Annotated in this window: 78 protein-coding genes and 2 pseudogenes (1 of these 80 only partly in view); 47 read left to right on the top strand and 33 right to left on the bottom strand. The window is 58.8% G+C overall.

The features are described 5' to 3' along the window. The 6 genes in view from gpJ to NP534_RS02810 are tightly spaced (at most 58 nt apart) and all read left to right on the top strand, a layout consistent with a single transcriptional unit that may run on beyond the window. A protein-coding gene (gene gpJ / locus NP534_RS02835; protein ID WP_274097699.1) for a TipJ family phage tail tip protein crosses the window boundary here: on the top strand, positions 1-4,233 show its 3' portion. The gene continues 4,089 nt to the left of window position 1, outside the view; only the last 4,233 of its 8,322 coding nucleotides appear in the window; its start codon lies beyond the left edge, outside the window; its stop codon occupies positions 4,231-4,233. Continuing rightward, a complete protein-coding gene (locus NP534_RS02830) occupies positions 4,233-5,282 on the top strand; it encodes a hypothetical protein (protein WP_274097698.1) in 1,050 nt (349 codons plus the stop codon). The genes gpJ and NP534_RS02830 overlap by 1 nt, the downstream gene beginning before the upstream one ends. Before the next feature lie 11 nt (positions 5,283-5,293). Continuing rightward, on the top strand, positions 5,294-5,749 hold the full coding sequence (locus NP534_RS02825) for a hypothetical protein (protein WP_238338570.1): 456 nt from the start codon (positions 5,294-5,296) through the stop codon (positions 5,747-5,749). Positions 5,750-5,806: 57 nt separating this feature from the next. Further along, entirely contained in the window at positions 5,807-6,037 is a 231-nt protein-coding gene (locus NP534_RS02820; protein ID WP_274097697.1) for a hypothetical protein, read from the top strand. 58 nt (positions 6,038-6,095) lie between these two features. Continuing rightward, positions 6,096-6,542, top strand: a complete 447-nt coding sequence (locus tag NP534_RS02815; RefSeq protein ID WP_274097696.1) for a structural protein P5 — start codon at positions 6,096-6,098, stop codon at positions 6,540-6,542. Then, positions 6,539-7,045, top strand: coding sequence for a DUF2514 domain-containing protein (locus tag NP534_RS02810; protein ID WP_274097695.1), 507 nt, complete (start codon positions 6,539-6,541; stop codon positions 7,043-7,045). The genes NP534_RS02815 and NP534_RS02810 overlap by 4 nt, the downstream gene beginning before the upstream one ends. Positions 7,046-7,051: 6 nt before the next feature. Here the strand turns inward: NP534_RS02810 and NP534_RS02805 are convergent, their stop codons facing one another. Both NP534_RS02805 and NP534_RS02800 read right to left on the bottom strand, forming a co-directional pair. After that, positions 7,052-7,711: a hypothetical protein gene (locus tag NP534_RS02805; RefSeq protein WP_274097694.1), complete on the bottom strand. Its 660-nt coding sequence runs from the start codon at positions 7,709-7,711 to the stop codon at positions 7,052-7,054. Positions 7,712-7,972: 261 nt separating this feature from the next. After that, positions 7,973-8,518, bottom strand: coding sequence for a hypothetical protein (locus tag NP534_RS02800; protein ID WP_274097693.1), 546 nt, complete (start codon positions 8,516-8,518; stop codon positions 7,973-7,975). Positions 8,519-8,791: 273 nt separating this feature from the next. On the opposite strand from NP534_RS02800, the gene NP534_RS02795 reads away from it, so the two are divergent. From NP534_RS02795 to NP534_RS02785, 3 genes are all read left to right on the top strand, one after another. Beyond that, positions 8,792-9,016: a hypothetical protein gene (locus NP534_RS02795; RefSeq protein WP_274097692.1), complete on the top strand. Its 225-nt coding sequence runs from the start codon at positions 8,792-8,794 to the stop codon at positions 9,014-9,016. Between the two features lie 73 nt (positions 9,017-9,089). Next, positions 9,090-9,383, top strand: a complete 294-nt coding sequence (locus tag NP534_RS02790; protein WP_274097691.1) for a hypothetical protein — start codon at positions 9,090-9,092, stop codon at positions 9,381-9,383. Then, positions 9,380-9,682 carry a hypothetical protein gene (locus tag NP534_RS02785; RefSeq protein WP_274097690.1) on the top strand — a complete coding sequence of 101 codons (303 nt, stop codon included), beginning with the start codon at positions 9,380-9,382 and terminating at the stop codon, positions 9,680-9,682. Before NP534_RS02790 ends, NP534_RS02785 begins: the two co-directional genes overlap by 4 nt. Before the next feature lie 280 nt (positions 9,683-9,962). On the opposite strand, the gene NP534_RS02780 is transcribed toward NP534_RS02785, so the two are convergent. Genes NP534_RS02780 through NP534_RS02765 form a run of 4 tightly spaced genes read right to left on the bottom strand, consistent with a single transcriptional unit; the run spans position 9,963 to position 12,146 of the window. Continuing rightward, entirely contained in the window at positions 9,963-11,090 is a 1,128-nt protein-coding gene (locus tag NP534_RS02780; protein WP_274097715.1) for a tyrosine-type recombinase/integrase, read from the bottom strand. Continuing rightward, complete coding sequence (locus tag NP534_RS02775; RefSeq protein ID WP_238347530.1) at positions 11,012-11,413, bottom strand: hypothetical protein; 402 nt, start codon at positions 11,411-11,413, stop codon at positions 11,012-11,014. The genes NP534_RS02780 and NP534_RS02775 overlap by 79 nt, the downstream gene beginning before the upstream one ends. A gap of 37 nt (positions 11,414-11,450) precedes the next feature. Then, entirely contained in the window at positions 11,451-11,828 is a 378-nt protein-coding gene (locus NP534_RS02770; protein ID WP_274097689.1) for a hypothetical protein, read from the bottom strand. 57 nt (positions 11,829-11,885) lie between these two features. Beyond that, complete coding sequence (locus NP534_RS02765) at positions 11,886-12,146, bottom strand: hypothetical protein (protein ID WP_337994310.1); 261 nt, start codon at positions 12,144-12,146, stop codon at positions 11,886-11,888. 198 nt (positions 12,147-12,344) lie between these two features. Here NP534_RS02765 and NP534_RS26765 point away from each other — a divergent pair, with 198 nt between their 5' ends. Continuing rightward, a complete protein-coding gene (locus tag NP534_RS26765) occupies positions 12,345-12,824 on the top strand; it encodes a lysozyme inhibitor LprI family protein (RefSeq protein WP_084213328.1) in 480 nt (159 codons plus the stop codon). Between the two features lie 386 nt (positions 12,825-13,210). Here the strand turns inward: NP534_RS26765 and NP534_RS02755 are convergent, their stop codons facing one another. Genes NP534_RS02755 through NP534_RS02745 form a run of 3 tightly spaced genes read right to left on the bottom strand, consistent with a single transcriptional unit; the run spans position 13,211 to position 14,192 of the window. Then, positions 13,211-13,453 carry a hypothetical protein gene (locus NP534_RS02755; protein WP_047583051.1) on the bottom strand — a complete coding sequence of 81 codons (243 nt, stop codon included), beginning with the start codon at positions 13,451-13,453 and terminating at the stop codon, positions 13,211-13,213. Then, the gene (locus NP534_RS02750; RefSeq protein ID WP_274097687.1) at positions 13,450-13,701 is read right to left on the bottom strand and encodes a hypothetical protein; all 252 of its coding nucleotides are present in this window, start codon (positions 13,699-13,701) and stop codon (positions 13,450-13,452) included. The genes NP534_RS02755 and NP534_RS02750 overlap by 4 nt, the downstream gene beginning before the upstream one ends. After that, positions 13,698-14,192: a hypothetical protein gene (locus NP534_RS02745; protein ID WP_274097686.1), complete on the bottom strand. Its 495-nt coding sequence runs from the start codon at positions 14,190-14,192 to the stop codon at positions 13,698-13,700. Before NP534_RS02745 ends, NP534_RS02750 begins: the two co-directional genes overlap by 4 nt. Positions 14,193-14,303: 111 nt before the next feature. On the opposite strand from NP534_RS02745, the gene NP534_RS02740 reads away from it, so the two are divergent. Further along, the gene (locus NP534_RS02740; RefSeq protein WP_274097685.1) at positions 14,304-14,975 is read left to right on the top strand and encodes a hypothetical protein; all 672 of its coding nucleotides are present in this window, start codon (positions 14,304-14,306) and stop codon (positions 14,973-14,975) included. A 19-nt stretch (positions 14,976-14,994) separates the two neighbouring features. Here the strand turns inward: NP534_RS02740 and NP534_RS02735 are convergent, their stop codons facing one another. Next, entirely contained in the window at positions 14,995-15,918 is a 924-nt protein-coding gene (locus tag NP534_RS02735) for a DNA cytosine methyltransferase (protein ID WP_274097684.1), read from the bottom strand. Between the two features lie 13 nt (positions 15,919-15,931). Then, entirely contained in the window at positions 15,932-16,180 is a 249-nt protein-coding gene (locus NP534_RS02730) for a hypothetical protein (protein WP_274097683.1), read from the bottom strand. 231 nt (positions 16,181-16,411) lie between these two features. Here NP534_RS02730 and NP534_RS02725 point away from each other — a divergent pair, with 231 nt between their 5' ends. Further along, positions 16,412-17,359 (top strand): HEPN domain-containing protein, encoded by a 948-nt coding sequence (locus NP534_RS02725; RefSeq protein ID WP_274097682.1) that lies wholly within the window; start codon positions 16,412-16,414, stop codon positions 17,357-17,359. A gap of 80 nt (positions 17,360-17,439) precedes the next feature. Here the strand turns inward: NP534_RS02725 and NP534_RS02720 are convergent, their stop codons facing one another. Then, the gene (locus tag NP534_RS02720; protein WP_274097681.1) at positions 17,440-18,198 is read right to left on the bottom strand and encodes a hypothetical protein; all 759 of its coding nucleotides are present in this window, start codon (positions 18,196-18,198) and stop codon (positions 17,440-17,442) included. A 10-nt stretch (positions 18,199-18,208) separates the two neighbouring features. Between NP534_RS02720 and NP534_RS02715 the strand changes: the two genes are divergently transcribed. Beyond that, positions 18,209-18,559 (top strand): hypothetical protein, encoded by a 351-nt coding sequence (locus NP534_RS02715; RefSeq protein WP_274097680.1) that lies wholly within the window; start codon positions 18,209-18,211, stop codon positions 18,557-18,559. Here NP534_RS02715 and NP534_RS02710 read toward each other — a convergent pair. From NP534_RS02710 to NP534_RS02625, 18 genes are all read right to left on the bottom strand, one after another. Beyond that, a complete protein-coding gene (locus NP534_RS02710) occupies positions 18,556-19,077 on the bottom strand; it encodes a hypothetical protein (protein ID WP_274097679.1) in 522 nt (173 codons plus the stop codon). The two genes, NP534_RS02715 and NP534_RS02710, sit on opposite strands and share 4 nt — an antisense overlap. Before the next feature lie 247 nt (positions 19,078-19,324). Then, the gene (locus tag NP534_RS02705) at positions 19,325-19,837 is read right to left on the bottom strand and encodes a hypothetical protein (protein WP_274097678.1); all 513 of its coding nucleotides are present in this window, start codon (positions 19,835-19,837) and stop codon (positions 19,325-19,327) included. Positions 19,838-19,845: 8 nt separating this feature from the next. Then, positions 19,846-20,463: a lambda exonuclease family protein gene (locus NP534_RS02700; RefSeq protein ID WP_033696963.1), complete on the bottom strand. Its 618-nt coding sequence runs from the start codon at positions 20,461-20,463 to the stop codon at positions 19,846-19,848. Next, positions 20,447-21,208: an ERF family protein gene (locus NP534_RS02695; protein ID WP_274097677.1), complete on the bottom strand. Its 762-nt coding sequence runs from the start codon at positions 21,206-21,208 to the stop codon at positions 20,447-20,449. The genes NP534_RS02700 and NP534_RS02695 overlap by 17 nt, the downstream gene beginning before the upstream one ends. Positions 21,209-21,218: 10 nt before the next feature. Then, entirely contained in the window at positions 21,219-22,343 is a 1,125-nt protein-coding gene (locus NP534_RS02690) for a hypothetical protein (protein ID WP_274097676.1), read from the bottom strand. Positions 22,344-22,738: 395 nt separating this feature from the next. Next, entirely contained in the window at positions 22,739-22,960 is a 222-nt protein-coding gene (locus NP534_RS02685) for a hypothetical protein (protein WP_274097675.1), read from the bottom strand. After that, on the bottom strand, positions 22,957-23,556 hold the full coding sequence (locus tag NP534_RS02680) for a hypothetical protein (protein ID WP_274097674.1): 600 nt from the start codon (positions 23,554-23,556) through the stop codon (positions 22,957-22,959). The genes NP534_RS02685 and NP534_RS02680 overlap by 4 nt, the downstream gene beginning before the upstream one ends. Then, positions 23,553-23,747 carry a hypothetical protein gene (locus tag NP534_RS02675; RefSeq protein WP_274097673.1) on the bottom strand — a complete coding sequence of 65 codons (195 nt, stop codon included), beginning with the start codon at positions 23,745-23,747 and terminating at the stop codon, positions 23,553-23,555. The genes NP534_RS02680 and NP534_RS02675 overlap by 4 nt, the downstream gene beginning before the upstream one ends. After that, entirely contained in the window at positions 23,744-24,163 is a 420-nt protein-coding gene (locus NP534_RS02670; protein ID WP_274097672.1) for a hypothetical protein, read from the bottom strand. The genes NP534_RS02675 and NP534_RS02670 overlap by 4 nt, the downstream gene beginning before the upstream one ends. 20 nt (positions 24,164-24,183) lie before the next feature. Beyond that, positions 24,184-24,405: a DUF551 domain-containing protein gene (locus NP534_RS02665; RefSeq protein ID WP_274097671.1), complete on the bottom strand. Its 222-nt coding sequence runs from the start codon at positions 24,403-24,405 to the stop codon at positions 24,184-24,186. Then, complete coding sequence (locus tag NP534_RS02660) at positions 24,402-24,650, bottom strand: hypothetical protein (protein WP_082438081.1); 249 nt, start codon at positions 24,648-24,650, stop codon at positions 24,402-24,404. The genes NP534_RS02665 and NP534_RS02660 overlap by 4 nt, the downstream gene beginning before the upstream one ends. Before the next feature lie 425 nt (positions 24,651-25,075). Next, entirely contained in the window at positions 25,076-25,750 is a 675-nt protein-coding gene (locus tag NP534_RS02655) for a polysaccharide lyase family 7 protein (protein ID WP_274097670.1), read from the bottom strand. 164 nt (positions 25,751-25,914) lie between these two features. Further along, entirely contained in the window at positions 25,915-26,121 is a 207-nt protein-coding gene (locus tag NP534_RS02650; RefSeq protein ID WP_256805009.1) for a hypothetical protein, read from the bottom strand. Positions 26,122-26,539: 418 nt separating this feature from the next. Next, positions 26,540-26,743 (bottom strand): DUF1654 domain-containing protein, encoded by a 204-nt coding sequence (locus NP534_RS02645; RefSeq protein ID WP_443201067.1) that lies wholly within the window; start codon positions 26,741-26,743, stop codon positions 26,540-26,542. 196 nt (positions 26,744-26,939) lie between these two features. Further along, positions 26,940-27,365 carry a hypothetical protein gene (locus NP534_RS02640; protein WP_274097668.1) on the bottom strand — a complete coding sequence of 142 codons (426 nt, stop codon included), beginning with the start codon at positions 27,363-27,365 and terminating at the stop codon, positions 26,940-26,942. 103 nt (positions 27,366-27,468) lie between these two features. Continuing rightward, positions 27,469-28,407: a hypothetical protein gene (locus NP534_RS02635; protein WP_274097667.1), complete on the bottom strand. Its 939-nt coding sequence runs from the start codon at positions 28,405-28,407 to the stop codon at positions 27,469-27,471. An 84-nt stretch (positions 28,408-28,491) separates the two neighbouring features. Beyond that, positions 28,492-28,734, bottom strand: coding sequence for a hypothetical protein (locus NP534_RS02630; RefSeq protein ID WP_274097666.1), 243 nt, complete (start codon positions 28,732-28,734; stop codon positions 28,492-28,494). A 2-nt stretch (positions 28,735-28,736) separates the two neighbouring features. Beyond that, a complete protein-coding gene (locus NP534_RS02625) occupies positions 28,737-29,471 on the bottom strand; it encodes a S24 family peptidase (RefSeq protein ID WP_274097665.1) in 735 nt (244 codons plus the stop codon). A gap of 102 nt (positions 29,472-29,573) precedes the next feature. Between NP534_RS02625 and NP534_RS02620 the strand changes: the two genes are divergently transcribed. From NP534_RS02620 to NP534_RS02545, 16 genes and pseudogenes are all read left to right on the top strand, one after another. Continuing rightward, positions 29,574-29,807 (top strand): hypothetical protein, encoded by a 234-nt coding sequence (locus tag NP534_RS02620; protein ID WP_100414028.1) that lies wholly within the window; start codon positions 29,574-29,576, stop codon positions 29,805-29,807. A gap of 2 nt (positions 29,808-29,809) precedes the next feature. Continuing rightward, positions 29,810-30,121, top strand: coding sequence for a CII family transcriptional regulator (locus tag NP534_RS02615; protein ID WP_274097664.1), 312 nt, complete (start codon positions 29,810-29,812; stop codon positions 30,119-30,121). Between the two features lies 1 nt (position 30,122). After that, on the top strand, positions 30,123-31,106 hold the full coding sequence (locus NP534_RS02610) for a phage replication protein (protein ID WP_274097663.1): 984 nt from the start codon (positions 30,123-30,125) through the stop codon (positions 31,104-31,106). Then, entirely contained in the window at positions 31,096-31,905 is an 810-nt protein-coding gene (locus NP534_RS02605; RefSeq protein WP_274097662.1) for a hypothetical protein, read from the top strand. The genes NP534_RS02610 and NP534_RS02605 overlap by 11 nt, the downstream gene beginning before the upstream one ends. Continuing rightward, on the top strand, positions 31,902-32,087 hold the full coding sequence (locus NP534_RS02600; RefSeq protein ID WP_274097661.1) for a DUF1382 family protein: 186 nt from the start codon (positions 31,902-31,904) through the stop codon (positions 32,085-32,087). Before NP534_RS02605 ends, NP534_RS02600 begins: the two co-directional genes overlap by 4 nt. Beyond that, on the top strand, positions 32,087-32,374 hold the full coding sequence (locus NP534_RS02595) for a hypothetical protein (protein WP_274097660.1): 288 nt from the start codon (positions 32,087-32,089) through the stop codon (positions 32,372-32,374). The genes NP534_RS02600 and NP534_RS02595 overlap by 1 nt, the downstream gene beginning before the upstream one ends. Positions 32,375-32,388: 14 nt before the next feature. Further along, on the top strand, positions 32,389-32,655 hold the full coding sequence (locus NP534_RS02590) for a hypothetical protein (protein ID WP_274097659.1): 267 nt from the start codon (positions 32,389-32,391) through the stop codon (positions 32,653-32,655). Then, the gene (locus NP534_RS02585; protein ID WP_274097658.1) at positions 32,652-33,122 is read left to right on the top strand and encodes a hypothetical protein; all 471 of its coding nucleotides are present in this window, start codon (positions 32,652-32,654) and stop codon (positions 33,120-33,122) included. The genes NP534_RS02590 and NP534_RS02585 overlap by 4 nt, the downstream gene beginning before the upstream one ends. Continuing rightward, positions 33,119-33,718 (top strand): recombination protein NinG, encoded by a 600-nt coding sequence (locus NP534_RS02580; protein ID WP_274097657.1) that lies wholly within the window; start codon positions 33,119-33,121, stop codon positions 33,716-33,718. The genes NP534_RS02585 and NP534_RS02580 overlap by 4 nt, the downstream gene beginning before the upstream one ends. Next, the gene (locus tag NP534_RS02575; protein WP_274097656.1) at positions 33,715-33,843 is read left to right on the top strand and encodes a hypothetical protein; all 129 of its coding nucleotides are present in this window, start codon (positions 33,715-33,717) and stop codon (positions 33,841-33,843) included. Before NP534_RS02580 ends, NP534_RS02575 begins: the two co-directional genes overlap by 4 nt. Continuing rightward, positions 33,834-34,424, top strand: a complete 591-nt coding sequence (locus NP534_RS02570) for a hypothetical protein (protein WP_274097655.1) — start codon at positions 33,834-33,836, stop codon at positions 34,422-34,424. Before NP534_RS02575 ends, NP534_RS02570 begins: the two co-directional genes overlap by 10 nt. Positions 34,425-34,648: 224 nt before the next feature. Next, positions 34,649-34,894 (top strand): Com family DNA-binding transcriptional regulator, encoded by a 246-nt coding sequence (locus NP534_RS02565; protein WP_443201066.1) that lies wholly within the window; start codon positions 34,649-34,651, stop codon positions 34,892-34,894. A 113-nt stretch (positions 34,895-35,007) separates the two neighbouring features. Beyond that, positions 35,008-36,153, top strand: a complete 1,146-nt coding sequence (locus NP534_RS02560; RefSeq protein ID WP_274097654.1) for a hypothetical protein — start codon at positions 35,008-35,010, stop codon at positions 36,151-36,153. Between the two features lie 211 nt (positions 36,154-36,364). Further along, a pseudogene (locus NP534_RS02555) lies at positions 36,365-36,749 on the top strand (chemotaxis protein); the annotation flags it as partial. Between the two features lie 449 nt (positions 36,750-37,198). Then, positions 37,199-37,654, top strand: coding sequence for a lysozyme inhibitor LprI family protein (locus tag NP534_RS02550; protein WP_274097653.1), 456 nt, complete (start codon positions 37,199-37,201; stop codon positions 37,652-37,654). Positions 37,655-37,731: 77 nt separating this feature from the next. After that, on the top strand, positions 37,732-37,854 hold the full coding sequence (locus NP534_RS02545; protein WP_274097652.1) for a hypothetical protein: 123 nt from the start codon (positions 37,732-37,734) through the stop codon (positions 37,852-37,854). 279 nt (positions 37,855-38,133) lie between these two features. Here NP534_RS02545 and NP534_RS02540 read toward each other — a convergent pair whose 3' ends face one another. Together NP534_RS02540 and NP534_RS02535 are read right to left on the bottom strand one after the other, a co-directional pair. Next, positions 38,134-38,556, bottom strand: coding sequence for a type II toxin-antitoxin system HicB family antitoxin (locus tag NP534_RS02540; RefSeq protein WP_033696990.1), 423 nt, complete (start codon positions 38,554-38,556; stop codon positions 38,134-38,136). A 46-nt stretch (positions 38,557-38,602) separates the two neighbouring features. Beyond that, positions 38,603-38,788 carry a type II toxin-antitoxin system HicA family toxin gene (locus NP534_RS02535; RefSeq protein WP_033696992.1) on the bottom strand — a complete coding sequence of 62 codons (186 nt, stop codon included), beginning with the start codon at positions 38,786-38,788 and terminating at the stop codon, positions 38,603-38,605. A 95-nt stretch (positions 38,789-38,883) separates the two neighbouring features. Here NP534_RS02535 and NP534_RS02530 point away from each other — a divergent pair, with 95 nt between their 5' ends. The 4 genes from NP534_RS02530 (at position 38,884) to NP534_RS02515 (ending at position 40,293) form a co-directional block, all read left to right on the top strand. Further along, entirely contained in the window at positions 38,884-39,207 is a 324-nt protein-coding gene (locus NP534_RS02530) for a hypothetical protein (protein WP_033696995.1), read from the top strand. Between the two features lies 1 nt (position 39,208). After that, entirely contained in the window at positions 39,209-39,472 is a 264-nt protein-coding gene (locus NP534_RS02525; RefSeq protein ID WP_274097651.1) for a hypothetical protein, read from the top strand. A gap of 106 nt (positions 39,473-39,578) precedes the next feature. Continuing rightward, entirely contained in the window at positions 39,579-40,040 is a 462-nt protein-coding gene (locus NP534_RS02520) for a lysozyme inhibitor LprI family protein (RefSeq protein ID WP_274097712.1), read from the top strand. Between the two features lie 61 nt (positions 40,041-40,101). Further along, on the top strand, positions 40,102-40,293 hold the full coding sequence (locus NP534_RS02515; RefSeq protein WP_274097650.1) for a hypothetical protein: 192 nt from the start codon (positions 40,102-40,104) through the stop codon (positions 40,291-40,293). Between the two features lie 6 nt (positions 40,294-40,299). Here NP534_RS02515 and NP534_RS02510 read toward each other — a convergent pair whose 3' ends face one another. Then, entirely contained in the window at positions 40,300-40,785 is a 486-nt protein-coding gene (locus tag NP534_RS02510; RefSeq protein WP_274097649.1) for a GNAT family N-acetyltransferase, read from the bottom strand. 72 nt (positions 40,786-40,857) lie between these two features. Here NP534_RS02510 and NP534_RS02505 point away from each other — a divergent pair, with 72 nt between their 5' ends. From NP534_RS02505 to NP534_RS02440, 14 genes and pseudogenes are all read left to right on the top strand, one after another. Beyond that, positions 40,858-41,466, top strand: a complete 609-nt coding sequence (locus tag NP534_RS02505) for a putative metallopeptidase (protein ID WP_274097648.1) — start codon at positions 40,858-40,860, stop codon at positions 41,464-41,466. 31 nt (positions 41,467-41,497) lie between these two features. Then, complete coding sequence (locus tag NP534_RS02500) at positions 41,498-41,974, top strand: DUF2280 domain-containing protein (protein ID WP_274097647.1); 477 nt, start codon at positions 41,498-41,500, stop codon at positions 41,972-41,974. Further along, complete coding sequence (locus tag NP534_RS02495; protein ID WP_186663766.1) at positions 41,946-43,247, top strand: terminase large subunit domain-containing protein; 1,302 nt, start codon at positions 41,946-41,948, stop codon at positions 43,245-43,247. The genes NP534_RS02500 and NP534_RS02495 overlap by 29 nt, the downstream gene beginning before the upstream one ends. Positions 43,248-43,255: 8 nt before the next feature. Then, positions 43,256-44,680, top strand: coding sequence for a DUF4055 domain-containing protein (locus NP534_RS02490; protein WP_186663765.1), 1,425 nt, complete (start codon positions 43,256-43,258; stop codon positions 44,678-44,680). Continuing rightward, positions 44,670-45,701 (top strand): annotated as a pseudogene (locus NP534_RS02485) (phage head morphogenesis protein); the annotation flags it as partial. The gene NP534_RS02490 and the pseudogene NP534_RS02485, both read left to right, overlap by 11 nt. A gap of 539 nt (positions 45,702-46,240) precedes the next feature. Next, positions 46,241-46,417, top strand: coding sequence for a hypothetical protein (locus tag NP534_RS02480; RefSeq protein ID WP_156056733.1), 177 nt, complete (start codon positions 46,241-46,243; stop codon positions 46,415-46,417). Positions 46,418-46,588: 171 nt separating this feature from the next. Then, the gene (locus NP534_RS02475; RefSeq protein ID WP_186663764.1) at positions 46,589-47,308 is read left to right on the top strand and encodes a hypothetical protein; all 720 of its coding nucleotides are present in this window, start codon (positions 46,589-46,591) and stop codon (positions 47,306-47,308) included. Between the two features lie 10 nt (positions 47,309-47,318). Continuing rightward, positions 47,319-48,263: a major capsid protein gene (locus NP534_RS02470; RefSeq protein WP_186663763.1), complete on the top strand. Its 945-nt coding sequence runs from the start codon at positions 47,319-47,321 to the stop codon at positions 48,261-48,263. Between the two features lie 47 nt (positions 48,264-48,310). Then, positions 48,311-48,895, top strand: coding sequence for a hypothetical protein (locus NP534_RS02465; protein WP_186663762.1), 585 nt, complete (start codon positions 48,311-48,313; stop codon positions 48,893-48,895). A gap of 39 nt (positions 48,896-48,934) precedes the next feature. Beyond that, positions 48,935-49,327 (top strand): protein singed, encoded by a 393-nt coding sequence (locus tag NP534_RS02460; RefSeq protein ID WP_186663761.1) that lies wholly within the window; start codon positions 48,935-48,937, stop codon positions 49,325-49,327. 2 nt (positions 49,328-49,329) lie between these two features. Beyond that, complete coding sequence (locus NP534_RS02455; protein ID WP_186663760.1) at positions 49,330-49,716, top strand: hypothetical protein; 387 nt, start codon at positions 49,330-49,332, stop codon at positions 49,714-49,716. A 1-nt stretch (position 49,717) separates the two neighbouring features. Further along, positions 49,718-50,392: a hypothetical protein gene (locus NP534_RS02450; protein WP_274097646.1), complete on the top strand. Its 675-nt coding sequence runs from the start codon at positions 49,718-49,720 to the stop codon at positions 50,390-50,392. Further along, positions 50,389-50,802 carry a phage tail terminator-like protein gene (locus NP534_RS02445; protein ID WP_186663758.1) on the top strand — a complete coding sequence of 138 codons (414 nt, stop codon included), beginning with the start codon at positions 50,389-50,391 and terminating at the stop codon, positions 50,800-50,802. The genes NP534_RS02450 and NP534_RS02445 overlap by 4 nt, the downstream gene beginning before the upstream one ends. 104 nt (positions 50,803-50,906) lie before the next feature. Continuing rightward, positions 50,907-51,279: BRO-N domain-containing protein (locus NP534_RS02440; protein WP_274097645.1), on the top strand; the 373-nt coding region annotated here is incomplete at its 3' end.

Here is a 51,279-nt window from a genome sequence, read left to right as displayed (position 1 = left end):
GCGCCGGCGGTTGCCGACCGCCAGGCCGAGAACCTGTGGATCGATACAACTGGGGCGGCGAATACGCCCAAGCGCTGGAACGGCAGTGCCTGGGTGGCCGTTACCGATAAAGTGGCGACCGATGCCGCAGCAGCTGCAGCCAGCGCGCTGGCGCAAGTGGCGAACAAGGCTGACGCTTCTGCGCTGCAAACCTTGGACACGACGGTCAAGAGCCAGGGCACCACCCTGACCAGTCAAGGCGCCGCGCTGACCCAGCTCAAGGCCTCGATTGGCCAGCAGCCCGACAACCTGATCCTGCGGGGCAGCTTCGAGGATGGCTTAGTCGATCCCTGGTCCGCCGACCCGGTGATTACCAACATATCGGCCCATCCGTCGGCCGGCAAAGGCATCGCGTTCTTCAACAACAGCTTTTGCGGCATTGGCTATAGCGTGCTGACTACCGGGGGCGAGCAGTTCGACTTATCAGCCGACATCTGGCCGAACTACATGACAGCGGGACAGACGACTCGTTTGCAGATGCAGTTTGCGGACAAGGCCGGTAACAGCTTGGGCTACTTCACCGCGTTTGCGGTACCGGCATCGACTACAGGTTTCAAGACCAACACCGGGCGCATTACGGCGCCGGCTGGTGCGGTCTCGGCCCGGTTCGTGACCCGCACTGAGCCTTCGGACGGTACTGGGCGTTCGCTGTGGTGCAACATCATCGCTCGTAGAGTCACGGCGGCCGACACTGCCAACGCTGATGCGGTGTCCAACCTCACCAGCACGGTCACCCAGCAGGGCGCCACGCTGACCAGTCAGAGCCAGGCCCTGACCGAGCTGAACAGCAACCTAGCGATCACCACTGGTAACGCTGCTGCGGCACAGCAGGCCGCCGATGCTGCCAACGCCCTTGCAGGAGGAAAGGGCAAGGTCATCATCCAGACGGGGGCACCGGCGGCAGCAGATCGTCTTCCACAGAACCTGTGGATCGACACAACAGGGAACGCCAATACGCCCAAGCGCTGGACGGGGTCCGCCTGGGTCGCGGTGACCGACAAGGCTGCAACGGACGCGGCAGCCGCCGCAGCCGATGCCCTGGCGCTCGCTCAGACCAAGGCAGACGCGTCGGCCCTGCAGACGCTGAGCACCACCGTGTCGAATCAGGGCAGCACCTTGACCAGCCAGGGCGCGAGCATCACCCAGCTGAACAATGGTCTCCAGACCACGAACGGCAATGTGACGACCGCGCAGCAGGCCGCCCAGGCGGCGTCTGATAAAGCTGGTGCCAAGGGCGAGGTCATCTATGGCACCGCTGCGCCGGCGGCTGATAAGCGCCTGGCGCAAAACCTCTGGATCGACACCACAGGAGGTGCAAACACCCCCAAACGCTGGACGGGCTCGGCCTGGGTAGCGGTGACTGATAAGGCGGCAACAGATGCAGCGGCAGCGGCAGCCAGCGCCTTGGCGCAGGTGGCCACGAAAGCCGAGGCCTCCGCGCTGCAGACCCTAAGCAACACCGTTACCAATCAGGGCAATACGCTGACCAGCCAGGGCAACGCTCTCACCGGGCTGCAAGCCTCGATCGGCAATCTGGCTGGCAACGGCGCCAACCTGCTCGACAGTGAGTACAGCTGGTTGGCGTCCACCACATTGCCGGTGACCGGCGGCGCCTTGTTGACCAAGACGGGTGTGTCCGTGCCCGAAGCCGATTCCGGTTTCGGCTACTCCCTACGTGCTGATACCGATAGCCTGTTCTCTTACATCGTCATGGCCCCGGCCAACAACCAGGCCAGCTACAACATCCGTGTTGAGCCCGGGGTTTACCTGGTGTCGATGTATGTGAAGGGCGGCACGGCCGGTTCGATGATGGCCAACCTGTACGACGGGGTAACCTCTCGATCGGTGACCCTGCCGTACACCACGGAACGCACGCGCATTACGTTCCCGATCACCATCACGGTGAGCACCAAGGTCGGCCTGCTGATTTACCCGAACCGCCACGCTGCGGCCAGCGCCTCGATGGTGGTGGACTCGATCATGGTCGAGAAGCGGGTGGGCGAGAGCGACGTCCCTTCGCCGTTCGTGGCAGGGCCGTCGGCGCGCGCAACTGGCGTGCTGGCGGCGGCCAACCAGGCACTGGATGTTCGAGTGACGCAGACCGAGAGCGGGTTGTCCTCGGCCAGCAGCTCGATTACCAGCCTGGGCAACAGCCTGGCGGCCACCAACCAGAGCGTCACTGCGGCGCAGCAGGCAGCGCAGTCTGCGTCGAACCTGGCCGGCAGCAAGGGCAAAGTGATCGTGCAAGCGGCGGCGCCTGATGTGGCCGACCGTCTGGCCCAGAACCTCTGGATCGATACGACCGGCAACGCGAATACGCCGAAACGCTGGAGCGGCAATACCTGGGTGGCGGTCAGTGACAAGGCGGCCACGGATGCTGCAGCGGCAGCGGCCAACGCCCTGGCGGTTGCTCAAACCAAGGCGGATGCCTCGGCGTTGCAGGCGCTCAGCACCACGGTGACGAACCAGGGCAACACCTTGTCGAGTCAGGGCAGCAGCATCACCAACCTGACCAACGGCCTGCAAACCACGAATGGCAACGTCAGCACCGCCCAACAGGCGGCACAGGCGGCTGCTGATCTGGCGGGCAGCAAGGGCAAGGTGCTGTACCAGACGGCCACCCCGATTGTTGCTGATCGGCAAGCTGAGAACCTGTGGATCGACATCACCGGTAATGCCAACACGCCAAAACGGTGGAATGGCAGCGCCTGGGCGGCTGTGACAGACAAGGTGGCTACCGATGCCGCCGCGGCAGCGCAGTCAGCACTGACGCAAGTAGCGTCCAAAGCTGATGCATCTGCCTTGCAGTCGCTCAGCAACACGGTGGCCAGTCAAGGTACGACGCTGACTAGCCAAGGCACAGCGCTCACCCAGCTGAAAGCTTCCATTAGCCAGCAGCCGGATAACCTGGTGCTGCGCGGCACGTTCGAAGATGGCTTGGTCGACCCGTGGACAGGGAGCCCAGGGATCGCTGGGCTGTCGGTGCACCCATCGGCCAGCAAGGGCATTGCCTTCTATGCGAACAGCTTCTGCGGGCTGGCTGCAAACGTGAGCGTTGCGGGTGGCGATCAGTTCGACCTTTCGGCTGACGTGTACCGGGCCTACATGACCGCCGGTCAAACCGGCAACTTGCAAATGCAGTTCTTCGATAAGGCAGGGACCAACCTTGGCTACTTGAACGGCTTCACCTTCTCTGCGGGCGGAGGGTTTCAGACCTTCACGGGTCGGATCACGGCGCCGGCGGCGGCAGTGACGGCGCGCTTCGTCAGCCGGATCCAGCCAGCGGACGGAAGTGGTCGGTCGGTTTGGTGCAACATCGTGGCTCGTCGGGTGACCGCAGCGGATGCGGCGAATGCGGATGCCATCAGTAGTCTGAGCAGTACGGTGACCCAGCAGGGCACCACGCTGACCAGCCAAGGCCAATCCCTGCTCAGCCTGACCAACCGAGTCACTGGTGCCGAAGGCGTGAACAGCGCCCAGGCATCGGCCATCAGCCAGATGGATACCACGGTGAAGCAGCAGGGTACGGCGCTCACGGCTCAGGCCACCCGCCTGGACGGGCTCTATGTCCAGGTGAATCCCGAGCTTGAGGGCGATGCATCCGGCCTAGCTGGCGCAACGGGCAGCCTAGTCGGTGTCTGGACAGAGCAGTCCGCTCGCGTTGAGGGTGATATCGCTCAGGGCAGGCGCGTTGATACGGTGCAGGCCCAGGTAGGCCAAACCAATGCGTCAGTGCAGCAGGTCAGTGAGGTTCTTGCAGGGGTTGACGGCAAGGTGTCGGCTCAGACCACGCTGAAGGTCGAGACGAACCAGGACGGTCGCAGGGTCATCTCGGGCATCGCGATCGGCAGCAACGGGGAGGAGGGCGAGATCCTGCTGATGGCTCAGCGGCTGGCGATCATCGATGGCGTGAATGGTCAGACGATCCTGCCGTTCGTGGTGCAGAACGGGCAGGTGTTCATCAATCAGGCGGTGATCAACAAGGCATTCATCCAGGAGATTGTCGCCGGGATGAGCATTCGCTCTTCGGCATTGAACGCCCAAGGGTTGCCGCTACTGGAGATCAACTTCGCCGCCGGGACGTTCACGCTGCGCGGCCAGGATGCAGCTGGTTCAACGCTGCTGAATAACGGCGGTTTGTATGTGTATGACGTGAACGGGATCGAGCGTGTAGCAGTGGGGAGGTTGACCTGATGGCGACGATCTATGGGCTGCGGACCAAGGATGCGTCCGCAAGGATTACTCTCGATACCGGCACCACGCCGATCCGGTCGCTGAAAATGCTGCAGGTGACATGCAATGGCGGCTTCGAGCAAACCTTTTCGATTCCGGAGATCAAGAGTGATTCTTTCGTGGTGGTGGATCGGTTGGCACCAGTGACCGATCCCACCACCAACTGGTCACCCCAAGCCTGGTACTCAGCTGGCCAGCTAACCATTCGACGCGGCTTCAATGAGACCTGGCAGGTGCTGGTGCTATCCAGTGGTGGTGCGCCATTCTCAGCGTCGGGTGAGTACGGCATTCGCTCGGTGACTAACAGCTTTCAATCACAGATTGATTCGGTCAACCGAGTCCTGAATGTGATGTACCAGGGGTCGTTTACTTTTCCTGCGTGGAGGGACGATCAGCCGTACTTGAATGGGTTTAACTTCCCAACGCCGATCACGACCGTTGAGCGCCCCTTGGTGTTCTTCAATGGTCCCGGGCATTTGCTGCTGCAGAATTTCTATGTGCAGGGAACGCCTGGAAATTGGACCGGGTGGCGAGTGGCGAAGTACGCGCATCCTGATCTAGGCCCCGTGTGGATGGAGGCCATGAAGGTAGATTGGTTTGTAGCAAGTTACTCCGCAAGCCCTGTGCCTGCGGGTTCCTACGGCGCAACGGTGAGTGACTCAGCGAATGTGAGGATCTTCACGTCAACCAATAACATTGTTCAGCTGAATAATCAGCCGGCAAGTAATTCCTTTGTTGTCGCTGGCACCCCGATTGTCAACGTGGGCTACTACGCCACAAGTTGCCAGATGCCTTGGACAAACAATGCATCAGACTATTTTTTAGGCAATGCCTTATTGACACCGACCTATGTTCCTGGCGCAGGCACAGCTTGGCCCTGGCGAGCAACAATAGGAGGTTTCTTAAACGGTCGCCGGGATGTGCTGCAGGCTTATACGGAAAACAATGACGGCATCAATCCTGTTGATCCAAACGGTCGAACGCTCTTCGCAGCACGACCCAATCTTTAGCAAGGACTCACATGGCCAAACAAACTATCAGTCTTGGGACAGCTCCGACCGGCGCGGGCGGCGATGACCGCCGCAGTGCCTGGCTCAAAGCCAATGCGAATTTCGACGAGCTGTATCAGTTTGTCGATGGGTTTCAAAGCGGAGCGAATGCCAACGGCTCCTACGTCAAATATCCAGATGGCACAATGGTGGTCACAGGTTTCGTCACGCTTCCGGCTCAGGCCCTGAGTATTGGCGTATCAAACACCAAGCCCTTTGCTGCGCCATTCGTTGCGCCGCCAACCGTGGTGTATTCCTGCGATGGCGCCTCTGGTACCGGCGCGCAGAACGATGTCGGCTTGGTGAACATGAACGGCACGTACACAAACGTCACCGCCAGTCAGTTCACGCTCAACTCTTACTCTTATCGCAGTGCAACGGCCAATGCCACACGCTGGTCTTTCACCGCAACGGGGCGGTGGAAGTAACAACCCAAACCTCAATACACCTGCTTCGGCGGGTATTTTTTTGCCTGGAGAAACCCCATGCCTTACATCGCCATCAATCTCAGCAACGCCTACGACGCTGAGAACAACACCCGCTTTGCCACTGCCGAGGAAGCCGACGCCCGCGCTCGTGCGATCCTGAACCAGTTCCCGACCGCGCAGGTGATCACAGCCCAGGTGCTGAAGGAGTACAGCGCCAAGGTGTCAATCACCGCGAAGGCGCCGGCAGAGCCCGAGACCGCACCGGCGCCTGAAGAACCTGCTGCCTAAACCCTTGCAACCATCCCAAGCCCGCCTAGTGCGGGCTTTTTTGTGCCTGGAGAAACCTATGACCACACCTCGCGGAGTCCGCAACAAGAACCCCGGCAACATCGATTACAACCCGCGCAACGCTTGGCAGGGACAGCTTGGCCTAGAGGTGGGTGTGGCAAACCCGCGCTTCGCCCGATTTGACCATCCCGAGAACGGCATTCGCGCCCTGGGCAAGCTGCTGATCAACTACCGCGGCAAGGACGGGATGCCGGGAGTAGGCGAGAAGGGGATCGACACCGTGCTCGAAACCGTCAACCGTTGGGCACCGAGCAACGAGAACGACACCCAGGCCTACGCCGCTGCCGTGGCCAAGCGCCTTGGCGTTCGGGCCACGGACCCGATCGACATCAAAGACCCGACCACGCTGCGCGAGATGGTGCTAGGCATCATCATCCACGAGAACGGCGGTAACCCTTACCCGTCGATGATCATTGATGAGGGTATTCGGCGGGCTCTGTCATGAGTGCTTGGCCTGCTACGGCTGCCATTGTGCTTGTGCTTCTGGCGTCCCACTGGGGCGCGTACCAGCACGGCATATCGGTAGAGCGGGCGAAGGGCGCTCAGGTATCAGCGCAACGGGACAGTGGCGACCGCTTGGCCGCGGTAATCGGCGAACGATCCGCACGCCAGGAAGAACACCGGAGCGCAGACGCGCAGCAAGAGGCGAGGGTAAAAGCGCATGAAGAAAGAACGATTGCTGATGCTGGCGCTGCTGGCGCCGATGCTGCTGGCCAGCGGCTGCGCGACGAAGGTGCCAAGCTCGCTGCCACCGTCAGTTGCCCCGGCACGAATACCGCCGCTATCGCCCGAGGCCAGGCAGCCACCCGCGCCGCCATGGTGCTCTCCGACCTGCTCGCACGGGCTGATGCTCGAGCGGGAGAACTGGCGAAAGCTTATGACCGCGCCCGAATAGCCGGCGACCAGTGCGTCCGTGAATATGATTCGCTGCTGCGTGTCACTCGGTAGCCTGTTTCAGGCCATCTGTTTCCCCCTCATGACTATCTCAAAACTATTCAACTGTTCTACGGAAATTTTTGCGTTGAACGCCTCCTGTCCAACTATTTTTATCATGCGGTTGCAAGTGCCTAAGTATTTGCTTACCCAGTAAAATTTTTCTAAATCTCCCAGCCAATTGTCGTTTTTCTGGGTTGTGGGAATTTCGTTGGAAAGATCTATGTAGTGGCGAATTGAGTTAGTTAATATCGCGAAATTGTGTAGCAATGCCAAGAAAATTACTTGGGAGGTTTCGTTCGCTTGAATGTTTTTGTTGGACAAGTCGGTTATTACGGTTTTGAGGGGCAGGCCCAAATAACCATCACCGTGGCAATCGTTGTAGAAAGGCTGGTTAAGTTGTAATTCGAGCTGATTATCCAGCCTTTCTATGGCTTCACGGGTAAGCGTTAGTTTGAGTTCGTGGCCGGTTGATGAAACTGCGATGTACACCATGTAAGCCGCCAGCAGAGAGGCCGCTGGCGCCACGATCCCTGCAATATACGAACCGAACCCTCCCCAATCTTGATTGTCTGAGCTGATAGCAAAATTTCCAGCTGTATACATCCTTGTCAAGTAACATGCCACAGCTATTGCTGATACAATGCCGAACCCCCAAAAAGCTTTTTGCACTTTTTTCATTTTTCCTCCTTTTGACTGCTTACTAAGATCGCTTTGTTGTGCTTTTCCATTGCGCGCGTATGACGACCTGCCCAGGAGTTTTGCGTCGAGGATATGGTGCTGGCATGTGCTGCACATCGGAAGTCGCGATACCGGCCTGGTCGGCTGCCGCCTTCGAAAGACCGACAGCCTGGAAGTTAAGGTTCGGGCGCTGCTTGCGCGCCGGCAGCGAATCAGCTACGAGCGTCAGCTGATAGCAGCTAACAGCGCCTGCAGGTGAAGCTATCCCGCTGGGAACATGGCGAGCTGAAGATCGGCTCTCTGCTTGGCATGAGCCTGGAGTGCGGCGTCCGCTTCGATGGCGTGGGTGAAACGCTCCATAGCAGTGTTCCACTGATTGGTTAGGTCAATGCACTGAAGTACAACGACCTCGTCTGGTTTTAGCCCCAGCTTTGGCAGCTTCGCATGGATCTCAGCCTTAACTTCTGCATCAGATCTCCGCGGGCCGGTCGAGTAGAAAATCTGCTTGGCTTTACCATCCCGGTAAAGTTTTGATTCTGCGGACCCCGTATGTAAAAGCCCGCACCGAGCTGCGTATAGGTCCAGTGCATCAAGCTGAGTCGGGTAGCCTGGCAAGAAATATTTTTCCACCCATGCGATGAAGTCATTGCGGTCGTGGTCAACCTTGGCGCTTGAAATCCATGCCATTTTGTCGATGGAGATGAACACGAGCGACAGGGCGTGCGTGGTGCAGCCGTTATGGAGGAGGGCAGTTACAGCGTGCATGTCAGATGTGATCGTGCTCCATACTGCATTCGGAAGGGACATCTTTGCTCCTTTGGCTTGGGACGCGTGCTCGATTGGCTAGCATGGTTGCTAGTGAATTTATCATGGACTCTGGGGGAATTTTGGGGGAATGATTCCCCCGAATGGTGTGGAGTACTGTTGCGTCACGCTGCGTTGAAGTTGTTGATTCCATTGGGCTTCGAGATATTATCTCAAAAAAATCTGAGGCAAAAAACGGATTCGAAATGCGTTGTGTCTCAGCCAAATTCCACGAAAGAGGCTAATATTCGCAGGAAAACTAGCCTGGGCATGGTAATGGACAAGCGTACGTTCGTAGGGATGGTTGAGGCCGGCGAGCCGCTGATCCAGCAGGCAGTGGACGCATTCCGTGCCTACCACGAGGCTCAGGATTGTAGCGCTCCACCAGAGGAGATTGAACGGCTCCGCCTGCTGGCTGAGTCTCTGTTCCAGGCGGTGTCCGACTACCAGCTTCGGGTCATAGCCAAGGCTCGTGGAAAGGATCTACCACCATTGCACTGACCCGCTGATCGGCAATTCCCCGCACCTGGATCCGCCTATAAGATACTGTGTTTTTGTACAGTATCGGTGCCCTATGTATTTCCTCCTCGTCCGCCGCCGCGTGAATGGCGTGGCCATCCCCACCAGTCAGCTCGGGAAGATCACTCCGCTCCGGGCAGACATCCACATCGGCGACCACCACAGTGAGCCGCTGGGCCGGGTCGCGACTCAAGCCTGGGTGTTCAACCCGACCCCTGGGCCTGACGTGATACCCAGGCTGCACGACGCCAGGGTCAACGGCATGGCTCAGCTCGGCATGAACATCAACGGCATCGAGGAGATCGGCGGCGTGATGTACGCGCAGTCGTGGTGGTGCAGGGCGGAATGATGGCCGGGATACCGTGCGCTTGGCTTGATGAGCTGAACGACCAATGCGCCCTGGCTACCGACCCAGATGGCCGGGCCGCCGTCCTGGCCGAGATGGCCATGGCCGCCCACCGGCGCGGGGAAGTGGATGCCGACCACCTGTGCGAGATGCTGGAGTTTGCCGAGGCGGCGCGGCTCTATGGCCTGAACGAGCACGATGACATGTACGCCTGCGGCCTGTTCGGCTACCACGACCCTATGTCGGAATGGGGTATCGAGGTGATCAAGGGGCAGGGCAAGGAGCCGCCTGTCTGTGGGTAGCTATATAAAGGAAGTGAGTCGGTCGGCAGAACGCCGGATGCGGGCCGGAGCCCGTGGGGAGTTTTTCGGGGGATGGTGAAAATTGGTTCTGCACAGTGCGGCACCGTTTGCAGCGAGCGCCCGCTCAATGCCTTGGATTTAAAGGCGTTTCGTACATCCCGCACGCATGGGGTGCAAGGGGTCGAGTGTTCGAATCACTCCGTCCCGACCAATAATCCCAATGACTTAGCCACCTACGGGTGGCTTTTTCATTTCTGCGTGTGGGGACTTTTTCGGGACATCATCCGATTTTCCTCTTCAGTATTGTCAGCACCGGCCCACGCGAGTCCGTTGTTGATACCATGTTCGCAGCCTCAATCAGCTTTCCCAGCTCAGCGCCGGAGTAATGACTGGTGATGCTGCCGTTCTTGTGCCCAAGCAGTGACTTCCGATCTTCTTCAGTAACGCCCGCGGCCCGCAGTCGGCGGCCGAAGGTGTGCTTCAAGTCGTGAATCCTGATCGAGGCGTACCCAGGGTGAGCGGGGCGAAGGTTTTCCTCCTGCCAGAGTTTCGCCGCTCTCACCCGAGCCTTCTTCCAGGCTGAGTCGTTCATCCGGTGCATCGCGGTGCCGTTGTATGGGAAAACCCATTCATTGCTGACCCCGCGCTGCCGCTCAATGATCGACTTGGCCACGCTGTTGAGCACCACCAGGCGCTCGTCGCCATTCTTTACGCCCGACCGGGCGTGTCTCCCGCCGAAGTCAGCGGGGATCAGGAAAACACTGGTCCCAAGTTCCGGCACCGATATCTCCCAATCCCACCTGAGCTTGCACACCTCCTGCTCCCGGCAACCTGTGTTCACCTTGAACAGAGCCATCGTTTGCAGGTGCCCCGGCAATTCGCCAAACAGAATCGACTGCTCCTCCCATGACATCGGGTAAGGCTTCCTACTCGACTTCTTCTCCTCGAGCTTTTTCAGCATTGGCACGCTGTCCAGCCAAGGCCGCCGATCATCATCACGCCACTTTCTTGCGCAGAGGGTCAGAACCCGAACTGCGCGCTCGATCGCGATGTTGATTGTCCGGTTGCTCACCGCCTTCTCGATGGAACCGTCTGGCAGCACCTTTTCCGTTTGGCGGTCCCGGATGAAGGGCTCCAGCGCCTGGTCGTCAATGTGCGTCAGTGGCAAATGCCCGAGGTATGGGTGTAGCTGCTTCATGCACAATGCGGTGAGGTGAATTGATGGCTGATCCTTGACCTCAAGGAGGTAGCGCATTGCCGCTTCCTCGAATGTCCGTATCTGCCGTACGCCGTACACCTTCTGCTGTCGCAGCTTTTCCAGCTTATGGATCAGGTACTGCTCTGCCTCTTCCCGGTCACCAGTTCCAGTACTTTCTCGAATTCGCTCCCCTTTGTAGACTTTGTCGATTTGCCAGACACCGCCCTTCTCGTAGAGGCCGGTGATCGTTTTTCGCGCCATGTATCATCTCCTCGGCGCTCGCTGCGGGGCCGATTGTTGTCCTGTCCGGTGGCTTTTTCAATTGCCCTGGCTTCGATGTAGGCGTCAGCCCACTCGTCGAGCTCCTGGCGGTCGAAGGCTACGCCCTGTTTTCCGATAGGGAATTCACGCACGTTCGGCCTGACCGTCTTGTTGAACTCATCCCGACACATGCCGAGATACCCAGGCGCATCGCCAAACCGGATGAACCGCGGCTGAATGCTTGAAGGCTTTGCTGCTGTGGCATTCGCCATGTGGGTCTCCACGCCGCCGGTGGCGGCAGGTTGGTGGTCAGTTCGTGGCCTGGGCGATGGTCTGTTCGAACCGTGACGCCAACTCAGCGTTGACCTCGGCTTTAGCCAGGCTGTCAGCGGTACCCTTGGCCCGATGCAGGGTTTCGTACTTGCGCAACTGGGCTGCGGCAGAGGTCAGGTCGTCCAGCAGCAGGGGCGCCGAGGCGATCAACTTGGCGTTTGCCTGGCGCAGGTCTCGGCAGAGTTCCGCAGGGCCGATCTCGGTGAAGGTCACGCAGTCTCCACAGTCAGCGATCATCCAGCCGTCAGAGGGGAGTGCTTTCACGCCATCGCCGCTGTCGGCGCCGAGACCGGTGAAAACCTCGGTTTCGTTCAGGACTTCCCATGGGCCGGGCGTGTGTTTGTGTTTCGTCATGGCAATAGCTCTCCATGCCCGCGTATGTCGGCGGGCTTGAGTAGTTGGGGGAAGGGGTTACTCGCTGTACTGCTTGCGGATTCGGCGGGCGATGGCTCGAAGCTCCCAGCCCATCTCGAACATTTCGTTGTTGTCTCGACGCGAGACGACTGGAGAGCGGGTGACGTTCCGGCCGCCAAGGATCCAAGCGGCCAGCAGGATCAATGCCGATTCGAGCTGGCGCCGGAGCCAGCCTTTGCGCGGAATCATCGCGGCCACTTGTAGATCAGGTAGGCCATGTACATCAGGGGTAGGGTCATAGAAGATGTCCTCCGGCATCCAGCAGGGCGTCTCGATCTTGCCGAAGCTGATCGCGCTCTCTGATCAGGGCCTTGATTGCGGTTGAAATGTTGCGGTGCCCCAGCTCGATGGTGATGGCAACGCATATAATGCGTTAGGGATCACCTCAGCCCGGCTTTTGGCCGAGCCAAACCCGCCTGGAACGGCACCACGCCGGACGGGCTATCACTCAGGGAAATGAGAACAATGAAGACCGCTATCAAGGCCGGTATCGCAGGCGCGGTGCTGGTAGTAGTGGGCGCAGCCCACGCCGAGCTGCACGGGGAAGAAGCAGAGGATGCAGCACGGGATGCAGCGGTGCGTCAGTACGCGGCGAAGCTGGAGGCCGATTGGCAGCAGTGCTTGAGGAAGCCGGAGACCAAAACCACCCATGATTCAGGTCTTTGCGCATATGCAATGCGGGAGGCGGCTAAGGATGCGGTGAAAGAGAAGTACCAGAAGGCTCTTGCCAGCGCACAGGAGGACGTCGACAAAGGGTGGCTCCCGAAAAATGTACCGGCCATGATGCCCCAGGCGCAGGCAGCGTGGGAGCAGTTCGTAGAGGCAGATTGCGGTGTGGTAGGTGCTCTCATCACTGGGACCGCGAGCGCTACCTATCAGACTGTGTGCGAGTACAAGCACCAGATACAACGTCTCCACGACCTGGACCAATGGTGATTTTGATGGTGATTGATAGGCGCAGGTCGTCGTAGTCAGGCCGGTCGCCCGATTTCGCCGCCTCGATGATTTCTCCGAAAGTTTCCATGGCTTGTCTCCAGCGGCCAGGGCCTCAGCCTTCAGTGAGGCGTACGCCACGCCATCCAACGCGCTGTCCTCGTGGTATTTGTCGGGGTTCTGCCACTGGCGCACGTCCTTGACGATCTGCATCAGCAGCCGGCCTTCTGCTTCGGTGAGATCGCGGCCGGTTATGGCGTTGAAGGCTTGGACAGTCTTCACCATGCTGCGAGTGCCGTCCGGTGCGTCGTACTGCTTGCCGCGCTCGGCCTGTACGTCGATGGCGGCCTGCAGGAAGTAGGTGGACGTCTTTGCTTCGATCAGGTCGGTCATGGCTGCACCTCGGGAAGCTCTGGGAATGAGGCTTCAGCTTCGGTGCGGAACTTGATATCGCTGGAGTCACCGTGGCGACCTTCCGACCAGGTGATTCGCTTGCCGCAGTAGCAGCCGGTCACCTGGGCCAGGTCGAAGTTCTGCCGAAACTCCATGGAAATACCGGTCATGCCGTGCTGGCGCGCCAGGGCGACCACAGCCTGCGCAAATTCAACATCTTGATCAGTTACTGCGCTCACAGCTGATACCTCTCATCAATCCAGCGCCCAGGCGCCAGAGCGGGTGTAGGTCCTGAATCTTTTTCGTGCGGGGAGAGCTGGCGCTGGTTGCCGGCCTGCAGCTGGCTGTCGGGGATGCAGCTGATGCCGACCCCGTTCAGCAGGTAGCAGGTGACGCCGCGCTGGCTGTCGTGCTGCACGTCGATGACGTTCTCGGTTGCGCTGGCGCCGGTGGCCAGCATCAGGAGGCAGAGGGCCAGCCGAGTCATTGCTGCACCTCAGCGGTGTCTGGGATCTCCTCAAACTTGTAGGTCTTGATGACGCGCTCTTCGACGCCAACGACCTTGATGAACTTGGCCTCGTTCACCCATGGGTATGCGTTCGGCTCACCGTGCTTGCCGCCGCCACTCATCTCGCAGAAGGCGAGGGCGCGACCATCGGGCAAGATGAAAGCCTTCACGTCGACCTCGTAGTTTCTTCCCCAGCTGTAGTGGCACCACTCGGGGATCCCGCTGACGGCTTCGGCCTCGTAGCGGACCTCGTTGATGGCATCGTCATGCTCGTTCTCTTCGAAAAGCACCTCGAGCAGCTCGCCAGGTGCCGCAGCGAGGAAGGCCAGATCGACGTTGGTCGATTGCCCATCATCGTCGGTGAACGTGTAGTCGTAGCCGAACTCAAGCCCTTTCCGCATGACAAGCAGCTTGGCGAGCTGGCTTGCGGAGAGGGTGATCAGGTGCTGGTTTACGTTTGCTTCGAGCATACGAATTCCTTGGCCGCCATATCGCGGCAGTGAATAGAGGGGAGAGGGATTTGCCGATTGTAGTGTCGTTATGCCATCATGCTGGTAGAATAATCATTTATTGAGGTTGGGATGCGCAGATCGCTATTTTGGTTTGGGGTCGTTTTAACTTTCGTCTATGCGGCTTTTATGTACTGGGCGGTCGGCGAAAAGATTTCAGCTTTAAAAGCTATGGAGCTGAATGCCGTCGGAGATTTTATGGCGGGTGTATTCAGTCCATTGGCTTTTCTTTGGCTGGTTCTTGGTTTCGTCCAGCAGGGATTCGAACTCAGAATTAGTTCGGATGCTCTGATTCTTCAGGCTAAAGAACTAAAAGCTTCTGTTGTGCAGCAAACTGAGCTGGCTGTAGCAACCAAACAATCCCTAAAATATCAGGGGCTGCTGCTAGAGCCTGTTTTTCACCTTAAGTTTGGAGGCATTAGTGAAGATTTCGATGAAAGTGGTAGGCGCGAAACTTGTAGCTTTACGCTTTCAAATGTAGGTGCAACCTGTGAACAGATTGTTGTCTATGTGATTGGGGGTAGCTCAATGCCGTCGGCCATGTTTAATTTTGCTGTTATTGAAAAGAATAGCGCGTCCAGCTTTAATGTGGTTGATATAATCAGCGAAGAAGATAAGTGGGAGTTCAGGGTAAGTTACATGAAATCCGATGGGCAGTACGGTTACCAATATTTTGACGTGGTTCCTGTGGCGAGTTCTGGGGATGGTGACTGGTACGTTTCGATACAGAAAATGATTAAATAGATTTTCTAAAGTCTTGGTACTACGCCACTCTTAAAAGTTCTTCAATTACGCGCTGGCCCGCCAGCGGAGGTACCGCGTTGCCGGCCATGTGCATGGTCAGCCGGTGGCTGTTCGGGCGCAGGGTGTCGGCCGGGAACGACATCGCTGCTAATGCCTCGCTGGCGCTGAGCATCCGCATACGGCCGCCATCGACCAAGGCCCAGCGGTCTAGGGTAGTGATGGTGCCAATCGGCCGATCGATGTCGCGGCCGGTGGTGCCCGAGCCCTTGCCGTAGTAAGGCATGATGAAACGGTCTCCGAAGCGCTGGCGGCCATTGCGCACCCGGTCCAGCGTGGCAACGGCCCGGCCTGGCTTCTCGATCTGCGACCAGCGCCCAGCTTCGAAGTCCAGGAAGCTGGCTGCCGGCACATGTCGCTGTTGTGGCAGCTGAAGCATCAGCGGTGCTTTACTGCGCGTCAGGACCATGAACAGGCGCACCCGGTGTTGCGGCACACCGAGGTCTGCACAGTCGACGATGTGCGGCGCTGCCTGATACCCGAGTGCCTGCACTGCCTGCAGCCAGGCTGGGTACAGCACCCAGTCGGTGAATTCCGGCACGTTCTCGATCACCGCCGCTTGTGGCCGGTGGAACTCAAGGGCCGATACCGGCGCCCATGCTGTGGATCGTGATGCGTCGTGCTCGGGGTTGCCCGACTTCTTGCCGCGTGCCTTGGCGTGCCCCTGGCAGCAGGGTGAGGCAAGCAGGATGTCGTGTGCCGGTACCTGCTCCCAGCGCGCCTGGTGTAGATCTTGGCAGACGTGCTGCGTGTCGGGGTGGTTGGCGCTGTGCCATTCAACGGCCACCGGCCAGTGGTTTGCCGCCCAGAGAACCTGGACGCCTGCGGCGCGCGCGCCGGTGCTCCATCCGCCGAGACCGGCGAACAGGTCGATTGCTGTGGTCATGGGAATTTCCGTATCAGGCTGCCTTGTGGCTTTCAGGTGTCCAGTCAGCCCATCCGATGATGGGCATTCTGGTCTTGGGGTTGAGGGTCTTCTTGCCCTTCTCGTCGAGCAGGGGGGCTTTGCAGCGGAGATTGAGGTCGCGACATGCGCCGGCCTTCTTGGCCAGATCAATGAATTGGTGGGCGTATTGCGGGGTGTCGAAGAGGGCGCTGAGCTGCTTGACCCTCTCGCCGGCCGTGATGGCGTCGGCGTTGCGCTGCACTGCCTCATCCCATTCGCCGGGCGAAAGCTCTAGGGGGGCAGCCGGCCTTTCCGCTGGGCTTGGTGGTCTTGGTCTTCTTCCGGGCATCGGCAAGCGCTGCGCTTGCTGTCATGCCGAACACTGCAAATGTGCTCATGGTGATCTCCAGGCAGGCGCCGCCCCACCGGGGAAGCGTCATCTATGAGTAGGGTGGTATGCTTCAATCCAAAATTGGATTTGAGAGCGAGTAGCATGCAAGCGAAGATAATTTCCACTTTGCGCTGGCTTAGTGTTGATGCTGAGCCGGGCACTTACGAAATGATGCCGGGGATTTCGATTATTAATGATCGCCAGTACATTAAGGAGCAGCTGGATCTTCAGTTTCAGACCTTTGCTGGGCGAATTGAGTGCGATCATCTTTTAGGTGCTGATCATATAGTTGCATGTAGGCCTGAAGAAGCTTCAATCTGGGAAGGTTATGAGCACAGCGAGCCGCTACTCCTTACTTGGCTGGCCTGGCTTTCTCTGCTTATTGAAGATTCGTGGCTGGTGAAAGACAATGCGATCGGTTGTGAAATGGCGCATTGTAATTTTCGTTCTAATGGTAAGGTGTTTTGGACGAGTAACGGCCTGTATTCGACAATATCTAAAGCTAATGGTGAGGCGTTGTTGCCTACAGCGTTCAACGCTGATGAAATCGAACTGTGGCGTGATGTGACTTTAGAACTTAGAGCCCACCTTCATGAAAAAGGCTTCAGTGCTTTTCAGTCGCCCGTTTCGAAAGACAGCTCTCGCTTCGACCGCTTCCTGAGTTTCATGACATCCTCCCGAAAGGTGCATCACCCGTCGCTCAAGATTGCGCAAGTATGCAGCGCCTTAGAAAGCCTGTTTTCCACTAGTACTTCAGAGTTGACCCATAGGCTTTCTGAGCGAGTGGCGCACTTCTTGGGTGGTTCTTCTCAGGTCATGGAATCGCGATATCAATTTATGAAAAAAGCTTACACGATTCGTTCACAAGTCACCCACGGCTCTCATATTAGGGCCTCAGATATTGAAGCTTCTGCATCTATAAGCCAAGGTCTGCAGGATATCTGTCGAGAAATTGTTTTTATGGTTCTTAGAGTGCCGGAGAAACAAGATGTTGTGTATGGCAGCAATGAGCAGATTGAAGATTACTTTAGGAGACAGTTATTCAGCTGATCGAGTCCTGTATCTGCGTTGCCAGCATCATTAAATGCGTAGCAGAAAAGCGGAACGCAATATCGGACGGATCCGAATGGTCAGGTCGATTTAGATTCGACCTGCTGCGCGACAATGACCTTGGCCGCATGGTTGATCAGGTACAGCCGATTGATCAGGCTTTCGCGCGGCTTGTCGATGGTGATCTCCCAGTAGTCGCAGCCCAGGCCCAGCTCTTCGTGGTGCTCGCTCATGAACATGCTGGCTTGCTCGACGTAACTGATGTCGTCGGCCTCGCTCAGGAGGTCATTCAGCGAGTCCCAGAAGTCGCGTCCGTCCCCTCCATATTCAATGGCTGCGAGACGCTCTTTAACCAGCCTCCGGAGCTCGTCCCAGCGCCCGGCCTCGTGGCGCCCGCCGTCGTTGCGCATCCACTCGGGCAGGGCGCTGTACTGGTCCCCGTCGACTTGCTCGCAGACCTGGCTGCATACGCCAGCCACCAGTGCCGCGCGGAAAGCTTGCTCGTCAAACTCACGCTCGCGGCAGTGCTCTTCAAGCTTCGAATGGATGTAGTAGTCGATGTCGTCACCGGCCAGGAACTCGATGCCGTAGGACAGGCCGACGTTGAAGGTCAGGCCGTCGATGTCACCGATCGTGGCGATTCCGAAGCGGGTGATCAGGATGTCGAATGCGTAGCTGGTGGTGCGCGGGGCCTTGCAACGCCATGCTTTCAGCTGGTCGGTGTCAGCAATGACGGTGTATTCGTGGTCTTTCAAGCACTCGGCGGCCCGCTCGCGGCGCTTGGCCTTTTCGGCTTTTCGCTGAGCGATCCATTCTTGGTGGCGTTGTTCGTCGTTCATGGCTTTCTCCATGCATGCGCCGCCCTCCGTGGCCGGATGCGGCATGGTGGCAATTTGGTTTGGGATGGGGTATTACGAACTTTCTAAATCAACTGCTTACGAGGGACGCATGAGCAAAACAATCACTGAGGCAGAACTGCATACGATCGATCTTGCTGGGTTCTGCGAGGCACTGCTGATTAGCGATCAGGAAGATAAGGTCGGTGTTCTGGCCTATGACTTTCGCCGGATGGCTCCGATGTGTGGACCGAATGGCGAGGGCCAACCGGTAGCAAACCAACTGAAGGTCCTGGTGGATGACCCTGACAACCATGAAACTCTCGCCCGTGTCGCGACGATATTAACCTCTCGCCTCGCTTAGTAGCACTCAGAAGGGCTTATCACTTCATCCCCAGGATCCTGCTGAATCATCAGCATGCTCTTCCGGTCGAAGGCCAGGGCCATGCGTGGCGATATACTGATCTGATGGCGGGGCGGTGTGATGAACTTCGCCCCGTGCCTCTCGCCCAGTGCGTGGACACCATGTATCAGCGCTTCCATCATTCGTCCAGGGTTGAGGTCTGCCCATCCGCAGATCGCGGCCAGGTGCTGGGAGGTGCGTAGGCGAGCGTTCAGACGTAGCACCTCACTGCGCGCCACAGATCGGTGAGCCTCGATTTCGTGGCGCGCGATCCTGAACAATGCGTGATGCCCGAGCGCTTCGATGTGATGAATCATCAGCGTCATCGCCTCACCCTGTTCCTCAATCCCGGCCCACTCCATCAGCTCCAGCAGGGCCTGTTTAGTCCCTGGTCGTACCTTCAAGCGCAGGTCTTCTTCCTGCAGGCGCTCGGCCTTGGCGCGGCGCTTCTCGTCCCGCTCTTGCTGAGTCATCGCCATACGGCACCTCCGTCAGGCCACTAGGCGGCAAGTGAGCCTGTTCCCGGCGCCGGTGGCGCTGGATTGCTCGTTTGAGTTTCATGGGATAGCTCCATATCGCAGTCGTGCCAGCCTCCCAGCCACCAGGCGCTGTCGACCGACATCTCGGGGTGAGGCTGATACGCCCGGCAGCGACCGGCAGCACGAGCGGTCCGACCTTGGTAGTAGGGGAGTGGGTGGATTTTTTCAGGCTTGACTCTCGGCATGGCTACCCCCGGCACCGCTGAAGCGGGAAGTTGATCCCGAATGCCGCCAGGATCCGCTCTAGCTTGCGATTTCCGATCCCCAGCTTTGCGGTTACGCGGCTCCGAGAATCACCGGCGTCACGGAGAGCGATGATCTGGTCGGCGAGCGCTCGATCTTCCTTCTCCTGATCGGCCGTGGACTTCGCCGGTTTGGCCGACCTGGGTGGAGAAAAGAACTTGAAGCCCTCCCGCGCCGCGACACCCCATAGCGCGCCCTTCGTTTCCCCAAGCAGATCCGCCACCTCACCGCAGGTCATGGTCTTGGCCAGCTCGGCGATCTTCGCGGCGCGGGTCCTGGCTTTGGTTACCTGCTGTCTTTCGGCCTTGCGTGCGGCGGGCCGGGCCGGCTTCTGCTTGGGCTCTGGATGCTTACGCTCAGGAAGCGGGCGGTAGGTGAATCCCTCCAGCACGACGAGCTGGCCACCAGAGGCAAAGAAGGCCGCTTGTGCGGCCTCCAGGTCTATTGATGGGTTCATGCTGCCCCCTATGCTGCGATGCCGAGCACCCGATTCATGCGCTCGTCGAGGATTTCGTAGAAGGTTTTCACGCGCTCCGAGAGCTTGCGGATCATCGCTTCGTCCCGGTAGGCGCGCTTCACGAACAGCGGCATGCCCGGCCAGTAGCAGATGAAGTCGATCCACTCGCGCTCGGACACCCACAGGCCGCCCTGGCACTGCGCTACGTGCTCTTTCGGGATCTCGCCGCCCAGGATCACGTCGACCTGCAGCTTCGGCAGCTTGGTTTTGATCTCGGTCAGGCCCTTTTCGCCTACCAGGGCATCTGGCGAGTAGCCGATGCCGTGATTGAGGATGATCCCCACCTCGGTCGTTTCGACCTCTTCGCTGTCGCGGTAGAGGTTGCGTGCAACGCACTCCAGTTCATGGCCGCGCTCGGTATGCCGATTTCCGCTGAACGGGTCCGCCGCTTCACCGGTGATGCGTTCGCCGATCAGCGTGTTCATGTAGGTGAAGGCGCCGGTACCGAATCCGGCCTCGCCCTTGCCGTTCACCAGCAGGCAGTCCAGCTCGCTGCAGGTGATGATGCCCAGGCGCAGGTCGAGCCAGGCCTGGGTGCCTTGTTCGATGTCACTGACTATCTGCATTTGCAGCCTCCGCAGCCTTGATGGCTTTGTTCAGTTGGGCGACCAGCAGGTCATGGCGGCCTTTCGGCACGCACTCGGCCGAACCGTATTCGCCGGTAAACCAGTCGTGGGTCTTCTGTGTGCAGCGGTCGAGCAGGGCGCTGATGCCGGCCGCCTGCACGCTGGTGACGTTGGCTGTCGGCACGGCGGCGTGGCCATCGTCGTCCTCGCCCCTGGTGGTGAGGTTGAGCAGGGCGCTCATCACGTACCGCTTGCCGTAGCTGGTGGACGACCCGACCGCCTGGACGGCGTTCTTGCTGCCGCTGGTGTCGAGCGGTAACAGCATGGTGGTGCTTTCTCGGTGCCCGGCCCGGTGCATCAGGATGCCGGTGACGCTGAGGCCGGCGGGCACGTTCTCGACCTTGAAGGTGATGGCGAAGCCGTGGGCCTGCATGATCGGCTTGATGACGTCGTTGATGTCTTCGAAGGTGGCGTAGTCGCTGCGCTTCTGGCCATTCACGACGATCGCGCCGCGCTCGGCGATGCTGGGGATGTCGCTCTGCATGGCAGCCATGGCCGCGTTGAATTCAGCCTCGGCGTCGCGGGCTTGCATGCGCTCGTACATCGCCATCAGGCGCTCGAGCTTGTCGATGTCGCAGGTGGGGTCGGTGGCTGCCCGGCTGATTACGGCCAGGATGCTGCTGTCGGCCTGGGCAGGCGCGGCCACCTGGCGGCGTTGCTCAGGCACGATAATGGTGCTGCTCATGGCGGCTACCTCAGAAATTGATGGTGATGTTCGGGACTTCGCGGCGGGCGATCTTGAGTACGATGGCCTTGGCCAGCTCTTCGGTGATGTTCATCGACATCAGGACCTCTTTGGCCTCGCCCATGATCTTGATCTTGTGTGCTTGGTCGCGCTCACGAGCCTGCTGTTGGCGCAGGATCTCGGCAGCTGCCTCATCAGCGCGGCGGCGTTCGTCCTGGCGCGCCTGCTCTGCTGCTTCCTCTTGCCGGCGCGCGGCGTCTTGGCGCTCCTGCTCCATTCGCTGCTCGGTGGCGACGCGGTCGGCTTCGGCCTGAATCCGGGCGCGCTCCGCTTGCTCGGCCTGCAACTTGAGCTGCAGGCGCTGGTTCTCGGCTTCGCGCTCTTGAGCGGCGGCCTGTTCGATCAGCTCCTGCTCGCGGCGGGCAGCGGCTTCTCGCGCCGCCTGCTGTTCCTGGGCCACGCGCTGGCGCTCCAGCTCGACAGCGGCTTCCTGTGCCACCCGGATGCGGTCTTGCTCGGCGCGCTCTTCAGCCTCGCGGCGCAGGCGGGCCAGTTCGGCTTGCTCCGCCTCGAACTGCTCGCGCTTCTGGAGGGCTGCCCGCAAGCTGGTCAGCACCTTATCCTTGGTGTTTGCCGCTTCTGCCTCGAATTCCTCCCAGTGAGCCCCCAGTTGCATGCCTTCGGCTTCGGCAATCAGGCCTTTGAGTTGCAGGGAGTTCAGTTCGCCCAGGTCGTCGGCCAGAGTCTTAAGCCAGTTCAGGCGGTCGTTGTGTCGGTCGATCCGCGCATCCTCGGCGGCTTCCCACTCGGTCAGGGGCCGGCGCGTCTCGTCCCGCAGCGTGTCCATCTTGGTCACGAAGTCGCGAAGCTCGGCCTCGACCACCTTCGGCATTTCCTTCAGGCGGCGCAGATAGTCGCGACCCGGCTTCTCGACAGCGGTCTTCGACTTGCTGACCTTGGCGGCCAGGCTGGCGATGCGTTCGCGGCCCTTGCGGGTGGTGAGGTCGGGCACTTCGCCTTCGACCTCGCCCTTCACCAGGTCGATGAATTGCTTCAGGCCGCCGGCCACGTAGATGGCTGGGGCGTTCTCTTCGCTGATCTGCTCGATCGTGATCAGTTGCTGTTGTGCGGACATGCGAAACTCCCGCGCCTCCATGCGGTGGGCGCTGATTAAATGGTTATTGGGTGATGGTGCCGGCCAAAGCGCTCAGGAGGAGCCAGCCGGTGCAGAAGGTGAGGGCGATGAAGCTGCCGCGCAAAGTTGCGATGCGGCGGGCACGCTGGTAGCTGGTCATTCATAACCTCTGGCTTCATCAGCCCAGGCTTTGCAAGATGCGATGTGAGCCAAATATCTTTTGTTCCGACGCTTCTCTTCGGCGCTCATACAGCGCAAACAGTTTTTGCATGTCACGTTGCCCCGAATACCAGTTTCTTGGATTTCGTAGCCCTCGATTCGACATGCTGTCGAGCACTCGCAGTCATCGCTCGCTGCGCAGTGATGCTCGACCAGGTGCACAGCCTTGAAGCGGCTCAAGAACGAACCTCATACCCGACCGTCCACTCGCCGCACATCCACCAGCTGCGGGTGATTGCCTCGGGGTTCTCGATGAAAGCCTCAGCTGCGGCTCTCTTGGCATCGAACAGCGTCGGCCCTTTGAACAGCATCAGCACCCGGTCGGCCGGGATGGCCTGAGTCTCGGGCAGTTCGGCTATCTGCTCGTCGATGAGCGTGGTGATGAGTGGCGTGGTCATGATGCCTCCTGCTTGCGGTAGCCGGCGTCGATCATGGCCTCTACAGCGGCGGCGAGAATGTTTCCGCGCACCAGGTCATTCGGGAAATGCACCTTAGAGTTGATCGCCGTCAGCGCATTACGAATCTCGTGCAAGCGCTTATCGGCCGCAATCTGCTCGGGCGTGCGGATGGGGCGGAAACAGCCGAAGTTTCCCTGTTCAACTTGCACCATTCCGCGACCTGGGTTTTCAGGATCGAACGTAAAGGCTGCCAGCTTGAAGTCGCCGCTCTTGAAATGAGCGATGATTGTTACGTGCATACCCTCTCGCAGATCTTTGTCGAAGGGGTCGTCAGGGCATGGCGTTCCGCCTGCGAACTCGCAAACGGTGCCAACCGGAGGGAGGCCTTCGCCGCTCCATTGCTCGGGCCTGGCAGAAAGGCTGGATACCTTCGGGAATACGCAGCTGTCCGTGGCGTCTCTCCACATGCTGCCATCCTCGGTGTAGGAAATGATCTGCTCCTCCTCAACCTTGTACCAGGCGGAGAAGTAGAAATCGTTTTCAAGCCCGAAGTGCGTAGCGCCATCAGGCGCCTTGCTCCAATCAATCTCGCTCACGCGACCTCCTTGCGCCCATCAACGATCTTGTTGAGGCGCCCGCAGTAGTGGTTGAACTCTTCGATGGTGATGCGCTGGTCGGCCAGCATTTCGGTGAGGAGCTTGAGGACCATGGCCTGCCAGGACTTCGGGGTCGCTGGGTCGGCCATAGCGTCGAGCTCTTCGTCGATCAGAACGTGTGGGCTTCTCACTGCGCCTCCTCGGCCTGGGCCAGAACTCCTTGCTCAGCAAAGGGAGCCAGCAGCTCTGCAGCGATTTGGCGCAACGCTGCGTCAGGATCGGCCACCGAAAGCAGCTTGTGCGTGCTCGTCTGAGCGTCTGCCCCATTCCGGCGGTGACCGTCCAGCACCAGGTGCCCCAGTGCAGAGTTGCTGCGAGACTGGGCAAGCTGGTCCATGGCGAACTCGTCCACGGCCAAGGCGAAGCGCTCGTAGGTCACGCCTTGCTGCGGTCGCATACGGCGCTGGAACAAGAAGTCAGAGCCCCGCATAAGCTGGTCGATGCCTTCCTCGATCCAGTGGCGTTCTGCGCTCTCCTGGGGCGTTTCACTCACCTCAGGAGGCATCCGGTTGTCGTACTCAAACTGTTCTGCTCGAAGTGCGCCCATGTTCGCCTCCAGGTGGTGGGTTACTCGGTGGGTGGGGTGAGGTGTGGCTGCCAGTGCGTCACGCGGTGCTCGAAACGTGAGCCATCGCCATAACGCCAGTCGATTCCGTTCCAGTAGAGGAAGCGGGCACCGTTGAAGGCGCTCTGTGCTTTTCGTGCTGGTGTGTAGGCGATAACCCAGGCCTTGCCGCCACCCTTTGGCAGCTCAGGCATGCGCTCAGAGCACTTGATCCAGCCGCTCATGGCTTCACCCGGGCGGCGAGCATGGCGTCGGCCAGCTTGTAAGCTGTGCTTGCGGTTTCGTTCTCACACCCTCCCATGCCCAGTAAGCACGGAGCACCGGAAGTGGATATAAGCCCCTGCAACGCCTTGGCTGCAAAGTAGTCACGCAGCTCCATACCCATGAAGCGGTCAGCCTGACCCTCCCCGAAAAGAGTTGTTGCAGCCTCTGGCGCAGGGAAGGCCGGGCCTCCAGTCATTGTGCTCATGATGTGAACCTCGGTAGCCAACCGCATTGGCCAGGAGCCAGGCGCGGGTGACCAAACCCACCGTGAAAGGTGGCCTGGCGCCTGCCGATGCGGTCGTTTTGAAGGGAAGGGTGCAGGCGGTGAGCGCTACCTCACATGCATCTGGTCTGGCCGGGTAGGCCCCGGATTCGCCTGCGTGTACGTCAATTAATGTTTGCTACGGTGAGCCTTATCTTTCGTAAGGTTCACCGTGATACGCTTTAAATCGATGAAAACTGCATCGGTGATCCACACTCCGGGGCAAACCGGGTGACCGGACGCCTCACCAAAGGGCGAGACGCTACCCAGGCTCACAATTCGCGGCGATCAACTCGCGTTCAATGTGGATCACCGATGCAGTCTGCGATGGGGAGCAGGGCATCGGCCGTCTTTCCGGCTGTAATGGGTCAGCGATGTGTCAACGAGAGGATGCTGATAATGCAGATCGACCCATCTTCAGCCGGCGTGGCATCCGTGTAATCGACCTGGTTGTAAACGCCACCGTGGAAGTTCAACAGCGATGAGCGCCATGAGTCATCCAGCTCCAGGCGACCAGACGACTCTGCATCGCCATCGCACTCGGCTGTCACGGTCAAAGCGCCCGAGGCCAGCACGCGGATAGTGATTTTGAACTTTGCACCGAGGGGCACGCCTTTGAGCAGCGTCGTGTTGATTGGGGTGGCCTGATTGAATGTCTGCCGGAACCCTAGGGTAATGTTCCCTTTGCTCCAGAAGACCTTCACCGGTGGGCTGTCGTCGTTCTTCACGTGCAACTGCGAGATCACCACTTTCTGCGCGGAGTTGACCTTCGTGAGTGTCATCTCCTGCATGTTGATGTGTTCGGCCGCGCTTGCCAGAGCCCAGTACACCGGCTCTTTCCACTCGCACCGCGTGCGGTGTGTGCTCTTGCTCGATGCACCTTTCGTTGGGGCTGAAAACTGTACTGATCCGCTGGAGAGGACAGTGACGACACTGGGGAGCTGAGCGATCGCCTCGGCGCCGCTGAGCTCCAGTGCTACAGGATTGGTGAAGGAAGTAGCTACGGGAGTGGTTATCGTCAGGTTGTTGATGTTTACGGTCATTGGCACTTCTCCTGATGGTGATAGGGGGAAGGGTGTCAGCCCAGTACGGACTGCGGCTCGGTTGCCGTCGAACCGTTCAGCTTTTTCAGTTGCGAGCTTGGTTGGCTCACATGCCGGTGATTTCCCGTCTGGCCCTGTCGCCAAGGCCAGCCAGTGAAATCTGGTCACGCATACATCTGCACCGTGACATAGCCGTTGCTGGCCACGACGTGCTCCCAGCGGTTGAAGTAAACGATGCCGCCGAACTTGTTGATCGCAGCCTGCTTGACCTGCTGCACGACCGATTCAACAGGCTCTCCTTGGTCGGGAAGAGCAAGCCATTCCAAGTGCTTGCCGTTGCTGAGGTGATTGTCGATGTAGAACTGAGCCATCCCTGTTTCCTCCAGTTGATTTCCAATGCCGGCTCAGTGAACCGGCATCAGTAAATCGTTCTGTCCCATTACCGCCGGGGTGGCGGGGCGCATTGCATGCCGGGTCTTTCGTGCCTACTGGGCGTAACGGTTCGAGCCTTTCGCTCTCGATCAGCCGTACAGGGTTCTCCCTGTCGTGGGCAGCCTTTCGGGGCTGTCTGATCGCCGGTCGCCGGTAGAGGCAATGCGGTCTGTTGGTTGTTGCGCTGGTTGTTAAAGAGCGGTGAGGCTTGAGGGTCTCCCGAGGGGCTGTGTAACTGCCGTCTCGATGGAGCAAAGTTACCGCACGGTAATAATTCAAGTCAATACCGTTAGGTAATAAATTTTCTCGCGCCCACAAAAAAGCCCGCACAAGGCGGGCAAGGGAGGGAGCTTGAAATTAGTCTTCGGCGGGCACGGTCCAGGTCAGCAGCACCGATCCGTCGTCGCGGTGGCCGAGCGTCACGTTGTCGTTCTCGGCCACCTCATCCAGGAAGCGCTCCCAGTCGTGAGTCGACTCGTGGGGTTCCTTGGATATCACCGCCGACTTCGCCTTCTGCGCAGTCGGCGAGTTGATGACCTTCTGAATGCGGGATCCCATCATTTCGTAGAGCGTGGGTGGGGTAGGGGCTTTGGATTTCGATTGCTGCTTGGCCATGGCGTAGCGCTCAATTACTGTATGGATGAACAGTAATTTATCTGGAGGTAGCTGGCAATACTGGATGGAGCACATTTGTGCTCTTTGCGTTGGCAGGCACAAAAAAGCCCGCGCTAGGCGAGCTCATCGGTGGCTTTTAGGGCTACAAGGAATCGATCTGCGCCTTCAGCTGGTTCGCTGAAAGCTCATACTGGCGTTCGTAGAGATCACGATCGTCTTCAATAAGGTGGTCCAGGTAGCCGAGCCATGATACGTACATGTCAGCCAGTTCTCTTTTCAGGGATGGACGAAGATCGACCTCTGCCCTGTACAAGGCTTTTCCCTTCTCTTTAGCGTCATCGACACACGTGCGCACTACGCTTAGCCGCTGATGAAAGGCATCAGACCAGCCCTTACTGCCCTCGCCATGCTTCCTTTCAGCATCCCAAACCTTGGTCTGCTGCTCAATCGCATCAATGCTGCAGATGGCCGGAAGGCCGGCCATTTTTTCAATGTACGTCGGCTCGGCGGAGGCCACGCTTGACCAGAGGAGGGTAATCGACAGAGTCGCCTGCAGGACCTTACGCATCATTGCTCTTCCTGAGAAAACTCAATCCTACCACTCTGGCTATCAGCCATCACGCGGGCATGAAAAAGCCCGCCGAGGCGGGCTAGCGCGTATCGAGAGCGAATTACTCGCGCTGGAAATTCATCTTTAATTGCGCAGCTGCCTTGCGGTGCTCCAATACTTTGAGGACGGTATACTCGGTCTTGAACGTTTCGCCAGAAACCGACTGGACTCTGCGAACCTTCGCTTTGAGGATATCGCCTTTGGTGAAGCTGGCGGCGCTCGCGGCTACCTGCGATGCAAAGGCTTCGTCGAGCATGTCTGCATAGAAAACGCTCGCGCCATCGTTGAATCGCCATTTGTTGCCATCTTGAAACGAGATGCTCACGATCTGCAGGTTAACCTCGAACTCGTTATCGGCAAGCAGCTCGGATTCAGGCTCTGGAGTCTTGAAATAGGGGCGTTCGGCTCGCGTGATCTCAATGAAACGCTCAGTTTGCTTGAGGTTGGTGACTGCGAAAGTGTCGATTCCTTCGCTTTCGAGCGGTTTTAACACTCCCTCTAGAGCCTGGCGCACACGGAACTGTCGGTAAAGTCGGAGAATCTTCTCCTCCGTCTCGATTGCTCCATCGTCCATGACGACCCTGACCTTTCCGTTATCCAGAAGCACGACCTGGTTGATGCGCCTGCCTCTGATTTTCTTGATGAGCAGGAGTAGGCCACCGACGCCTGCCACAATGTTTCCGACATTGTCCTGAATTAGGCCAAGCCATTCCAGCAGCTCCTTGGCACTGGAAACCGAGTCATGGGAAAACAGGCTGTGGGCTTGCTGCAGCAGGGATTGGATGACCTCAAACTCGATGCCAAAGCACCCGGTCTTGAAGGTGGCTTTCACCTGCACAGAAACCTGGGCCCGACCATCGTTGATGACCGAATTTGCCTCTTCGAGCAGTGTGCCTAAGGCCAAAAGTGCAGGCGCAAGCTCTCTAACGTCCATCTCACTGTTCGCGAGGGCCGGGCCATCATAGAGTACGTTGAAGGATGCTTTGCTCATGTCTTCCATTGTTGCTTCCATGCGTCGTTCTGTCTATTCATGCGTACAACGGTTTGTCTGGGTGGCTGAAGGCCATCATTCTACCTGAGGCGGCTACTGTCCATCAGTGCCCCGCCGAATCCACCCAACCTTCACCTCATCCCCATACCCCACCAACCGATCCTCCCCAGCCTGCATCACCTGGCAGATCCTGATCACTGCCTGGGCGTCGTGCTCGTTTCCGGTCTGGCTCAGTCGCTCGGCAATCCGCATCAGCTCAACCGCCGACCACTTCAGGTCAGAGGCCAGGCCTTGAAGGTCGCGGCGTAGTTCTTGGTTGGTCTTGGTTAGGGGCATGGCTAGAAGCTCCTGCCGGTCCACCAATAGATGATCTGCGCCAGGACGGTGATGTCAGCCTCACGATCACCTGGCACCTCGATCGGTGGGTACTGTCCATTGTCCGAAATGATCGTCAGCCCATCCAGACCGCGTTGAATCCGCTTGATCTGGAGCTTTCCACGCATGAGGAAGAAGTAGATGGCGTCGTCCTCGACCGTGGTTACCCCGGCGTCAACCAGCACAGCATCCCCGCTGCGGATCGTAGGCGCCATGCTGTCGCCCCGGCCTGAGATCAGCTTCAGGTTCTCCAGCTTGGTATAGGTCAGGTTCTGCCGTACCCAATTCGCATCCAGGCTCATGTGCTCAACGACCATATTGATATCGGGCGGCTCCAAGCCTGGGCCCATGGATCCCTCAACGTCGTAGCGGGGCACATCCACCAGACTGCGGTAGCTTTTGATCTTCTGGGCTAGCGGGGCGGGCAGGCCTTCGATGCTGATAGTTTCTGAATTCAACTCAAGGGGTGTATCGAGGCCATATCGCGGCAGCTCAAACGCCTGCTCAATCTCCCTGGCGAACCCCTCGCCTATGGTCTTCGAGCCTGGGCTTTCAGGTGACGCAAGGCACCGGGATATGAAGTTCTGAGGCTTCCCGAGCTTAACAGCCAAGCGCGACTGAGCCCCACGGACGCCAGCGCCGTATTCCCGATCCATCAATTTCTGCAGGTTGTGCCTGCGCACGTCACGTAATTCCATTGCGCGATTCTCTATGGCCATTACTTTTCGGTAAATGACCGTGTGGTATTGATAAAATGTTACCGAGCGGTAATAATCTGCGTATCACAGAGGAGATTCGTGATGCGAACCAAGCACACCAAGTTGTTGGAGTGGCTGAAGACCGCCTCGGACGCGGACGTCGAGAAGACCGGCACCAGTCGCGGGTACCTGAAGCAAATTGCATATGGCAACAAGCAGGCGTCGGCGATGCTGGCCTCTTCCCTTGAGCGCGTGAGCCACGGGCTTTTGACCCGTAAGTCCCTGCGCCCAGAGGACTGGGACGTGATTTGGCCTGAGCTGCAGTGGGTGGCCTGATCATGTCTGAGAGCCAATTAAGCCTCAGCGAAGACGATATCGCCCGAGAGATCGAGACCCTGATATTGCAGCGCGTTGCACGGGTCAGCCAAAAGCGCATTGCCCTGGAAACGGGTTGCAGCGAGTCGACCGTTTCACGGTGGAATGACGGTGAGTACCAGCGCTGGGCGAAAGTTCAGGCGATGCTGGGGCTTCGTGTTGTTCCGCAGACTGCCGTAGTCGTAACGGCAGAGTACCTGTCCGCCTTGGAAACAATGGCCAGGATCGGGCTCAAGGCCGAGAAGAAGCGGCCCGGCCCGCTGGGGTGGGACTGACATGCAATTCACCGTCACGATCAACCAGGCGAAGGCGCTGGACTGGGGATTGAATGCCCAGCAAGCACTGCTGTTCGCGTTCGTCTACGAGTGCCCAAGCTGGGCCAAGTTGGTCAAGACGGACAAAGGCGATTTCTACGCCTTGAGTAAGGCGAAAATCGTAGAGGAACTGCCGCTACTCACCGACAAGCCGGATACCGCGTATCGACTTCTGAAGGCAATTGCAGGTGCCGGCCTGATCAACCTTTCCAGCACCAACAACATCACGCTGGTGCAGCTCACTGCCAAGGGAAAGGAGTGGAACAAGAAGCTGGACGGGTCGGAAAAATATCCGACCAAGAAAGAGAAGGTCGGAAAAATATCCGATCCATTACCTCGGAAAAAAATCCGATCAGGGTCGGAAAAATATCCGAGCAAGGTCGGAAAAATATCCGATCCAGGGTCGGAAAAATCTCCGACAAATCAGGATACCAGTAATCAGGATACCAATCAGGGTACCTGTCACAGCTTGCAGGGCGCCCCGGCTGCGCCGTCGCAACCTGCTGGCCTGGTCATGGTTTCGTCCGGTGCGCCTCGCTGCGAAATCCCCGCCGACATGCCAGGCCCGAAAGACCAAGCCTGCAAAACCTTCAAGGCCTGGGCCAACTACGCCATGGCCTACCGGAAGCGCTACGGCGCGTGGCCGGTGTGGAACGCCAAGGTTGGTGGCCAGCTTGGCCAACTGATCGATCGTCTCGGGATCGACGTTGCACACCACGTCGCCGCCTACTTCGTCGCCATCAACGACAGCAAGCTGGTCAACAAGCTCCACAGCCTGGGCGATCTGCTCCAGAACGCCGAGGCCTACCACACCCAGTGGGTCACCAATCGCCAGATGACGGGCACCACCGCCCGCCAGATCGAGCAAACCCAAGCCAACTTCAGCGCTGCCGAGCAGGCCCTTGAAGCGCTGCGAGCCAAGAGGGCTGCAACCCATGTTGAGTGAAGACCAGCAAGACCAACTGCTGCTGTCCCTGTTCGCCACAGCCGAGGTAATGGGTCAGCAGCTCACCCAAGGCGCCGCACTGCTGATGGTCGAGGACCTGCGTGAGCACAGCGAGGGCGTGCTGACCAATGCGCTCCGCACTTGCCGCCGTGAAAGTGGTCGCCTGACTGTAGCGGCGATCCTCAAGCACGCGCAGGCCGCTGATGGACACCCAGGCAAAGACGAAGCCTGGGCCATTGCGCTGTCTGCCAGCGATGAAAGCGAAACGGTGGTGATGACTGCCGAGATCCGCCAGGCCATGGCCGCTTCCGGGCCTGTGCTGGAGGCTGGCGACAAGGTCGGCGCCCGTATGGCCTTCATGAGTGCCTACGAGCGGCTGGTTATCGCCGCCAGGGCTGAGGCGCTCCCAGCCAAGTGGGAAGTATCCCTTGGCTATGACCAGGCGCGTCGAGTGATCGCCATCGAATCGGCGGTGCGCTCGAAGCTGATCAGCCAAGAGGCGGGAGCCAAGCATCTAGCGCACCTGCGAATTGCTGCTCCCACTGAGGATGGCCGCGCCATCGCAGGGCTGATCACTGGTGAGGTGCGAGCTAAGGCCAGTCCCAAGGTGCGCGAAAAGCTCGCTGAGGTGCGCTGCATCATCGAGGCCGCCCAGGCCAAGAAGGACCAAGCGCGCGCGAAGGAGGTCCAGCGTCGCCGCGTCGATACCTACCTACGCAAGCGGCAGACACGCGCTGCCATTGCTCAGTTGAACATCAAGCGCGCCGGGCAGCCGGCCGGGGAGGGGGTGAATCCATGATGCGCGCAACTCCAGTATCAATGCGCCGAGCCCTCGAGGCTGCGCGAACCTACGCCGAGCACGGAATTCTGTTTGTGCCGATGCCTGTGTTCAACGAAGCCGATCAGTCCGACCTGGTGCGTCAGGTGGATGAGCGCCTAGAGCGAATGGCCGCCATGGCTGAAGCCGAGGAGAAGCACTGATGGACACCAACAAGATGCGCGACATCGTGCGCGAGCAGTTCGAGGCGACCTGGGCCGATGTCATGCGCGGGGATGAGCCGCCGCCAGGCAGAAAGCCTACGCGTAGCCGTATTGACCCAGAAAAATATGCAGGCGATGCGGCGCAGTTTGCATGGCGGTGGTGGCAACGATCCCGCGAGGCCGTGGTTATCGACCTGACGCCGGCAATGATCCCTGGAGGCGGATACCTCGAAGATCAGAATGCCATTGCGGCCATCGAGGCCCAAGGCCTGCGGGTGGCGCCATGAGCAAGAGACAGCCCATGCAGCCGGTCGTGGCGGCAGCCGACGGCGTGATCCGCTTCAAGCAGAACCAGATCATCCGAGACATGCTCGATCTTTGCGAGAAGCATGGTTTAGGCCTGAGTGAAATTGCAGCGCGCGATTACGAAAAAGATGACAGGTCCCAGCTCATGCAGCTGATCGGGTACAGCGTCAGCGGCTACGGCAATCTGGACTGTTCACGTGCTAAGCACGTGATGCGCGCTGACGAGAAGGCTGAATCGTTGGCGAGCGAGGTGGCGTCATGACCGAGAAGATCAGCGTGAACAGCCAGGCCAAGCTGTCGGAGGCGATCACCATGATCACCCGGATGTACCGTGACAAGAAGTTCGTCGTGGTCAGCATGCGCCCAGGTAAGGACCGGACCCTGGATCAGAACGCCCTGTGGTTCGCGATGTACGAACGCATCGCCAAGAGCACCGAGATGGGTGACATCGAGGACGTGCGCCGCTACTGCAAGCTGCACCTGGGCGTGCCGATCATGCGCGCTGGCTGCGCCGAGTTCCGCACCGGCTGGGCTGAGTCGTTCATCCACCTGGATTACGACGTGAAGCTGCGCCTTATGGGGCCGTGCGCCATGTTCGGGCCGGATGGCTTCCCGGTCACGCGGTTGTTCGACCGGGCCCAGGGTTGTCAGTACACCGACCGGATTGTGGAAGAGTTCGCGCCACGCGGCGTGCACTTCGCTGACCTGCTCGGGGAGGCTGCGGCATGACAGTGGCCAAGGAGATCAAACCGAAAAAGTGCAAGGCACCAGGTTGCGGCCAGCGCTTCAAGCCGTCCATGACCACGCAGAAGGTGTGCAGCATCACCTGTGCGCTGGCCGTGTCGAAGGATTCGAAGGTGCAGAAGGTCGCGGCCAGGGCCATCACCAAGCAGGCCCGCCAGGAGCTCCAGGCGCGCCGTGAGAAGCTGAAGACGAAGGGTGACCACCTGCGGGAGGCCCAACAGGCGTTCAACGCGTATATCCGCGAGCGGGACCGTTTGGCGGGGTATCGCTGCATCTCCAGCGGGCGACCGCTCGACTGGAACGGCAACGCGGTCGACGCTGGCCACTATCGCAGCACAGGTGCCGCGCCACACCTCCGCTTCGACGAGAACAATTGCCACGCCCAAAGTAAGCACGACAACCGATACCTGTCCGGGAACGTGGCGGACTACCGGATCGGACTCATCAAGCGCATCGGCCTGGAAGCTGTAGAGACCCTGGAAAGGGACCAATCAGCTCGCCGCTACACCATCGAAGACCTGCAGGCCATCAAGGCCCTGTACAGGCAGAAACTCAAAGATCTGAGGAGTGCGGCGGCATGACCTGGACTATTGCAGATACCGCGGGCGCGCTGCTGATGCTCATGGCCATCGCTTCCGCCTGGTGCGTAGTGCGCGCCAAAAGTATCGAGACACGCCGCAAGAAGGAGAACGGCCCATGCAACTGAACAGCGCGCGTCAGGCCTGGCACGACTGCCTATACACGGCCTGGGACAGCCAAGGCTCATTCATCGAGCAGCTCGGGCTGCTGGGCGCCATGGTCCAGACCACAGAACGACAGCGCCACGCCGGCCATGCCGCCCACCAGGTCGTCGCCGGGCAAGTGCAGTCGGCGATAGGCAAACTTACTGCGCACGTGAGGTCTTTCGGCAACTTCATGTACTCCCCGCGGCTCGACGTAGACACTAAGGAGACCGCCGAGGAATCGGTTTTCGTCATGGTGATGCAGCGCTCTCCGCGCATGACTGCCGCCAAGCGCGAAAAGCTCGAGTATGTGGTGAAGGGGGTCATGGCCCGGTACCGATACATGCATCAGGGCGGACAGTCGGCCAATGAAGACCCGCTGGCTTCACCGGAGGGGTTCAGGGCCTGGCTGGATGCCCACTACGGGGTTCGGCTTGAATCCTCGAACTGGGATCGTGACTGGGGTGGATTCGTCGGCCAAGCCTTCGAGTGCTGTGAGGATCTGGACAAGCAGGCATTGAGCCCAGTAGCTGCCGTGATCTACGAAATGCGCAGGGCCGCTTGAGGCCCTATTGCGTTCCCGTGCGGCTGGTGGCATGATTTCACCACTGTTAGAGTTTTGCCTTCGGCAAGCTCATCTAGAAACCGGCCCAAGTGCCGGTTTTTTTGTGGCCGCAGAAAAGCAAAAGCCCCGAACTAGTCGGGGTTTTGTCATTTGTGTGGCGAGAAAAAGAGAGGGCGACTCCAGAGGGTGCTGTAACACCCAAGGGAGACGCTAGATCGCAGATCATGCCTGCAAGCCAGCCAAGGCCCTCGCTGCTCGCGCGAGCGGGGCGGAGCCTAGCAGAAAAACTTAAGGCTTTGCAGATGCTTAGAGATATTCGTTGCGGAAAATGCAATCGACTGCTCGCCCGGGCGGGCGGGATCTACCAACTTCAAATCAAATGCGCCCGGTGTGGGGCTCTGAATCAAGTGAGGATCGAAGCCCAAGATCAGTTGCCTTCAGCTACGGAGTTGACGTTGGCGCAGAACTAAGTGCGGCGAGAGCCCAGCCGAACCCAGAAAGCCTTGAGCTTCAAGTTTGTCGCCTACGAGCGATAAGAGAGCGGCGTGGATCGCCTTTCTTATTGTCATCAAGGAAATGTGCTATGGAAGTTGTTACTGCATCTATCAAGAGTGAAGATGAAAATATCACTGGGGCATCTTTTAGTTGCGTCGGTGGTGCTGGTGGTGTGGAAGTCGGAGTAGGTGCTCAGCAACTGAGTTTTGATGTGTTTGGTGCTAATGGTTTTCCGAGCTCTGTGATGGGGACGGTTGGACTGGGTAAAGGTACCGCCAACGTAAACTTGATGGTTGATTCTCAGATTTCAGTCATCTTTACTGTTGCTGAGTATTTGAATCCTCCTGACCCTTCGAAAGATAACGTCTCAGTCTCTGTTGTTGTGTTGTATAGTGGTGAGGCGATGTTTACCAAGACCTATATGTTAAAGGTCCCTGATGCAGATGGTTATATGGTTGACACTTCGGAGAGCGGCGCTTATGTGGGTGGAGGTTTTTCGATCAGCATGCCTAATCGCATGGGTGCTCCATATTTGGTGACATTCCAGCGCACAGATGCACATACAGTGAAAGCTCATGCAATTGTGTCCTTTTCTGGGGACGGCAACACGCTCGTCAGTGCCACAGTTGAGGTCAAAGTTCCTTTGCAAGATAAATCCGAAGGCTTCACCCATCGGGAGCGAGAGGCGATTGAAGCTTCTCTGCGCGAGCAAGAAGGTGAGGAAAACTTCCTGTATAAAGACAGCAAGGGGAACGTAACGATTGGAGTTGGCTTCAAAATCTCAAGCGAAGATGAGGCTGTTGCTTTGCCGCTTCTTGGTTTCAATAGTATTCCAGCCACGGATGAGCAAAAGCGACAGGAGTGGCGAAATATCAATTCGCTTGCTGGTAGGCATGTAGCGGGTTGGTATGAGGAGTATTCAAGCTTGTATTTGCCTCGTGACTATATCGATGCTCGGCTAGAATCTACTGTAGATGAAAGTTTCCGGCAATTACGTGCACTTTTCGATGATGTCGGTAGCTATCCATCGGCTGCGCGCGTAGCCCTTCAAGACATGATTTATAATGTTGGTTACGGCACATTGCGGGACGTATTTGTCAGCTTTAGTGCCGCGGTTCGGCGTCGTGATTGGGCGACGGCGGCTGAAGAGTCACATCGTCTCGATATTAGCGAAGAGCGCAATGATGCTGTTCGCGACCTATTCCTAAGTGCAGCAGGGGATGGGGAGTTCTGACCTAGATTTGGTAGTTCTAGAGATGCATAGCCGTGCCTCTTGATGGTTATGCATCTGAACGGTGTGCTTGAGGGGTGGTGTAGTAAAAGCTGGCTGGGTGATTGCTTGTTTTGATGGCTTAATAGGTGACTGACTGTCGAGTGCTCGAAAGTCTCTGGGGTAAGTGAAAAATTGGTGCTGATCAGGATTCCTAAGCAGTAACTAAAAAGCGATTTATACTCAAGGCCTACCGCTTGGCGGCCCCCGGCTGGGCGGCACGGGTACTGTATGGCTAGGTAGTTTTCTTTGGCTGCTCAGGTTCTTTTTGAAGGATACAGCGGACCGCGCCTTGGACATCGTCGATATTGGTACGGTCCGCCGCTTGAACGAACTTCTCGACTAAGAACAGTATGCGCGCAACTTAGGTGATCGGAGTGCCGATCAGTTCGCCAAAGAGCGGAACGAGCTGCAGCAACCGTAGGGCGTCTAGAGAGTAAGCTCGGAGCCCTGAGCGGGCAGCTTGACCAGCTATCCAGGCAAGTGACCGCTCAGAGCGAGGAGATCCCGCCCGCCTGCACGGAAAGCTGGGGGTACTTCCTGATAGACGAATCCGTAGTTGTAGTTCATCGCCAGCCAAAGGTGACGATGGGCTGAACTCTGGGTCATCTCTCTGGTGTTGATCGCCGGCGGTACAGTAGCTGTGGGCAATCTGGCTATTGGACCATAATCAAGGCCCAAACTAATCAGGTGAAGCAGATTCGGTATGCCTGAGGCGCCGCGATGGCCGTGCGGGATAAGCGCCTAGAGTGCTGAACTGGAGGGTGGAGAGCGCCGCGACTAAAGCGGGGTAGGCCAGCGATCACCCTCCTCAAGTAGGCGGCAGCGCAGATGAAGCTATCAAACGAGTCGTAACTTGTTTTTTTGAAGCGCTTCTGGTGAGCGAAAAGGTTTCTGAGTTGTTATGTGCTGCGTACTAATATAAGGACGGTTCGAAGCGGAGGTTGTGCGCGGCTGGCATTTGCGGCACCATACCGTCGGCTACTAACCAGCTCAAGGAATGAGATGCATGAAAGGTGCGTTCAAGGCAGTCTGCGTAGCGGCGTTATTGGTGACGGGAGTGGCCGGTGCCGATGTAGGTCGGGAGGAAAAGCTTGCTGAGGCAGTGCGCCAGTTCGCGGTGCAGCTAGAGGGGGAATGGCAGCAGTGCTTGAAAAATCCAACAACGCGGACAACAAACGATAGCGAGCATTGTGCACTAGCGATGCTGCAAGCTGCTAATGATGCCGTGAAACATAAGTATCAAGAGAAGCTCGCTCGCACTCAGCAGGATGCCGAACAGAAATTGCTTCCGAAAGATGTCCCGGCCATTTTGACGAAGGCGCAGGAAGCTTGGGAGCAGTATGTAAAGACGGATTGCGCTGCCGTAGGTGCTCTGGTAACGGGGACTGCGAGCACGACCTACCAGCTTGTGTGCGAGTACAAACATCAGATTCAGCGCCTACATGCCCTTGACGAGTGGTGATGAGATCTGTGCCTGTGAGCACTATAAGATCCGCTGGAAAGCAACAAGCGTTCGTTGTGCTGCATCGGCGTGAGTCTGTGCATGATCTGGCTGATCAACTTGGGCTGTTTGTCTTCGGGCCGGTGACCGTCGACCTGCAGCTACTCGCCATCATCCGCCTGGTGGAGCAGACAGTGATTGATATGCGGCTAGAGCAGTAACTGCGTCCGGCTACCGGTGTATGGATTGGGTCCAAAGCGAGATCCTCGCTGACACCGGTAGCATTTAACCTGAGCATGCCCATCTGATCGACGCCAACATCAGCGTGCTGCGGGCGTCGAGCGGATTAGCCAGGTAGGGGCGCGTTGTTCTCGGCCAGGCCGAGCAGCTGATGTTCCGCGCTGGTGGGTGGCGCGAGCCTGGACCGGCGAGACCGGTGCATCAGGGTGCCAGCGCTGGAATGGTCTTCGGCGGACAGGTGGGGAAAGACCCACGCATATTCAGGCCGGCTCGACAGACACCACCAGGCGTTTGCCGAGCGCGGCCAGGGCGATCTCGACTTGCTCGATCTTCGAGCTGTGTTCGAAGTCGAGAAGGCGATCCACCTTGCTCTGTACGGCGCCCAGCGTCCTGCACAGATCGGCCTTGCGCATACCCTTTTCCCGCATTGCGTTCCACAGCGCGATCTTCGCGTTCACGAGAGCGGAAAGCCGGATAACGTGCTGACCCTCCTTGGCTGGAGAAGCAGGCGGAATAGGGCGCAGCTGATCGACATAGATCGACAGCGCCACCTCAAGACCTTCAGCAGCCAAGCGCAACAGCTCTTCGAGCGTATCGCCCGCGCTGTGCGCTTCTGGGATGTCGTCACACGATGACCAGAAAGACCCGGCCTCCTGGGTTACGTTGATTGCATAGTCGTACATGGCATTACCTCAGGGCAGATGTTTTTCGAGCTCAAAGGGTAGAGCCTCAATCCTTGAGGCCCAGTTGTTTGATGATTGCTCTTCTAGTCCCTTCGGCCATCTCCTTGGCCCCGTGGTCTGGAAGGGTTGTCTGTTTGCCGTTGAAGTAGAGTTTGAAGTGGCTTCCCTTTGCCGTATTCGAAATCTCTACCCCTCTTGCCAACAGCCACCGCTTGAACTCGTTACATTTCATCTGCCCTCCGTTGTGTGGTTGATGAGTTCAGTATACACCATAAATGATATTACGCAACTCATTTATGAGTTATTTGGGATTTATAGGAAACCAACATGGCCGAACCAACAAGCGCCGCCGCGAGCGTAGTGCTCGGCAAGTACGGGGTGGTGATGGCTGCATTCATCGGCTCGATCCTCTCCCTGGGTTTCCTGAAGGATCTGACCCGATTCCAGGCCGCGACTGCCGTTGCCACTGGATTCGGATTCTCGGTCTATCTGACCCAGCCCGTTACCGCCTGGCTCGCCCCGAAGCTTGATCTAGCGGTCACCGATGATCTGCTGTGTGGAGTAGCGTTCGTGCTTGGCCTCACCGCAATGAACATCATCCCCGCGCTCAAAGCTGCCATGGGGTCGTTCGTCACGGCGCGAGGTGCCTGATATGGACAACATCCTGGTTTCAGCGATGACGGCCCTGGACGTGTTCCTGTGCGTCATGGTCGTGCTCGCTGCATGCGACTACCTACGCAAGGTCCGCCCGGTGGATCAGCCACTGCTGAGTGTCGCCTTCTACCTGGTGGCCATTGGCGGGTTCGGTGCATTCGTCACCGCTCTGCAGGGTCACTGGGTTAACCCGTTCGGCGTGATGCTTCACGCTGGGGTGGTGGCCTATGCCTGGGCAAGGCGCGGGCACGTCTTCAGCTGATCCGCGCCACAAAACAGAAGTGCGCGGTTTCGTGGCGCGTATTTACTTTTTGCGGCACCATGCAGCTCCTGAATAGCCATCTCAAGGAGTGAGGAACGTGAAAGGTATGTTTAATGCGATCTGCATGGGATCGTTGCTCGTGATGGGGGCTGCCCGTGCTGATGTTGGCCGTGAGGAAAAACTGGATGATGCGGTCCGTCAGTTCGCAGCAAAGGTGGAGGCCGTATGGCAGGAATGCTTGCGCAGACCAGACGTGCATACTACGAACGAAAGCGACATGTGCCTGTTTACGATGGTGAGCGCCAGTAACGACGCAGTGGAAAAAAAGTATCAGGCTAAACTGGTAAAAGCTCGAGATATGGCTGAGCATCCCAATGGCATTGCAACGTTCGAGACGGTTCCGGGACTCCTTGAGGAGTCTCAGGCACAATGGAAGAAATACGTTAAAACTGATTGCGACGGCATAGGCGCAGAGAGTGCAGACGGGACCGCCCGTGGCACGGTTGCTCTTCTATGCGAGTACAGTCACGCGCTGCAGCGCTTGAGAGCTCTGGATAAGTGGTACTGATGCCTGGGCTTCTATCCTTCAATCGTCAGCCGATAGTGGTCCGTTTCTAGTAGGAGCAGGTATGAGCAACGTTACACGCTTGCATCATGCCTTGCCGCTCTCGGCAGATGTGGCTGCCGCCACCAATGCGCTTGACACAGCGGTGGCAAAGGCAGTGGATGAGGCCAAGGCCGCCGGCCTGCCTCAGGGGCTGCTCGTCGCCATCCTGCACGGGCATGCACATGCCGAGACGCACAGGATGGTCGCCAGGTAAAAAAGGTTACGAGATTATTGCGCTAGTGCTTGCCAGGAGTCGATAGCGTGCGAAGGGCGTACCGTCGATATCAACGTCTCCGTCGTGAACAAAACCTAGGCGAAGTACACCTTTGATACGAGTTCTGGTTGGTGGGAGCAGTATGGTAATCGAGTCCAGGCCCAACTCTTGGAAAGCGCGCCGCACTATTTCATCGAAAATTACTCTACCCAGCCCCCAGTAATCCGGGTGAAGCACTAAAGCAAGATCAGCGTCACCGTCTTCATGCTGCAGGCCACCCCAGCCGGCGAATTCATCTTCCACGAAAAAAGCCCAGGGACCGTATCCATTAAGAGCCCATTGGGCCTCTTTTTGAGCGACCCATGCCTTGCACTTGCTTTCGTCAAAGTCGGGACGCCCCAAGGGCATTTGGCGTAAGACATCTGGGTTATTGTTGAGCGCGATGATGTCCTCGGTGGAAACGTCGCTGAGATGCCTGAAATGAAGCTGCATGATTGGCCTTTCGGGTGAGCTGATCTCAACCAATACCTTCAACGCGCCACCATTTCAAGGTGCAGGTGATCTATGAGCAGACCAATGCCGCCGGCTGACCTGCTCGAATCACTGTGGCTAACCCTACGCCCGGCTACCGGTGTTTGGGATTGGATACAGAGCGAGATCCTCGCCGACATCGGCAGCATCCACAACCCAGATCACGCCCACCTGATAGACGCCAACATCGGCGTCCTGTGGGCGTCGAGCGGATTCGGTAAGCAGGGGCGGGTGGTGCTTGGCCAGGCCGAGCAGTTGATGTTCCGAGCTGGCGGATGGCAGAAGGCTCGCCAAGAGCAGCAAATGCGTGACTGGTTCGGCGAAGAGCCCCAGTTCCTCATCACCCTGGCGGGTGACTACTGCGCCCAGTGCACCGAGGCCGAGTTCTGCGCCCTGGTCGAGCACGAGCTCTATCACATCGGCCACAAGCTCGATAAGTACGGTGCCCCGGCATTCGGCGATGACGGCATGCCCAAGCTTGAGATGCGTGGACATGACGTCGAGGAGTTCGTCGGAGTGGTCCGCCGGTATGGTCCGAGCCACGACGTACAGCAGCTGATCGACGCTGCAAGCCGGCCGCCTGAGGTGGCCAAGATCAACATTGCGAGGGCCTGTGGAACCTGCCTGCTTAAGTCGGCTTGATGTTTGACAGGCAATTGACGGAATCCAATTTATGGCAGCCCTGAGCAACGAGGTGAAGGCCTTCATCGTTCAGGCGTTGGCCTGCTTCGATACACCGTCTCAGGTGGCCGAGGCCGTCAACAAAGAATTCGGCATTGAGATCAGTCGCCAGACGGCGGAAAGCCATGACCCAACCAAGCGGCAGGGGCGCAACCTGGCAAAGCGCTGGGTGACCCTCTTCGAAGACACTCGAGCGCGATTCCGCGAAGAGACAGCCGAGATACCCATAGCGAACCGGGCCTATCGGCTCCGTACGCTGGGCAGGCTGGCCGAAAAGGTCGAAGGGATGCGCAACTACGGGCTGACCCTCCAAATCCTTGAGCAGGCCGCCAAGGAAGTCGGCGACGTGTACGTGAATCGCCAGACCAAGAACGAAAATCCCCACGACAACGTGCCGCCAACCCGTGTGCAGGTCGACGTGGTGGACGCGAGGAAGCCTGATGCCGTCGTTGAACGTTCCACAGGCTAACTTCCTGCGGATGGAGAACAAGTTCCGTGGCTTCGTGGCCGGGTTCGGCTCAGGCAAGACCTGGGTAGGTTGCGCGGCACTGTGCAAGCACGTGTGGGAATGGCCCCGGATCGACTCCGGCTACTTCGCCCCGACGTACCCGCAGATCCGCGACATCTTCTTCCCGACGATCGAGGAAGTGGCCTTCGATTGGGGCCTGAAGGTCAAGACGAAGGAGAGCGACAAGGAGGTCGAATTCTACAGCGGCGGCCAGTACCGCAGCACGACCATCTGCCGATCGATGGAGAAGCCGCAGACCATCGTCGGCTTCAAGATCGGGCACGCCCTGGTCGATGAGCTCGATGTTCTGCCCGCGCTGAAGGCTGAGCACGCCTGGCGCAAGATCATTGCCCGGATGCGCTACAACGTGCCCGGGTTGAAGAACGGCGTGGACGTGACCACGACCCCTGAGGGGTTCAAGTTCGTCTATCAGCAGTTCGTGAAGCAACTGCGCGAGAAGCCAGCGCTGCAGGGCATGTATGGCCTGGTGCAGGCCAGTACGTTCGACAACGAGCTGAACCTGCCCCCGGACTACATCCCGTCGCTGATGGAATCGTACCCGGCCCAGTTGATCCTGGCGTACCTGAATGGCCAGTTCGTCAACCTGAACGCCGGCTCGATCTACCACGCCTACGACCGCAAGCTGAACTCCTGCTTCGACACGGTCGAGGCGGGCGAGCCGCTTTTCATCGGCATGGACTTCAACGTCGGCAAGATGGCGGCTATCACGCACGTAAAGCGGCCAGACGGCAAGCCGAGGGCGGTGGATGAGCTGATCGATGGCTTCGATACCCCGGACATGATCCGGCGCATCAAGGAGCGCTACTGGCGGCACAACGGCAGAGATTACGAGAAGACCTGCGAGATCAGGATCTATCCCGACGCCTCTGGCGGGTCGCGCAAGTCGGTTAATGCCAGCGAGACGGACATCGCTATCCTGCGCCAGGCAGGCTTTTCCGTGATCGCGCCAGACGCCAACCCGCCAGTGAAAGACCGTATCAACGCCATGAACGCGATGTTCTGCAATGCGAATGGCGAACGCCGCTACCTGATCAACCCGCTGCGATGCCCGACCTATGCAGACGGCCTGGAGCAGCAGGTGTGGGCGCCCAATGGCGAGCCTGACAAGAAATCCGGCGTGGACCACGCGAACGACGCGGGGGGCTACTTCATCCACCACGACTACCCGATCAGCAGGCCGGTCACTCACGTTCCAATCTCGTTCACTTTCTGAGGCCATCCATGCCTAATTTCCACCCCCGGGCAGAGTACTCGGAGGCCTTGCCCGGCTGGCAGCTGGTCAAGCGCTGCGTGGCTGGCGCCCGCGAGGTGCGCAAGCACGATATCTACCTGCCGATGCCGGACCCGGAGAACAAATCTCCCGAGAACCTGGCGCGGTACAAACAGTACAAGAAGCGGGCGATGTTCCTGAACATCACCGGGCGCACGCGCACCGGCCTGCTGGGTGCGGTGTTTCGCAAGACTGCAGAGCTGGAGTTGCCCGCCGGGGTCGAGTACCTCAAGGAGAACGCCAGCGGTGACGGCACCAGCCTGGAGCAGCTGTCCAAGGACGCCGTGGGTGAATGCCTGGACGCTGGCCGGGGCGGGTTCCTCGTTGACTTCCCTGCGGTTGAGGGCGTGTCCTCAATGGCTGACATGCAGGGCCGCAGCGCGCTGATTCACCACTACGGCGCCGAGTCGATCATCGACTGGGACGAGCAGGTGGTCGATGGCGTGAAACGCCTGGTCTATGTCTGCCTGTTGGAGTGCGTGTCCGTGTTCAGCCCGGACAGCCTGGAGCGCACAACGAGCACCCAATATCGCGTGCTGCTGCTGGTTGATGGCCGCTACGTCCAGCGCGTCTACGCCGAAGACGGCAACAGCTACAGCGAGGTCGCGCCGCTCGACAAGAATGGCCGCCCCTTCGATCACATCCTGTTCAGCTTCTACGGCGCCCAGAACAACGACGCCAGCGTCGACAAGTCGCCTTTGGAAGACCTGGCTGACGTCAACATCCTGCACTACGGCAACAGCGCCACGGTGGAGGAGAGCGGCTTCATCAGCAGCCAGCCGACGCTGTTCATCACGACCGACATCACCGCCGACGAGTTCGCCAAGGTGAACCCGAACGGCATGCACATCGGCTCGACGCGGGGTTACAACCTGGGTAAGTCCGGTGATGCAAAGCTTGTCCAGGCAACCGAAAGCCAACTGGCCCGCACGCTGATGAAGGACAAGGAAGAACAGATGCTGATGATCGGCGCGCGCATCGTCCAGAAGGCGGGTGGCGCCGAGACTGCTGAGGCCGTGCGCATCCGCTACAGCTCGGACAACAGTGTCCTGGGCACCATTGCTGGCAACGTGTCCGAGGCCCTGAAGCGGGCCATCCTCGACGCCGAGCGCTTCATGCTGGGTGAGCCGGACGAGGCCGGTACCGTCTTCTGGCTCAACCAATCGTTCTTCGACGAGACGATGACTGCCCAGGACATCTTGGCGCAGATCCAGCTTTGGCAGCAGGGCTTCATCGCCAAGAAGGATGTGCGGGTCAACCTGCGCCAGGGCGGCGTGCTTGAAGCAGACCGCACTGACGAGCTGATCGACGAGGACTTGGCCCAGCAACCGCCGGTGATCGGCAACGACACCGGAGAGGGCGGCGATGAGCAGTGACGGCTACCTGTCCGACGCGGCGACTCGCCACCAGGTGCACGTGCAGCGCTATGCCGGGGGAAGCCTCAAGCGCCTGGCCAAGTTCATCACCAAGGCCATCAGCACCGCCAAATCGCGCGTATCAGAAGGATTGAGCCGGTACGGCACCCAGCGGTACGAGAAGCAGATCAAAGAGCTACAGGGCGAGCTAGCGGGCGTATACGGCGATATGAAACAGCAGGCCGTGCTCGACCTGACCGAATTCGGCGGCTACGAGGCCGAGTTCAACATGACCCTGCTGGGCAAGGTCGTGAATGCGGTCGTCCAGCTGAACAGGCCGAGCATCGAGCAGGTCGCCGCGGCTGCACTGGCTAATCCACTCGACCTGGAGGTCGGCAAAGGCCGCCAGCGCATCAGCATCAACGGCGCGCTCGACCAATACGGCACCAAGAAGAGCGCTGAGATCATCAGCGAGATCCGCATGGGTTCCGCGCTGGGCGAGACGTCCGGACAGATCAGTCGCCGCTTGACCTCATTGGGCGTCCAGCAACGCGATCAGGCGCAGGCCCTCGTCAACACCATGACCAACCACATCGCCACCACGGCGCGCGTGGAAGTGCTCAAGGACAACGACGATATCCTCAAAGGGATGCGCCGGATCGCCACCCTGGATAGCCGCACAACGCTGTTCTGCATGAGCATCGACCAGACGATCATTCCGCTGGGTGGGCCTAAGCCGCCGTATCACTGGCGGTGCCGGACCACGCTCATCCCGGTGCTGAAAGACGAGTTCGCCCGCGAAATCCCCGGCTCCACCAGGCCGGCTATTGGCCCGAATGGCGTCGAGCAGGTGAGCAGCAAGACCAGCTACGGCGAATGGCTGGCGCGGCAGCCTCCATCGTTCCAAAAGGACGTGCTCGGCCCGGCCCGCTATGAGTTGTTTAGCAAGGGCGAGCTGACGCTGGACAAGTTCGTAGACGACAACGGAAAGACGCTCACCCTACAGCAGCTGCGGCAACGCGAAGCGGTTACCTTCAGGCAACCGACCGGCGAGTTCACTGTGTATGACATTGGTTATCCCATCAGAAAACCGGATGTCTCCACGCCTGCGCGGCGTGCCGCAGTCGAGATCGAAAATCGGATTCGTGGGGACGCACTGGAAACGGGGGCGTTCATTGGTGACGACGGCTCGATCCTGCTTCAGCGCCAGGGCCAGCCTGATCGTGTTGGCTTCCCAGAGAGCGAGTTTGGCAAGCTGAGGGGGACGACATTCACGCACAATCACCCGGGCAATAGCCCGTTCTCGATTGAGGATGTTGAGCTGGCATCCTACATTGGTCTTCATGAGCTGCGAGCTGTTGGCCCAACCCTGCGCTATACCATGGTTGCTGAAAAGGGATGGCCAAGTGGCGAGGTCGTCGACAAGCTGTCAGACCAGGTCGAGCAAGAAGCCATCAAACGTGTGTATGATTTGGTCAATCGAGGCGAGCTTGAACGCGAGCACACTCAGTCAGAAGCTGAACACCAGTTCTGGAGTATTCTGAGCGGTAGGGTGGGTTTGAAATACAGTCGGGAGCGATCATGACGACCAACGAAAAAAGCGCGAAGGAGTTGATTCAAGAGGCTCGGCGTGAGCATCAGGCAAATCTTGCCCAAGGCGTTGGCGTTTTTGACGGCGGAAAAGCCTGGAAAGAATTCAGCAAGAAAATGGCAGATGCAGTACTGCAAAAGCTCGAAGACGACTTCGACAAACCCTGAGCTGCAGACATCAACGAAAGCCCTGGCATCCGCCGGGGCTTTTTCGTTATGAGCTGCCGCGCCACAAAACGCTGCCTCGTTGAACGTGGCGCGCAATTCCAAGGCCTCGCCCAGTGCGGGGCTTTTTTATGCCCGCAGGCAGGGCCTGCACCAAGTCTCTGGGAGACAGCAATGACCTTGAAATTCCAACTGGACAGCCTCGAAGGCGTCGAAGAATCCATCCAGAGCCTGTACGTCGAGAAAGACGGCAAGTTCATCCTTGGCATCGAAGGCTTGCCGCAGCAGGAAGACGTCTCCGGCCTAAAGGCCAAGGTGGACGAGCTGCTCGGCGAGAAGAAGGCGGCCGAGAAGGCGCGCAAAGAGGCTGAGGAAGCCGCTCGTCTTGAGCGCGAAGAGGCGGCCCGGAAGTCGGGCAACGTGGAAGAGCTCGAGAAGTCCTGGTCCGAGAAGTACGCCCGCCGCGAAGCAGAGCTGACCGGCCAGCTCGAAAGTACCAACAGCACCCTGCTGGGCCAGATCCGGGACCTGACGGTGGGCCGCACGGCTACCGAGCTGGCTACCACTCTCGCTGTCCCAGGCACAGCAAAGGCATTGCTCCCCCACATCGAACGCCGGCTGAGCGTCGAGCAGCGCGACGGTAAACCCACCGTTGTCGTGCTGGACGCCGCCGGCAAGCTCTCCGCAGCGACGCTGGATGAGCTGAAAGCAGAATTCACCAACGATCCGGCCTTCGCGCCGCTTATCGCAGGTAGCAAGGCATCTGGCGGCGGGGCCGGCGGTGCTGGAAAAGGCGGCGGGGCCGCACAGAAACGCTCCGAAATGACCTCTGTCCAGAAGCGCGAGTACATCGAAGCGCACGGACAAGAGGCATACCTCAAATTGCCAAAATAGGAAGTAGCAGATGCCTACCACCCTCAACTCGGACATGATCATCTATAACGATCTTGCCCAAACTGCCTATCTGGAGCGCCTGCAAGACGTTCTGGAGGTGTTCAACGCCTCGTCAGGTGGCGCGCTGATTCTGCGCAACGAACTGATCGAGGGCGACCTACGCAAGCGTTCGTTCTACAAGATCGGTGGCACTCTGGGTCACCGTAACGTGAACTCCGACGCCGCTGTAACCGGCATCAAGATCGGTGCTGATGAAGCGGTCGGCGTCAAAACCCCTTGGAAGTACGGTCCATACGAGACCACTGAGGAAGCCTTCAAGCGTCGTGCGCGAAGCCCGGAAGAGTTCTCCATGTTGGTTGGCCAGGACATGGCCGACGCCGCCCTGGACTACTACATCCAAACTGCCTTCGCGTCCCTGGGCGCTGCCATTGGCGCAAACGCCAACATGGTTGCCAGTGGCTCCTTCGCGGTCGACCACAAGAAGGTGCTGACCAAGGGCATGCGCAAGTTCGGCGATCGCTTCAACCGCATCGCTCTCTTCGCCATGGACTCCGCAACCTACTTCGACTTGGTTGATGACGCCATCGATCAGAAGATCTACGAAGAGGCGGGCGTGGTCATCTACGGCGGCTCGCCTGGCACGATGGGCAAACCGGTCCTCGTCTCTGACAAAGTCACCGAAGAGCGAATCTTCGGCCTTCAGGTGGGCGCCGTTTCGGTAACTGAATCCCAGGCCCCTGGCGTGCGCTCTTACCCGGTGAACAACCAGGAAAACTTGGCAATCGGCTATCGCGCGGAAGGCGCTTTCAACGTCGACATCATGGGGTACTCCTGGAAGGACACTGCGGGAGTAAACCCCAATCTCGCAGCCCTCGGCGCGGGCGCGAACTGGCGCAAGCATGCGACCAGCGATAAGGCTACTGCCGGTGTCCTGATCGACCTGTCCGCGCCTTAATCGGCTACTGCAAAGGCGGGCCCGAGGGCCTGCCTTGGAGACAATCCATGGAATTGATTTACACAACCCAGCGTGACGGTTTCGAGCAAGGCCGGACCTATCGCAACCCACGACATTTTGATCAGACCGAACATGGCGTCGAATCGGTTGTGGTGATCGGCCATTGGCCCAAGGTGGTCAATGCATACGAAGCCGCTGGCGCTGATGTGTCAGTAGTTGAGGTACCGAGACGTGTGGCTCTTGTCGAAGGTCCAGATCGTGTCGAGTTCGATAGTTTGGTCGCCGAGCTTGGGTCCATCGGCGTGATCGTCGACTCGTTCGCCGAGCAGAACCTGGAGCGCCCGCAAGGCGAACTTGGCGAAACCGCAGGCCGCTTGTTCCAGGTTCTGGAAGCGGTCAATGCCGGAATCGCCAGCCTGCAGCGCGAACGCGACGGCGAAGTCCAGAAGGTAATCGACCTGGAGCAGGAAAAGGCCGACCTGATTAAGCAGATCGAATCCCTGAAGGCTGCGGCTGCCGATCCTGAGGTCGAGTCGCTGAAGGCTGCACTGGACAAGGCCGGCGTCACCTACCGCGCCAACGCCTCGAAAGAGTCGCTGCAGAAGCAGGTCGCCGAGCTCAACCAGCAGTAACACCGGGGCTGCGGCCCCAATCATTCAAGCGGAGGCCTGATGGCTACCTACACCACCGTGGCCGACGTGGATGCCATCCTCGGGGCTGGCTGGGCGCCTGACGCCGACAAGGAAGAAGCGGTCTTCGAGGCGAATGCCTACCTGACGTCGCTCAACCTGGTCGGCATCGACATGGCCGATATCCCTGACGACGTGAAGCAGGCCGGCGCTAGGCTGTCCAAGTGCGCCTCCCAAGGGAAGCTATACGTGCAGCAGACTGAGGGTTCGCTCGAAGCCAAGACGGTCAAGGCAGACTCGGTGTCGACCAGCAAGAGCTTTGGCTCAATCGACAAGACCAGCACGGCAGCCCAACCGGCCTCCGTGCAGTTGGCTCTGGCTCTGCTCAAGCCTTGGCGCAGCAATCCATTCGCCTTCGCAGTGAAACGGGGGTAACTATGGGGCTGCGCGACGATATCCAGGCCGACCTTGCCGAGGCCTTCGACGATGATCTGGCTGATGCTGTGCGGCTGGTCGCCGGCATTCGCACGGTGAAGGGGGGATACGACCCAGGCTTAGGTGGTGCTGCCCCGGCCTCGACCATTCAATACTCTGGTCGCGGAGTTTTCGGAACCTACTTGGCCAAGGAGATCGACGGGTCACGCATCCAGACTGAGGATGTGAAGCTGCTGGTCCTGCAAAGCGAACTTTTTGAGCAGCAGGCGGGCGTTGTTGGGAAAACTCCGGCAGCTCCCAAGATCGGCGATCAGATCAGTGGTTATCGGGCGCTAAACGTATCTGAGGACCCTGCTAGCGCTACTTGGACAATCCAGCTGAGGAAGTGATATGGCGCGCGGCTCGCATATGGCTCAACGGTACGGGGGGCTTGAAGGTGGTTTTGCCGACAGCATTCGAGCATTTACGGAGCAAGCCCAGCATGCGTTGGACTCTACCTTCAGAGCGATCGTGATCGAGATCGGTAGCAGTGTCATCCTGATGTCCCCGGTAGGTAATCCAGAGCTATGGGCAGCCAACGTGGCCCACCGTGCCAAGGCTAATAAGGCCGCAGAGGACTACGACTTTAAGGTGGCGGTCCGCAATACGCTGATCAACTTGAATCAGGACAACTTCACGAAGGCCGGTAGGCTGCGCAGGGGCGTCAAGTACGCCAAGCCGCTGACCAAGACCGAGCTCGAGCAGAACTTCGCTGTGAACGGGCTGGTGGTCGGGAAGGGTTATGTGGGGGGTCGATTCCGGGGCAATTGGCAGTTCTCCATCGATTCTCCGGCGGCTGAAGAGCTCGACCGCATCGACCCGTCGGGCAGTCAAGCTATTGCCGAGCTCATAGGCCAGGTTCAGGCCCTGACCATCGGTCAGACGGCCTACATCGTGAACAACTTGCCTTATGCCATCCCGCTGGAATACGGGCATTCATCGCAGGCCCCGGCTGGCATGGTCCGGGTAACGCTCGCGAACTTCCAGCGCATTGTTGACGAAGCCACCAGGAACAACCGTGTATGAGCCAAGCAAAGGCACGCCAGGCCATCGAGATCAAGCTGATGGCATGGGCAGCGGCAAGGCCAATCAGGGTAGCGAACTTCGAGCAGGAGTTTGAAGCTCTGCCAGCTGAGACATACCTGCGGGCATTTCAGCTGCCCGGCGCTACTACATGCCGGTACTTGGGCGGGGACGCCTACGAGTACGCCGGCGTCTACCAGGTGAGCATCATCTGCCCGGCGGGCCAGGCGCTGGCGACAGCAGAGTCCCTGGTAGAGGAACTCACCGGGTTGTTCCGCGTCGACTCCCCAGTCAGCCGCGATGGCTTCGAGGGCCTGATCACCGAGCCGGTAGAGCAGGGCCCAACTATCACCGAGTCGGCGACCTACACGGTTCCGGCCAGCTTCACCTACCGCGGTGTCGCGGACCAGTAATACCAGATCACCTTTCAGGCTACAGCTAGGGGGCACCCGAAAGCGCCTTCCCTGGGGCGTTGCTGTGGCCGATCTATTTTCAGGGCTATTGCAGGGGATACATCATGGACAAATTGATTGTCGGCGACATCGAGTTGAGCGTAATTGATCACGGCGGACAGCCTTGCTTAACGCTTGCGGAGATTGCCACCGCGCTCTATGGGAAAGGGGGTGATCAAAGTGATGCACCCTTTGAGCGTGGCATTCGTCAGCTCAATACACTCTATCGGCGTCATGCTGACGAGTTTACGCCAACCATGACCGGCATGATCAAGATGCAAACCCGGGGTGGCGAGCAAGACGTGCGGGTATTCAGTCTCCGTGGTGCTCACTTGCTTGGCATGTTCGCCCGTACAGATCGGGCCAAATCCTTCCGGCGCAAAGTGCTTGATGTGCTGGATGAGCATTCGCGCCAGGGGCAATCGCTCGGCGCCGAAT

Source organism: Pseudomonas sp. 39004, assembly GCF_028682155.1.
GTDB lineage: Bacteria > Pseudomonadota > Gammaproteobacteria > Pseudomonadales > Pseudomonadaceae > Aquipseudomonas > Aquipseudomonas capeferrum.
The sequence above is the reverse complement of the archived record's forward strand: the minus strand, read 5'-3'. Positions and strand labels throughout refer to the sequence as shown.

Coding starts and splice junctions, on each gene's coding strand:
- NP534_RS02830 (WP_274097698.1), top strand. CDS start 4,233: ATGGCGACGATCTATGGGCTGCGGACCAAGGATGCGTCCGCAAGGATT.
- NP534_RS02825 (WP_238338570.1), top strand. CDS start 5,294: ATGGCCAAACAAACTATCAGTCTTGGGACAGCTCCGACCGGCGCGGGC.
- NP534_RS02820 (WP_274097697.1), top strand. CDS start 5,807: ATGCCTTACATCGCCATCAATCTCAGCAACGCCTACGACGCTGAGAAC.
- NP534_RS02815 (WP_274097696.1), top strand. CDS start 6,096: ATGACCACACCTCGCGGAGTCCGCAACAAGAACCCCGGCAACATCGAT.
- NP534_RS02810 (WP_274097695.1), top strand. CDS start 6,539: ATGAGTGCTTGGCCTGCTACGGCTGCCATTGTGCTTGTGCTTCTGGCG.
- NP534_RS02805 (WP_274097694.1), bottom strand. CDS start 7,711: ATGAAAAAAGTGCAAAAAGCTTTTTGGGGGTTCGGCATTGTATCAGCA.
- NP534_RS02800 (WP_274097693.1), bottom strand. CDS start 8,518: ATGTCCCTTCCGAATGCAGTATGGAGCACGATCACATCTGACATGCAC.
- NP534_RS02795 (WP_274097692.1), top strand. CDS start 8,792: ATGGACAAGCGTACGTTCGTAGGGATGGTTGAGGCCGGCGAGCCGCTG.
- NP534_RS02790 (WP_274097691.1), top strand. CDS start 9,090: ATGTATTTCCTCCTCGTCCGCCGCCGCGTGAATGGCGTGGCCATCCCC.
- NP534_RS02785 (WP_274097690.1), top strand. CDS start 9,380: ATGATGGCCGGGATACCGTGCGCTTGGCTTGATGAGCTGAACGACCAA.
- NP534_RS02775 (WP_238347530.1), bottom strand. CDS start 11,413: ATGGCGAATGCCACAGCAGCAAAGCCTTCAAGCATTCAGCCGCGGTTC.
- NP534_RS02770 (WP_274097689.1), bottom strand. CDS start 11,828: ATGACGAAACACAAACACACGCCCGGCCCATGGGAAGTCCTGAACGAA.
- NP534_RS02765 (WP_337994310.1), bottom strand. CDS start 12,146: ATGCCGGAGGACATCTTCTATGACCCTACCCCTGATGTACATGGCCTA.
- NP534_RS26765 (WP_084213328.1), top strand. CDS start 12,345: ATGAGAACAATGAAGACCGCTATCAAGGCCGGTATCGCAGGCGCGGTG.
- NP534_RS02750 (WP_274097687.1), bottom strand. CDS start 13,701: ATGACTCGGCTGGCCCTCTGCCTCCTGATGCTGGCCACCGGCGCCAGC.
- NP534_RS02745 (WP_274097686.1), bottom strand. CDS start 14,192: ATGCTCGAAGCAAACGTAAACCAGCACCTGATCACCCTCTCCGCAAGC.
- NP534_RS02740 (WP_274097685.1), top strand. CDS start 14,304: ATGCGCAGATCGCTATTTTGGTTTGGGGTCGTTTTAACTTTCGTCTAT.
- NP534_RS02735 (WP_274097684.1), bottom strand. CDS start 15,918: ATGACCACAGCAATCGACCTGTTCGCCGGTCTCGGCGGATGGAGCACC.
- NP534_RS02725 (WP_274097682.1), top strand. CDS start 16,412: ATGCAAGCGAAGATAATTTCCACTTTGCGCTGGCTTAGTGTTGATGCT.
- NP534_RS02720 (WP_274097681.1), bottom strand. CDS start 18,198: ATGAACGACGAACAACGCCACCAAGAATGGATCGCTCAGCGAAAAGCC.
- NP534_RS02715 (WP_274097680.1), top strand. CDS start 18,209: ATGCATGCGCCGCCCTCCGTGGCCGGATGCGGCATGGTGGCAATTTGG.
- NP534_RS02710 (WP_274097679.1), bottom strand. CDS start 19,077: ATGGCGATGACTCAGCAAGAGCGGGACGAGAAGCGCCGCGCCAAGGCC.
- NP534_RS02705 (WP_274097678.1), bottom strand. CDS start 19,837: ATGAACCCATCAATAGACCTGGAGGCCGCACAAGCGGCCTTCTTTGCC.
- NP534_RS02700 (WP_033696963.1), bottom strand. CDS start 20,463: ATGCAGATAGTCAGTGACATCGAACAAGGCACCCAGGCCTGGCTCGAC.
- NP534_RS02695 (WP_274097677.1), bottom strand. CDS start 21,208: ATGAGCAGCACCATTATCGTGCCTGAGCAACGCCGCCAGGTGGCCGCG.
- NP534_RS02690 (WP_274097676.1), bottom strand. CDS start 22,343: ATGTCCGCACAACAGCAACTGATCACGATCGAGCAGATCAGCGAAGAG.
- NP534_RS02685 (WP_274097675.1), bottom strand. CDS start 22,960: ATGACCACGCCACTCATCACCACGCTCATCGACGAGCAGATAGCCGAA.
- NP534_RS02670 (WP_274097672.1), bottom strand. CDS start 24,163: ATGGGCGCACTTCGAGCAGAACAGTTTGAGTACGACAACCGGATGCCT.
- NP534_RS02665 (WP_274097671.1), bottom strand. CDS start 24,405: ATGAGCGGCTGGATCAAGTGCTCTGAGCGCATGCCTGAGCTGCCAAAG.
- NP534_RS02660 (WP_082438081.1), bottom strand. CDS start 24,650: ATGAGCACAATGACTGGAGGCCCGGCCTTCCCTGCGCCAGAGGCTGCA.
- NP534_RS02655 (WP_274097670.1), bottom strand. CDS start 25,750: ATGACCGTAAACATCAACAACCTGACGATAACCACTCCCGTAGCTACT.
- NP534_RS02650 (WP_256805009.1), bottom strand. CDS start 26,121: ATGGCTCAGTTCTACATCGACAATCACCTCAGCAACGGCAAGCACTTG.
- NP534_RS02645 (WP_443201067.1), bottom strand. CDS start 26,743: ATGATGGGATCCCGCATTCAGAAGGTCATCAACTCGCCGACTGCGCAG.
- NP534_RS02640 (WP_274097668.1), bottom strand. CDS start 27,365: ATGCGTAAGGTCCTGCAGGCGACTCTGTCGATTACCCTCCTCTGGTCA.
- NP534_RS02635 (WP_274097667.1), bottom strand. CDS start 28,407: ATGGAAGACATGAGCAAAGCATCCTTCAACGTACTCTATGATGGCCCG.
- NP534_RS02630 (WP_274097666.1), bottom strand. CDS start 28,734: ATGCCCCTAACCAAGACCAACCAAGAACTACGCCGCGACCTTCAAGGC.
- NP534_RS02625 (WP_274097665.1), bottom strand. CDS start 29,471: ATGGAATTACGTGACGTGCGCAGGCACAACCTGCAGAAATTGATGGAT.
- NP534_RS02620 (WP_100414028.1), top strand. CDS start 29,574: ATGCGAACCAAGCACACCAAGTTGTTGGAGTGGCTGAAGACCGCCTCG.
- NP534_RS02615 (WP_274097664.1), top strand. CDS start 29,810: ATGTCTGAGAGCCAATTAAGCCTCAGCGAAGACGATATCGCCCGAGAG.
- NP534_RS02610 (WP_274097663.1), top strand. CDS start 30,123: ATGCAATTCACCGTCACGATCAACCAGGCGAAGGCGCTGGACTGGGGA.
- NP534_RS02605 (WP_274097662.1), top strand. CDS start 31,096: ATGTTGAGTGAAGACCAGCAAGACCAACTGCTGCTGTCCCTGTTCGCC.
- NP534_RS02600 (WP_274097661.1), top strand. CDS start 31,902: ATGATGCGCGCAACTCCAGTATCAATGCGCCGAGCCCTCGAGGCTGCG.
- NP534_RS02595 (WP_274097660.1), top strand. CDS start 32,087: ATGGACACCAACAAGATGCGCGACATCGTGCGCGAGCAGTTCGAGGCG.
- NP534_RS02590 (WP_274097659.1), top strand. CDS start 32,389: ATGCAGCCGGTCGTGGCGGCAGCCGACGGCGTGATCCGCTTCAAGCAG.
- NP534_RS02585 (WP_274097658.1), top strand. CDS start 32,652: ATGACCGAGAAGATCAGCGTGAACAGCCAGGCCAAGCTGTCGGAGGCG.
- NP534_RS02580 (WP_274097657.1), top strand. CDS start 33,119: ATGACAGTGGCCAAGGAGATCAAACCGAAAAAGTGCAAGGCACCAGGT.
- NP534_RS02575 (WP_274097656.1), top strand. CDS start 33,715: ATGACCTGGACTATTGCAGATACCGCGGGCGCGCTGCTGATGCTCATG.
- NP534_RS02570 (WP_274097655.1), top strand. CDS start 33,834: ATGCAACTGAACAGCGCGCGTCAGGCCTGGCACGACTGCCTATACACG.
- NP534_RS02565 (WP_443201066.1), top strand. CDS start 34,649: ATGCCTGCAAGCCAGCCAAGGCCCTCGCTGCTCGCGCGAGCGGGGCGG.
- NP534_RS02560 (WP_274097654.1), top strand. CDS start 35,008: ATGGAAGTTGTTACTGCATCTATCAAGAGTGAAGATGAAAATATCACT.
- NP534_RS02550 (WP_274097653.1), top strand. CDS start 37,199: ATGAAAGGTGCGTTCAAGGCAGTCTGCGTAGCGGCGTTATTGGTGACG.
- NP534_RS02540 (WP_033696990.1), bottom strand. CDS start 38,556: ATGTACGACTATGCAATCAACGTAACCCAGGAGGCCGGGTCTTTCTGG.
- NP534_RS02535 (WP_033696992.1), bottom strand. CDS start 38,788: ATGAAATGTAACGAGTTCAAGCGGTGGCTGTTGGCAAGAGGGGTAGAG.
- NP534_RS02530 (WP_033696995.1), top strand. CDS start 38,884: ATGGCCGAACCAACAAGCGCCGCCGCGAGCGTAGTGCTCGGCAAGTAC.
- NP534_RS02525 (WP_274097651.1), top strand. CDS start 39,209: ATGGACAACATCCTGGTTTCAGCGATGACGGCCCTGGACGTGTTCCTG.
- NP534_RS02520 (WP_274097712.1), top strand. CDS start 39,579: ATGTTTAATGCGATCTGCATGGGATCGTTGCTCGTGATGGGGGCTGCC.
- NP534_RS02515 (WP_274097650.1), top strand. CDS start 40,102: ATGAGCAACGTTACACGCTTGCATCATGCCTTGCCGCTCTCGGCAGAT.
- NP534_RS02510 (WP_274097649.1), bottom strand. CDS start 40,785: ATGCAGCTTCATTTCAGGCATCTCAGCGACGTTTCCACCGAGGACATC.
- NP534_RS02505 (WP_274097648.1), top strand. CDS start 40,858: ATGAGCAGACCAATGCCGCCGGCTGACCTGCTCGAATCACTGTGGCTA.
- NP534_RS02500 (WP_274097647.1), top strand. CDS start 41,498: ATGGCAGCCCTGAGCAACGAGGTGAAGGCCTTCATCGTTCAGGCGTTG.
- NP534_RS02495 (WP_186663766.1), top strand. CDS start 41,946: ATGCCGTCGTTGAACGTTCCACAGGCTAACTTCCTGCGGATGGAGAAC.
- NP534_RS02490 (WP_186663765.1), top strand. CDS start 43,256: ATGCCTAATTTCCACCCCCGGGCAGAGTACTCGGAGGCCTTGCCCGGC.
- NP534_RS02480 (WP_156056733.1), top strand. CDS start 46,241: ATGACGACCAACGAAAAAAGCGCGAAGGAGTTGATTCAAGAGGCTCGG.
- NP534_RS02475 (WP_186663764.1), top strand. CDS start 46,589: ATGACCTTGAAATTCCAACTGGACAGCCTCGAAGGCGTCGAAGAATCC.
- NP534_RS02470 (WP_186663763.1), top strand. CDS start 47,319: ATGCCTACCACCCTCAACTCGGACATGATCATCTATAACGATCTTGCC.
- NP534_RS02465 (WP_186663762.1), top strand. CDS start 48,311: ATGGAATTGATTTACACAACCCAGCGTGACGGTTTCGAGCAAGGCCGG.
- NP534_RS02460 (WP_186663761.1), top strand. CDS start 48,935: ATGGCTACCTACACCACCGTGGCCGACGTGGATGCCATCCTCGGGGCT.
- NP534_RS02455 (WP_186663760.1), top strand. CDS start 49,330: ATGGGGCTGCGCGACGATATCCAGGCCGACCTTGCCGAGGCCTTCGAC.
- NP534_RS02450 (WP_274097646.1), top strand. CDS start 49,718: ATGGCGCGCGGCTCGCATATGGCTCAACGGTACGGGGGGCTTGAAGGT.
- NP534_RS02445 (WP_186663758.1), top strand. CDS start 50,389: ATGAGCCAAGCAAAGGCACGCCAGGCCATCGAGATCAAGCTGATGGCA.